Origin of the sequence: Bradyrhizobium sp. Y36 (assembly GCF_002531575.1) — a bacterium.
Lineage (GTDB): Bacteria > Pseudomonadota > Alphaproteobacteria > Rhizobiales > Xanthobacteraceae > Bradyrhizobium.
Map to the genome: position 1 here is coordinate 1 of NZ_NWTI01000022.1, position 55,851 is coordinate 55,851.

A 55,851-nucleotide genomic window follows, 5' to 3' on the forward strand; every position below is an offset into this window, starting at 1 on the left:
TCAACGCGCTCACGGCCCTCAACCAGCAGCTCGAAGCAGCCAGCAAGCGACTAAAGAACCCACATCCGCATAGTCTCGCCTGGGCCGCATGGATCCTCGGCCGCCTCGGTGGCTGGGATGGCTACCCTTCGTCCAAGCCGCCGGGCCCGATCACCTTCAAAAACGGCCTCGAATACTTCCGCGCCGTCGCAGCAGGATGGAGCCTCAGAGATACGTGCATGCCCTAGTGCGTTCGCAGGGACGACAGCGGTGGTTTACCGCAACACCCGGTCCAGCACCGGCAGCCCGGCAATCACCGCTATCGCAATCAGCGCATAGCAGATGCCGCGAAACACTTTTTCGCTGGCACGTCCGAACAGCGAGGCGCCGAAGGCGACGCCGAGCGCATAGACCGGCCCGACGATCAGCGAGAGCACGAGTGACTCGCGCGAGATCAGCCCCGTGGATGCGTAACTGATCATCGAGAACAGATCGGACGCGCCGAAGAACAGCACGATGTTGGCGCGCGCGACGATCGGCGCGATCGGGCGTCCCAGCCAGTAGCCGACGATCGGCGGGCCGCCGGTCTGCGCGAGGCCGCTGCAGAAGCCCGAGAGGCCACCAATACCGACCGAGAGCCAGGCATGGTCCTTGCCGCGATAGCGCCAGCCCGAGAGCAGCAGAAGCAGCAGCGCGGCGACGAAGCAGGAGATGATCCAGCGCGTGGTGACGGGCTCGAGCACGCTGAGGAAATAAGTGCCGACGGGGACGCCGACCAGCGCGCCCAGCACGATCACGGCGGTCGCCTTGCGGTCCGCCTTGCGCCAGGCGTCCGGCAGAAGCGGCGCCGCCGCGACGAAATCGATGACGAGCAGGAGCGCTGCGACCAGCCGCGGCGCTGCGATGCTGCTGGCCAGCGGCATGAAGATCAGCGCCGATCCGAAACCGGAGAAGCCGCGGGCGGTGCCCGAAACGAAGGCGACGGCGCAGAGCGCCATCGCAATGGTGAGGCTGACATCCTTCGGAAGGAAATCCGCGAAGGTCATCCGCGCAGGACGCCGCCGGTCTTCTTCGTGACCTCGGCGACGATCTTCGCCGCGACGGCTTCGATCTCCTGATCAGTCAAGGTCTTCTCGCGCGGCTGGAGCGTAACCGCGACCGCGATCGACTTCTTGCCGTCGTCGATGCCCTTGCCCTCGTAGACGTCGAAGACGTTCACGCCGGTAATCAGCTTCTTGTCGACACCCTGCGCGGCACGCACGATGTCGGCGGCCTTTACGCCGCGGTCGACGATGAAGGCGAAGTCGCGGGACACGGGCTGGAACGCCGACAGCTCGATCACGGGTTTTGCGCGGGTCGGCTTCTTCTTGGCCTCGGGGATACGGTCGAGGATCACCTCGAACACGACAAGCGGACCGTCGGCGCCGAGGGCTTCCAGCGCGCGCGGATGCACTTCGCCGAAAGTGCCGAGCACGTTTTGCGGTCCGATCTGGATCGTGCCGGAGCGGCCGGGATGCAGCCATTTCGGGCCGCCGGCGACGATCTGCAGGGCCTGCATCGGCGCGCCGCTTGCTGCCAGCACCGCCAGCGCATCGGCCTTGGCGTCGAACACATCGGCCTGCGCCGAGCCGGTCCAGTGCCGTCCGAGACCTTCGGACGACGCAAAGCCGCGGCGAACACCGCTTGCCGCCAGGAACTGGTCCTGCGGGCGATCGCCCTTGAAGATCTGACCGACCTCGAACAGCGCGACATCGCTCACGCCGCGATTGGCGTTGGCTTGAGCCGCCGCGATCAGGCCCGCGAGCAAGGTCGGGCGCATGTCGGAGAGGTCAGATGCGATCGGGTTGGCAACTTCGAGCTCGCGCTGGCCGCCTCCGAACAATTCGGCAGCAGTCTTGGTGATGAACGACCAGGTCACCGCCTCGATGCTGCCGCGGCTTGCCAGCGCGCGCCGGGCGCGGCGGGTGCGCAGCTGCAGCGGCGTCAGCACCGGCTTGCGTGCGTCCTCGCCACGCTCGAACGGCGTCATCGGCACCTTGTCGACGCCGAAGATGCGGACGATCTCCTCGACGATGTCGGCTTTGCCATGCACGTCCGAGCGCCACGAGGGCACCGCCACCTTCACGACCGGGCCCGGGCCCGCCATCATGAAGCCGAGATGCGCCAGGATGCGTTTCATCTCCGGCTGCGGCACCTCGATGCCGGAGAGGCGCTTGACCTCGGTCACAGGGAATTCGATCACGCGGTCGTCGCCGAAGGATTTGCCGACCACGACGGTCTCGGATGGCGTGCCGCCGCACATCTCCATCACGAGCTTCGTCGCGAGTTCGAGGCCGGGAACCATGAAGGCCGGATCGACGCCGCGCTCGAAGCGGTAGCGCGCGTCCGAGCTGATGCCGAGCTTGCGGCCGGTCTGGGCGATGTTGATCTCGTTCCACAGCGCCGATTCGATCAGAACGTCGGTTGTGGTCTCGTCGCAGCCCGAGGCCTCGCCGCCCATGATGCCGGCGAGCGATTCGACGCCGTGCTCGTCGGCGATGACGCAAACAGCGGGATCGAGATTGTAGGTGCGGCCGTCGAGCGCGAGCAGCGTCTCGCCGTCGCGCGCGCGGCGCACGACGAGATTGCCCTTCACCTTCTTGGCGTCGAACACGTGCAGCGGGCGCGCGCGGTCGTAGGTCATGAAGTTGGTGATGTCGACCAGCGCGTTGATCGGGCGCAGGCCGATCGCGGTCAGCCGCTTTTGCAGCCATTCCGGCGACGGTCCATTCTTCACGCCGCGCACGAGGCGAAGCGCGAAACCTGGACACAATTTGGCGTCTTCGACCGTGACGTTCACGGGACAAGGGAACTCGCCCTTGATCGGCTTGATGGTGGGGTCCTTGAACTTGCCCATGTCGGCGGCGGCGAGGTCGCGCGCAATGCCGTGCACGCCGGTGCAGTCCTGCCGGTTCGGCGTCAGATTGATCTCGACCACGGGATCGCCGAGGCCGGCCCATGCCGCGTAGGCTGCACCAACAGGCGCATCGGCGGGCAATTCCATGATGCCGTCATGGTCGTTGGAGATCTGCAGCTCGGCGGCCGAGCACAGCATGCCGCGGCTCTCGACGCCGCGGATCGTGCCGACGCCGAGCGTGATGTCCTTGCCGGGAATGTAGGTGCCGGGCGGCGAGAACACGCTGACGAGGCCCGCACGCGCATTCGGCGCACCGCACACGACCTGCACCGGCGCGCCACCGTCGCCGGTGTCGACCATGCAGACGCGCAGGCGATCCGCATTCGGATGCTGCTCGGCCGAGACCACCTTCGCAATGGTGAAGGGCTTCAGCGCCTTCGCCTTGTCCTCGATGTTCTCGACCTCGAGCCCGATCATGGTGAGCTTCTCGGCGAGCCTGTCGAGCGTCTCGTCGGTCTCGAGATGATCCTTCAGCCAGGAGAGGGTGAATTTCACGAGCTCAGCCCTCCGGCAAGCGTTGGCACTTCGAGCGGCTTGAAGCCGTAATGGGACAGCCAGCGGACGTCGCTGTCGAACAGCTGGCGGAGATCCGCGATGCCGTATTTCAACATGGCAATGCGGTCGATGCCCATGCCCCAGGCAAAGCCCTGGTACTCGTCGGGATCGATGCCGCAGGCGCGCAGCACGTTCGGATGCACCATGCCGCAGCCGAGAATCTCGAGCCAGTCCTCACCCTCGCCGAAGCGGATCTCGCCCTTGTCGCGGCGGCACTGGATGTCGACTTCCAGCGACGGCTCGGTGAACGGGAAGAACGACGGGCGGAAGCGCATGTTGATGTGGTCGACCTCGAAGAACGCCTTGCAGAACTCGTGCAGGATCCATTTGAGGTGGCCGAGATGCGAGGTCTTGTCGATGACGAGGCCTTCGACCTGGTGGAATTGCGGCGTGTGGGTTGCGTCCGAGTCGATACGGTAGGTGCGGCCCGGGCAGATCACGCGGATCGGCGGCTTCTGACTCAGCATGGTGCGCACCTGCACCGGCGAGGTGTGGGTTCGCAGCAGCATGCGCGAGCCGTCGTCCTTCGGATGGAAGAAGAACGTGTCGTGCATCTCGCGCGCCGGGTGACCTTCCGGGAAGTTCAGCTTGGTGAAGTTGTAGTCGTCGGTCTCGATGTCGGGGCCTTCGGCGACCGAGAATCCCATGTCGGCGAAGATCGTGGTCAGCTCGTCCCAGACCTGGCTCAGCGGATGGATGCGGCCGGCTTCGGTCGGCGCCTCGCGCAGCGGCAGCGTGACGTCGACGGTCTCGGACGCAAGCCGGGCATCGAGCGCGGCCGATTTCAGCACGTCGCGCTTTGCGGCGAGCGCCTCGGTGACCTTGTCCTTGGCCTGGTTGATCGCCGCGCCCTGCGTCTTGCGCTCGTCGGGCGACATCTTGCCGAGCGTGGCGAGCAGCGCGGAGATCGAGCCCTTCTTGCCGAGCGCTGCGACACGCACGGCTTCGAGCGCGGCTTCATCGCCGGCGGCGGCGATCTGGTCGAGGATGGATGTTTCGAGCGTTGCGAGGTCGGACACTGTCAAATCCTTGGCTCCAAATTCGGCTGGGTTGTCGCCGCCGGAAGGCGGTAACGTCAAGCGAAAAGCCGGTCATTCCGGGCCTGGAACGGCTGGGTTGAACCTCACGCGGGGGCTTGGGACCAACGACGGTACGAGGAGACTTTCGCGATGCTTTCCAGGTCCAGTCCTGCCGTTGCTCTTGCCGTTCTGGCGGTCGTCCTGCCGGTCGCAGGCACCCCTGCGCGCGCCATGGTGTGCATGGAGACGTCCATGACGCTGGATGAGGTCGTCGACACCATCAACAAGCAGAAGGGCTGCGACAGCGCGATGAAGGTGTTTCAGGATTGCCAGTTGACGGCGAGCGGGGACGTCCAGCTCGGCGCCGCCGTCGAAAAGAAGTGCGAGGCGGACTTCCTGCCCGGTCTCAACACGGCGCAGCAGCAGGCATACAAACGCGAGATGCGCGTCTGCGATCAGAAGTACCGGAACAAGTCCGGCACCATGTATCTCTCGTTTGCAGCTTTTTGCCGGGCGGAGGTCGCCCAGCGCTACTCGCAACGCGCGCTGAAGGCTGCGGGCCAGAGGGCCCGCTAGCGCGCGAGCCTCAGGCCGCAACAGGCGGCCTTGGCCGCCTTACGCCGCGAGAGCGGCCTTGGCCTTCTCGGCGATCGCCTGGAACGCCGCAGGCTCGCTGATCGCGAGATCCGACAGCACCTTGCGGTCCACGGTGATCCCCGACTTGGCCATGCCGTCGATGAACTTGCTGTAGGTCAGGCCGAACGGACGGACGGCCGCGTTGATGCGCTGGATCCAGAGCGCGCGGAACGTCCGCTTCTTACGCTTGCGGTCGCGGAAGGCGTATTGCTGGGCCTTCTCCACGGCCGGCTTCGCGGCGCGGATGGTGTTCTTGCGGCGGCCGTAGAAGCCCTTGGCGGCCTTGTAGACTTTCTTGTGCTTGGCGTGGGCGGTCACACCGCGTTTGACGCGTGCCATGACGAATATCCTTCAGAGATGACTTGTTTTCGGATCGCCGCGACAGACGCGGCGGAGCTGGCAATGATCTTGGACGATCGCTGGACGCGATCAGGCGTTCGGCAAGAAGTACTTCTTGACGTTGTCGCCGTCGGTCTTGAACAGCACCGCGGTGCCGCGCAGCTGACGGATCTGCTTCTTCGTCCGCTTGATCATGCCGTGACGCTTGCCGCGATGGGCGAACATCACTTTGCCGGTGGCAGTCACCTTGAAGCGCTTTTTGGCGCCCGATTTGGTCTTCAGCTTGGGCATTTGGCTCTCCTAATGGCCACAGAACTCCGCCCGCGAAGGCGGCTGGCCGTCAAAAATGCTCGTTAGAGCGTTGATTGTGCTCAGGTTTTTGCGAACAAGCGCAAAGCCCGCACGAAACACCGCCACGGCAGCCCTTAATCAGCCGGGCGATGAAGGCCGGGCTTATGACAGGAAACGGGCGAATTGGCAACGATGAACCGGTGGAACCTGGCCGCCGACTATTCGGAATTGCTACCTTCATGTCCAAGTTTGTCGCCTGGAGCAGGACCAAAATGGCTCATTTCCCCCAATCGCTTTCGTCTCTGACCGATTTTGCTCGCCCGCGCCATCTGGCGCTGCTCGCCGTGCTCGCCACGGCCGCGCTGCCATCGACGGCCGACGCCCGCGGCGCCGGCTATGACGGCATCTGGAACGTCACTTTCGCCACCACACGGGGCAATTGCAGTTCCGGCTACAGCGTTCCCTTCAGTGTCACCGGCAGCCGGGTCTCCTCCGCCGGCGGAGGCCGGGTTTCCGGCAGGGTCAATCGCGGCGGCGCCGTCGCCGTCCAGGTCTCGGTCGGCGCCTCCCATGCCAGCGGCGGCGGCCGGCTCGCCGGCGTGAACGGCGCCGGCTCCTGGAAGGGTGTCATTTCCGGCGACCAGTGCAGCGGCACCTGGCAGGCGACGCGGACGTAGTTCGCCGGGAAGGTGGTGCGCGCCTCCTCCGCCTGCAGGGGTGAGGCGGGAGGGGTGCAGTGCCTGCGGTTTGCGCCTCGCCCACAACAAAACGGCCCGCCGGAGATCCGGACGGGCCGTTGAATTCTTCAGTCCTAGACGGCAGCCGTCAGCGCGGCGCCAGCACCATGACGACCTGACGGCCCTCGAAGCGCGCGTCCTGCTCGACCTTGGCGAGCTCGGCCACGTCAGTCTTGATCTTGTCCAGCAGCTTGGTGCCGATCTCCTGGTGCGCCATTTCGCGGCCGCGATAGCGCAGCGTGATCTTGACCTTGTCGCCTTCCTCGAAGAACCGCTGCATTGCGCGCATCTTCACGTCGTAATCGTGGTCGTCGATCATCGGGCGGAGCTTGATCTCCTTGATCTCGACGATCTTCTGCCGCTTGCGGGCTTCGGCAGCTTTTTTCTGGGCGGAATACTTATACTTCCCGTAGTCCATGATCTTGCAGACGGGAGGGCTGGTATTCGGCGAAATCTCGACCAGATCCATGCCGGCTTCCTGGGCCATGCGGATGGCAACGACGGTCTCGACCGTGCCTTTGTTGTCACCGGTCTGATCGATCAGCTGGATCTGCGCATTGCGAATATCATCATTGATGCGCGGCCCGTCTTTGCTGGCAACGGGCGGGGCTTTATTGGGACGGCGAATGGGTGGTTCTCCAAGGTTGTGAAAGAAGCGGCTATCTTGAAGGAAGATGCGGTTGCCGGCAAGCAAGTCGCTCGTGCGGCAAGCGAAAAACCGTCAAATGCGAGGCATTTTAGTCACGCCGGGGCACGCTGATCGACATAGACACCTTGCTTCTGTTCCGCAAGCGTCCCAAAGGGCCAATGCCACACGTCCGGCCGCGTCGCTGGAGGCGCCCCTGACAGCTCAAACTGCAAAACCAGAGTAAACGTTCCATGACCGATGCAATTGCCGATGCCGTGCTCGACTTCATCGAATTGGGCGAGGGCCCGGCCGCACGCAGGATCGCGGTGCGCCACCGTGCCGGGAAGGGTCCGGGGCCCGGCCTGGTCTGGCTGGGCGGATTCAAGTCGGACATGCAGGGCGGCAAGGCGGTGGCGCTGGATGGCTGGGCCCGCGATCACGGCCGCGCAATGGTCCGGTTCGACTATTCCGGCCACGGCGAATCCAGCGGTGATTTCGCCGACGGAACCATTGGCAGCTGGCTCGAGGATAGTGTCGCGGTATTCGAACGCTTTTGCGACGGTCCGCAGGTCCTGATCGGCTCATCCATGGGCGGCTGGATGGCGCTGCTGCTCGCGCGCGAGATCAAGAAGCGGTCCAGCAAGGGATCACTGGCTGGCCTCGTGCTGATCGCGCCGGCACCCGACTTCACCGAAGAGCTGATGTGGAAGAAGTTTCCGCCCGCGGTGCAGAAGGAAATCGAGAGCAAAGGCTTCTGGCTGCGGCCGTCGGACTACGGCGACGGTTCGCCCTATCCGATCACGCGGAACCTGATCGAGGAGGGGCGCAATCACCTCGTGCTCGGCAGCGCCATCGATCTCGGCTGTCCCGTCCGCATCCTGCAGGGTGCGCAGGACCCTGACGTGCCCTGGCAGCACGCCTTCGCGCTGACGCATCGCCTGCCGGCCGACGACGTCGTGCTGACCATGATCCAGGACGGCGACCACCGCCTCTCCCGCCCGCAGGACATCGCGCGCATTCTTGCCGCGGTGGCGGAGATCGGGTGAAGTGGTCCTACTCGCTGTCATTGCCCGCGAAGGCGGGCAATCCAGTATTCCAGAGACGGCAGCAATCGAACCGAGAAGCCGCGGCGTACTGGATGCCCCGCCTTCGCGGGGCATGACGAACACCTGGAGACACGCCAATGACCATCACCGCCATGCTGCGCGCGTTCTGCGATGCGGTCGAGCAGCGCAACGGCCGTGCGTTTGCCGAGCTGTTCACCGAGGACGGCGTCTATCACGACGTCTTCTACGGCGCCTTCGCAGGCCGTGCGAAGATCGCCGAGATGATCGACGACTGGTTCTATCGCACGGCGACCGACTTCCGCTGGGACATGCATGATCCCGTGTCTGACGGCACCACGCTCTATGCGCGCTACACCTTCAGCTACAAATCGACCCTACGGGAAGCGAACGGGGCGCGGGCGATGTTCGAGGGTGTGGCGATCATGACGCTGCGTGACGGCAGGATCGTGAGCTATCGCGAGGTCGCCAACACCGCGCCGGCATTCGTCGATCTGAAGTTCGCGCCGGAGCGGATCGCGAAGATCGTCGCCAAGCAGGGCGCGGAATTGAAGGCGCGGCCGGAGATGCAGCGGCATCTGGCGTAGGCACGGCTCTCCGTCATTCCGGCCTCACGCTTCGCGTGTCCCGGAATGACAATTACGGCGGCGGCACCTTCGTCATCGGCTTGCGCTGCGCCAGTGCGGCAACCGTTGCGGTGCCGATCGGGCCCGCCTCGTCATAGAGCCAGCACTCACCGATCGCGACGCCCTCGGTCGCCTGATGGTTGACCACGTCGAAGCCGATCCACTTCGTCACCGGCAGGCGGTGCAGATAGATCGTCACGTCGCTGTTGATGTAGCCGAGGCCCTTGTCGCCGGCATTCGCAAACGGGCTGGCGAAATCGGCGCCGACGGCGACATGGACGAACGGCGTCATCGCAACGCCGGCGACGAGCTCGCGCACCTCGCTCATCCACAGCCGTCGCGGTCCAAGCGAGCCCATGTGGCCGACGATCGGCCGCGTCGTCCATTTGCCGTTCATGCCGAGCCTGGGATCGGTCGGCTTTGGAATATCGGCCGGCTTCGGCACGTCCCAGTTCGGCGGCGACCAGACATTGCCATCGGGATTCTGCGTTTTGCGCAGCAATTGGCACGAGGCGCGCGCCATGCTGACGCCGCCGGAGACGAACTCCGCTTCCACCACGCGAATGCGCAGACCGTCACGCACCAGGCGCGTCGTCACCTCGATCGGCTTGTCGATGGTCGGCAGCCGAAACATGTCGACGGTGAGCCGCGCCGGCACGAATTCGGGGCCGGAATGGCGCTCCTCGATGGCAAAGCCGAGCAGACCGACGACGACGCGTCCGTGCAGCGATTTCGGATCCCATGGGCCGTTGGCGACTTCCGTCGGATGGAATGTCTCGCCGTCGCGGGTGAAGAAAGGCATGTCTGTTGTCATGCGCGCGACTTTGCGGGAAGCGGCGTGGAAATCAAGTGCGGTGAGACGCGTGCACCGTGACCACAACGATGGTGTCATCGCCCGACTTGATCGGGCGATCCAGTACTCCGAGACGTCAGTGATTGAACCGAGAGGCCGCGGCGTACTGGATTCCCCGCCTCCGCGGGGAATGACACTAAGGGCTAGGAAGCGTGTCCCCACTCCTCACGCACACCGTCGTCGTGCTCGTTCGCAACGGCGTTTGCGCGAAGCGCGCCAAACTCCTCTCGCGCCATCAACTGCCCCAGCGCCCATACCGCAGCCCCGCGCACCAGCGGACTCGCGTCGTCGAGCAATCGCCGCGCCTCCGCCGCCAGCCCAACGTCACCCGAGTTACCGATCGCAATCAGCACGTTGCGCAAGAAGCGGTCGCGGCCGATCCGCTTCACCGGGGATTTCGTGAACAGCGCACGGAATGCCCCATCGTCGAGCCGCGCCAGCTCCGCAAGGCCGGGCGCACGCAATTCGTCGCGCGCCGCGAGCTTCGCTTCACGCCCCTCCTGCGCGAACTTGTTCCAGGGGCAGGCGGCGAGGCAATCGTCGCAGCCATAGATGCGGTTGCCGATGGCTTTGCGGAATTCGCGCGGGATCGGTCCCTTGTTCTCGATGGTGAGATACGAGATGCAGCGCCGCGCATCGAGCTTGTAGGGCGCGGGGAAGGCCGATGTCGGGCAGATGTCGAGGCAGGCCCGGCACGAGCCGCAATGGTCGATCTCCGCGTCCTCACGCGGCAGTTCCAGCGTGGTGTAGATCGCGCCGAGAAACAGCCATGAGCCGAACTCGCGCGAGACGAGATTGGTGTGCTTGCCCTGCCAGCCGAGACCCGCGTTCTGCGCCAGTGGCTTCTCCATCACCGCCGCGGTGTCGACGAATACTTTCACGTCCGACGGCGCGGTCGCGACCAGCCAGCGCGCCAGCGCCTTCAGCCGCTTCTTGATCAGGTCGTGATAATCGTCGCCCTGCGCATAGACCGAGATCGCCGCGCGCGTGCGCTGATCGAGAATTGCGAGTGGATCGGAGTCGGGGCCGTAATTGACGCCGAGCATGATCACGCTGCGCACGTCGGCCCACAGTCCGCGCGGATCGACACGACGCTCGGGCTGGTTCGCGAGCCAGTCCATGTCGCCATGGCCGCCGGAGGCGATGAACTCGAGGAAGTGCTTTCCGGCCGCCTCGATCGTGCCGGGTGCGGTGACGCCGATGCAGTCGAAGCCGAGCGCACGCGCCTCGCGTTCGAGCTGCGCTTTCAGTTCCGCCGGATCGGAGCTCAGAAATCCAGGTCCACGTAGGTCCGCGACGCCGGCACGCCGGCCAGCCATTCGCTGAGCAGCGGACGGAACGACGGGCGGGATTTCACCCGCGCGTACCACGCCTTTGCCGCGTCGTCCTCGCTCCATGGCACGTCGCCCAGATAGTCGATCGCCGAGAGATGCGCCGCGGCGGCGAGATCCGCGTAAGTGAGCCGGTCGCCGGCGAGGAAGTTACGCGTTTGCGCCAGCCAGCCGATATAGGCCAGATGATAGCGCACATTGGCCTTGGCCGCGCGCATCACGTCGGCCGAAGGCGGGCCGCCGCCATTCTCCTCGCTCATGAAGCGCTTGTAGATGCGCTCGGTGACGAGGGGGTGCGAGACCTCCTCGAAGAATTTCTCGTTGAACCAGGCCATCAGCCGGCGCACCTCGACGCGCTCGGCGACCGTCTCCGGCATCAGGCGCTTGGGTCCCATCTCGGCGCCATAGGCCTCGTCGACATATTCGGCGATGATCGCTGCGCCCGGGATCGGCGGCTGCTCGTCGTCCAGCAACACCGGCGTCGTGCCGGCTGCGTTGAGCAGCAGGAATGCCTCGCGCCGTTCCCAGCTGCGCTCTTCGACCAGCTTGAGGTCGAGCCCGTATTCGCCCGCGATCAGGCGGATGAATCGCGAATGCGGACAGAACGGATGATGAAACAGCGTAAACATGAAGCCTTTGACTATTTGATGGTGCTTAAGAATCCATCAATGTTTGTGCGGCGCCACACTAGCCCTTCAAAACCGCGAAGCAAGGGCGTGATTTCGCATTTTGCGATTGCGGCATGGGGGCGAATAGGCGAGAAGAGCCCCGCTTTTCCAGCCGAAATGGACCGTAAATATGTCAGACGCAATACGGGCAGTGATCCTCGGCATCATCGAGGGTGTGACCGAGTTCCTTCCCGTATCCTCGACCGGCCATTTGCTGCTCGCGGAGCGTTTCTTCCACCTCGGCGAAGGCGCTTTCTGGGATTCGTTTACGGTTCTGATCCAGCTGGGCGCGATCCTCGCGATCGTCGGGCTTTACTTCAAGAAGCTCTGGGATGTCGTGATCGGCTTCTTCACGGGCGACACCTATTCGCGCCGCTTCGTGGTCGGCGTGCTGGTCGCGTTCCTGCCCGCGGTTGTCGTCGGTCTCGTCGCCGGCAAGTACATCAAGAGCGTGCTGTTCAATCCCTGGGTCGTCTGCTTCACGCTGATCGTCGGCGGCGCCATCCTGCTCTGGGTCGACAAGCTCGATCTCAAGCCGCGCGAGCACGATGCCACCAAATTCCCGCTGCTGATGTATCTCTATATCGGCATCGCGCAGTGCGTCGCCATGATCCCCGGCGTGTCGCGGTCCGGCGCCAGCATCGTCGCGGCCATGTTCCTCGGTGCCGACAAGCGCGCGGCGGCGGAGTTCTCGTTCTTCCTCGCCATCCCCACCATGATCGGTGCGTTCGCCTACGATTTCTACAAGAACCGCTCCGAGATGACGATGGACCACATGGGCATCGTCGCGATCGGCTTCGTGGTGTCGTTCATCACCGCCATCATCGTCGTCAAGACGTTCCTGGAATACGTCACCCGGCACGGCTTCGTGGTTTTCGCCTGGTGGCGCGTCATCGTCGGCACGCTCGGCCTGATCGCGCTGGCGCTGGGGCGGTAGGCGCAGAGCTTCGTAGCCCGGATTACGCTGCGCTCCATCCGGGCTACGCAGGTGTACGCCGTTAACTTCTCCAAAACTCGCGACATGCCTCAACGTAAAATAAGCTTTTGATCGTTAGGCAGTTTCCGAGGCTGGGCGGCGCACGCCCGGCACAGGAGCCGAAGCCATGACCCTCGTCAGCGGCTGGGGACGATTCCCGGTCGTCGATAGCGACGTGCTGCGCCCGCGCTCTTTCGCGGCGGTCGGCGAGGCTGTCTCGGCCGGCACCGTCGCGCGCGGCAGCGGCCGCGCCTATGGCGATGCCGGGATCGGCGCCGTCAGGACCATCGCGATGACCGGCTTCGACCGGGTCCGGTCGTTCGATCCCGCCACCGGCCGCATCCACCTCGAGGCCGGCGTTCTCCTGTCCGATCTGATCGACACGTTCGGCCCGCGCGGCTTCCTGCCTTTCGTCGTGCCCGGCACGCGCTTCGTCTCGATCGGCGGCGCCATCGCGGCCGACGTCCACGGCAAAAACCACCATTGCGAAGGCGGCTTCGGCCGCTACGTCGACAGCCTCTTGCTGCGCACCGGGCAGGGCGATGTGATCGAGGCCTCGCGCGAGCAGAATGCCGATGCCTTCTTTGCGACCGTCGGCGGCATGGGCCTGACCGGCATCATCCTCGAAGCGACGATACGGCTGCGCCGGATCGAGACCGGGTGGATCCGCGAGCGCGTGATCTCCGCGTCCGATCTCGACGCCGCCATGCGCGCGCTCGAGGCGAGCAATGAAGCGACCTATTCGGTGGCCTGGATCGACTGCGTGGCACGAGGGCGCGATCTCGGCCGTTCGCTGATCTATCTCGGCGAGCACGCGGGCAGGGACGAACTGACGGAGGGCGCCGCCGCGTTTCCAGTCGGCAGAAGTTCCGGTCTCAGCGTGCCGATCGACCTGCCTTCGATGGCGCTGAACCGCACCAGCGTCCGCGCCTTCAACGAGCTCTACTACCGCATGGGCGCGCGACGCGCCGGCGGTAGCCATGTGGTCTCGCTCTATCCGTATTTCTTTCCGCTCGACAGCATCGGCGACTGGAATCGCATCTACGGAAAGCGCGGCTTCCTGCAGCATCAATGCGTGATCCCGCAAGCGCAGGCACGCGCCGTGCTCGGCGAGATCCTCGATCGCGTGGCGCGGCGCGGCGATGCCTCCTTCCTCGCCGTGCTCAAGAAGCTCGGTCAGGGCGACGGCATCCTGTCGTTTCCGCTGCCCGGCTACACGCTGGCGCTGGACTTCCCTGTCAAGGGCGACATCCTGAATTTCCTCGACGAGATCGATCGTCTGGTCGTCGACGCCGGCGGGCGGCTGTATCTCGCCAAGGACGCGCGCCAGTCACGTGCGACGTTCGAGGCCGGCTACCCCGCCCTGTCGCGCTTCAAGGCGATCCGCAAATCGCTCGATCCGGGCGGGGTCATCCGCTCGAAACTTTCACAGCGTCTGTTTGATGAGGTCTAGGCCGTGACGTCACGCAAGTCGGTTCTGGTGCTCGGTGGTTCCTCCGATATCGGCCGCGCCGCCGCACGCGCCTTTGCCAAGGCGGGTTACGATGTCGGGCTCGCAGGCCGCGACGTCGCCGCGCTCGAGCCGGACGCCGCCGATCTGCGCGCGCGTTACGATGTCGAGGTCGGCCTCCACCAGTTCGATGTGCTCGACACCGCCGCGTTCGACGGCTTCGTCGCCGGCCTTCCCGCGCTGCCTGATGTCGTCATCTCGATCGTCGGCCTGCTCGGCCTGCAGCAAAATGCCGAGAGCGATCTCGTCCACGCCACCGCGATCATGCGCTCGAACTACGAAGGGCCCGCGCTGATCCTCGGCCTGTTCGCGGAGAAGTTTCTGGCGCGCGGCAGCGGCACGCTGGTCGGCGTGTCCTCCGTTGCCGGCGAGCGCGGCCGCGCCTCCAACTACGTTTACGGCTCGGCGAAGGCCGGCTTCTCCGCCTTCCTGTCGGGCCTGCGCGCCCGCGCCAGCCGCGGCGGCGTGCATGTGGTCACCGTCAAGCCGGGCTTCGTCCGCACCAAGATGACCGAAGGCATGAAGCTGATCGGCCCGCTCACCGTCGAAGCACCGGTGGTCGGCGACGCCATCCTTGCCGCTGTCGAGAACAAGACCGACGTCGTCTATGTCAGCGGCAAATGGCGCCTCGTGATGCTGATCATCAAGGCGCTGCCGGAAGCGGTGTTCAAGAAGCTGAAGTTTTGAGGCTGCCGGGGCAGCAGTTTACTCCCTCGCCCTGCTTGCGGGGCGAGGTGAAGAAGAATCTCACACGCCCATGCGCTGGAACTGACCGGCCGCGCGAAAGCGCCAGAGATATTGCGGGGCGATCGCTTCCAGCGAGTCGGCTGAGATGCCGAGCCCTTCCAGCGTCAGGCCGGCCGCCTTGGCCGTATCAGACACGACATTGTCGCGCTCGAGCAGCGTGACCTGGTCCGGCGTCAGCTTGAATGCGCCCGGCGCGAATTGCAGGAAGGCGGCCTTGAAGCGGGCGAGGCCGAACGGCAGCGGTACCAGCATCCGCTCGCGGTCGGTGATCTCGAGGATGGCCTCGATGATCTCGCGCATGGTCAGCACTTCCGGCCCGCCGAGCTCATAGGTCGCGCCCGCCTTGGCCTTGCCGTCGACGGCGTCCGCGATCGCGGTGGCGACGTCGCCGACATAGACCGGCTGCATCTTGGTCGCGCCGCCGATCAGCGGCAGCACCGGCGACATCCGGGCCAGCGCGGCAAAGCGGTTGGTGAACTGGTCCTCGGGGCCGAACACCACCGAGGGGCGGAAAATGGTGGCGGAGGGCACCGCGGCCAAGACCGCGGCTTCGCCCGCCGCCTTGGCCCTGGCATAGCGGGAGGGCGATTCGGCATCGGCGCCGATCGCCGAGACATGCACCAGGCGCGCCCCGGCCGCGGCGGCGGCCTTGGCGATCGTCTCGGCCCCCTTGGCCTGGACAGCGTCGAACGTCTGCTCGCCGCCCTCGGCGAGGATGCCGACTAGATTGATCGCGACATGCGAATCACGCAGCGCCGCCTCGACCGAGGCCGGATAGCGCAGATTCGCCTGCACGGTATGGACCTGCCCGACCCGGCCGAGCGGCTGGAGGAATCCGGCCAGTTCCGGCCGCCGGACCGCGACCCGGACCCGGTAATCGCGCTTGCACAGGGCGCGGACCACGCTGCGGCCCAAAAAGCCCGACCCGCCGAAAACCGTGACGAGAGTTTCCAGATTCGATGCCATGGCGGTCCAGTCCTGCGGAAAAGGGTGCGTCTTGTCAGGCTTGTATCGGGCCGGTTTGCGATGCGCAATCGGCATCCCGAACCGGGCCTCAAGCATGAATTGACAACGGCGTCACCGAACCGTAGTAACCGCCTCCGTGCCCCAAACGGCATGCCCAGGTGGTGGAATTGGTAGACGCGCTGGCTTCAGGTGCCAGTGGCTTAACGGCCGTGAAGGTTCGAGTCCTTTCCTGGGCACCATCGCTCTGCGATGTAGTTGATTTCGCTGAAGTCCCTGATAACCAAGGGTGATCGACCGTCTCAACGGGTACACAGAGACGGTAGACATGCTTCTGCGAATGGCCTCTCCTATCCGCCGCGACGGCTCCTCGTTCATTACCTGCGAAAGCGCGTTCCCGCCGACCTGACCGACAGGGCGACACTGATAGAGTGGGAAAGGCGCACTTAGAGTTGGTGCCTATGCGGCCCAAGTCCGCAGCGCCGCTTCGGCTCCCGCCGGGTCATCCTTGATGCGGTAGACCGTCTGTCGGCTGAGCCCTGTCGCTGCAGCGATCTGCCCGACGCCCGCCGACTGCTCCAGCATGTTCCGGACCACTGCGAGCTGATCCTTGTCGAAGGTCGGCTTCCGCCCTCGATACTTCACCTCGCCCGCCGTCGCCTTCGCGAGGGCGATGCCACACGCTGCGCTTCCTAACGGACGCGCTTTCGATGTCCCATGGTTTGTCCGCACGGGCATGCCCTAAAGGGACACGATCGCCCCAGTTCCTTGAGGAGGAACCGCTGATTGCCAGTTGTCACTGTCTTTCCAATCACTTAGGGGAGGTGCGGCTGATGGGGGTATTCACGTGAAAAGTGTAATGGCGCTGGCGTGCGTCGCGGTGATTTGCAGCGGCTGCGTGGGAAACGAGGACAGCGGGGTGCGGGCGGCCCGCATGGAGCAGCAGGATGATGCCTCCTGCCGCCAACTCTCCGCTGGAAAGGGTGCTCAGGCGTACCAGCAATGCCGTGAAAATCTGATGAGCTACCGACACAGGCACTGATCGAGGACCAGCAGAGGCGCGCCAGGCTGCATGCGGCCGCTGACGGGCTAGCAGCAGCTGGGCGAGCGATGCAGAGCATCGATAATCCCCCACAGCAGGTGAACATGAATGTCACGTGCGTCGGATGTCGTTAGCCCAGCAGACGGGAAAGCCTCGGTGAGACCGATACCAACCATACTTCTGGTGCTTGCTCTGTGCGCGGTGGGCTATGCCTTCTTTGGGCCCAGCTCGGGGTTCTCCGATGCTGACATCGAGCAGATCAAAGCTGAGATCAAGAAGCACTACGAGACCAACGATGCCCTCGACGTAGAAGTCACCGAGGTGGCTCTGGTCCGCGAGAGCAAGCGAAAACTGGTCGGCTATGCGAAGATCAAGTTCAAGAAGATCGGCATTATCCCGGCGCTGACGAAAGCTTGCTCGGCAACCATGTCTGAGGGCAGTGATCGGCAGTACATCTACCAATGCGAATGAGCCGGGTCCGGCTCTGCTCGTGCAAGACCCCCCAAGGGGGGAAGCCCAGCTTCGCCCGATCCTTTCCGGGGCAACATTTTTTCTGGATACCAAGTAATTCCAGATAGATGAGCCCTATCAAATTGTTGCGGCGGTCCGCCTAGACCGGCATCTCGAAGGAGAATGTCGTTTCGCTCGGCGTCGACGCCGCACTCAATTTGCCGCCATGGGCCTGGGCGATCTGCGATGCGATGTAGAGACCGAGGCCGAGGCCCTGCTGGCTCGGCCGGTCGCCGCGCGTGTATGGCTTGAAGAGATTCGCCAGCGCCTTTTCGGATATCGGCGGCCCTTCGTTGGAGACCGTCAGATCGAACGTTCCGTCCAAGGTCTTCGCGGCGACCTGGATCGGCCTTCCCTGGTCACCATACGCGACCGCGTTCCCGAGCAGGTTCGAGAACAGCTGCCCCATCTTGCCGCGATCGCAGTCGATGGGCTCGACGATCCGGATCGATGAATTGATCCTCACGTTTGGCCAGGCTGTCCTGAACTCGGCGATGATCTGCTCCAGCACCGGCGTCAACGGCTGCTTCGCGTCCCGCTTGATCGTCAGGCCTCCACCGAGGCGGCCTCGCGCGAAGTCCATGACGTTCTCGACGATGCCGGCCATGCGATGAACGGCGTTCTGGACGCCGAGCGCGATTTCGGGTGCGCGCCCGGTATCGAGATTCTTCAGCAGGATGCGCATTCCCGCATCGACGGCGGCCAGCGGGTTGCGCAGATCGTGTCCCAAGACGCCGATGAACTGTTCGCGAAGCTCGGCTGTCTTGCGTTCGTCGACAAGGTCGGCCTGGCTGGCGTGAAGATCGGTCTGGCTTCGCTCCAGACGCTGATTGAGTTCGAGCTGCGCGGCGATCAGCTCCGCCAGCAGCTGAAACGTGGTGAGTATTTCAGGCTTGCGAAGTTGCCGGGGCGTCGGGTCGATGGCGCACAGCGTTCCCCAGACAGACCCGTCGATCAGGATGATGGGAGCGGAGATGTAGCTGCGAAATCCATATATCGCCGGGGTCGGGTGATCGCGAAAGGCGCCGTCGGTCTGCACGTCGTCGATGACGACCGTGTTGCCGTGCTGCCGGATCTCGTTGCAGATGGTGGTCTCGACACGCAGCTCTCCGCCCGGCTCAAGGCCGAAGGCAATGCTGTCCCGAACGGCGCAGCAAACCCATTGATCCGACGTCACGCGAGCGATGGCAACGAAGCCCATGCCAGTGATGCGTGCCGCCAGATCCAGGATTTTGGGAACTGCCCCAATCTGCTGGACGGCATCCACGTCAGCCTTGATGTCAATTGCCATGGTCAACCCTGAGCCCTGTTCCGACCAACACTGATCGTCGCAAGATGTTCGGCGGAACGAAGCGGCTATTCAAAACTTGTGCTCGGTTATGCTGGAGCATATGTGTCCAATCTCAGTAAGCATAGGGACGTGATTCTGATCGTCGAAGACGACTTCCTCATCCGCATGAACGCAACTGACATGGTGCGGCAGATGGGCTTAGACGTCCTGGAAGCTGCTGACGCGGACGAGGCCGTCAAGCTCCTGGAGTCCGTGCCTGAAATCACCGTCGTCTTCACCGATATTCAGATGCCGGGATCGATGGACGGTCTTCGGCTTGCCGAGGTGATCAGACACCGGTGGCCACCCGTGCTGCTTCTGATTACGTCCGGGCAGCTCAGCCCAGCCGCCGATGACATCCCGCCCGGAGCGCGGTTCATCGCCAAGCCGTATTTCTCTGCCCAGCTTCACGATCAGCTTGAAATGCTGGCCGGTGGGCGTGCGTAGCGGCGGTGTCTCCGTCGCGCCGAACCGGACGCTCGCGCTTCACACCACGCTCTTTCCCGCCCGGTTCGCCACCTCTTTCTGCACGAAATACATCGCGACCAGCGTGACGAGCGTCGTCGTGACCACGACGTAGCCGATCCGCTCGAAATGGAGCAGCGAACCGTCCGGTCCCTGCGCGACGATCGCGGCCGCCAGCACCGAGCCGAGCCCGCCGGAGAGCTGCTGCAGCGAGGCGCTGACCGCGCTGAACGAGCCGCGCTGGCTGGGGTCGGGGATCGCCGATATCAGCGCCTGCGACGGGATCATGCGCGAGAAGATGCCGACGAACATCAGCACGTTGACGGTGATCGCGGTCGCCAGCGTGACGTGGCCGAGATGGGTGTAGATCAGCACCATGATCACGGTCATCACGCAGCCGAACACGAAGGTCGGGTATTTGCCGAAGGCGTCGCTGGCCCGGCCGACCAGGGGCCCCGTGACGATGCTGAACAGGCCGGAGACGAGATAGATCGTCGGCAGATGCGCCATGTCGATGCCGAGATTGTTCACGGTGAAGGCGCTGGAGAACGGCATCAGCATGTATCCGCCCGTCGCCAGCAGCGTCGTGACGGCGAACGCCAGGGTGTAGCGCGGCTGTGCGACGGTCGCGATCAGATGGTGGAACGGGTTTCCGTCCTGCTTCAGCTTCAGATGCGCGTCGACCGGCTCCATGGCGAAGGCGATGACGGCGATCGCGACGATCGACACGATGACGATGGCGATGAAGCAGACGTGCCAGCTCCAGTGATTGGCGAGAAACAGGCCTGCGGGAATGCCGAGCACCTGGCTTGCGGCGAACGAGGTCTGGATGAATCCCATCACGCGGCCGCGCATGGTGAGCGGGAACAGATCGGTGATGATGGCGAGCACGATCGAGCCGATCACGCCGCCAAACAACCCGGTCACGATCCGGCCCATCAGCAGCACGTGATAGTTCGGCGCGACCGCGCAGAGCATGGTGCCGAGCGTGAAGCCGACATAGAAGAACAGCAGGAGCCGCTTGCGGTCGAAGCGGTCGGCAAAGCCGGCGGCGAGGATGCCCGACAGTCCGGCGCTGAACGCATAGGCCGACACCGCGACGCCGAATTGCGTCGCCGTGATGTTGAGCGCGGGCATCAGGATGGCGCCGAGCGGCGACATGATGATGAAATCGAGGATGATCGTGAACTGCGTGAACGCGAGCAGCGCGATGAGGAGCATCTGGTAGCGCGAGAAGCCGCGCTGGCTTTCCCTTGGATCGTCGATCGGCGCGGCGAGCGTCTGTTCGGTCATGATCACCTGATTCACGGTGAGGGGAGAGAAACTGGCAGATAGGGTGGGCCCGCATGAATTCCACGGGGCGCGCGCGGTTGGCTCGGCCGAATCGGGCAGTTCGGGCGCCGCTGTGGGTTCCATGCAACATCCGGGCCCTCCGCCGACGGTCCCCTCCTCGTGAAAAGGAGTGCGCTGACTGAGAAGCCGGCATCGGGCGGGCCCCCATGAATATGGGAGGACGATAGGCCGAGCAGGTTTTCGTGCATCGTGCGTCTTCCCAAAACCACGGGCCGCATGCTTTGAGAGTTGCCAAACGTCAATCGCGTTTGGCGGCGGCTTGGGGCTGGAAGTGACCGTCTTCATTCTTCCTCGTCTTGCCGGTTGCGGGTTTGGAAGATGGGGATGGGGACCTAACATGACGATTTCACCGCGGGCGCCAGTCAGCGCTTTTCTGGCAACAGCGCTCATGGCCGTGATCGCGGCCTGCGCCGGCGTGCCGCAAGCCCGGGCCCAGTTCATCTGCGTGGATGGGGCCGCGTCCGAGCAAGGCGCCAGTGCGGCCGGCTCAGCGGGCAATTTTGCCTGTGGGCCCTCCGCCTCCGCTCCGGGTGCGGGCAGCAACAACTCCGCGATCGGGAGCGGCGCTTACGCTGACGGAAATGCCAGCAGCAATATTGCCGTCGGTTCCGCCAACGCCAGCGGCCACAGCAGCTCCAATATGGCGACCGGAAACAATGCCAACGCCAGCGGCAACAACAGCTTCAACAGCGCGACCGGAGCGGGAGCCATCGCCAGCGGTGACACCAGCAAAAACATCGCGTCCGGTAACAACGCGCAAGCCAGCGGCGACAACAGCAACAATATCGCGACCGGCGCCGGAGCCAACGCCAGTGGCAACAACAGCGGCAATCTTGCGTCCGGGCTGACTGCCCTCGCCAACGGAGATAACAGCAGGAACGTTGCGACAGGGCGCAGTTCCAATGCCTCCGGCAACAACAGCAGAAATGTTGCGAACGGGTTTCTCGCCAGGGCTTACGGCGACAACAGCTTCAACACCGCGACGGGGACCAACGCCAACGCCTACGGCAACGGCAGCGCTAACATCGCGGCCGGCCCAAACTCCAACGCGACCGGCGACAACAGCTTCAATATCGCGACCGGCGTGAATACCAACGCGAGCGGGTCCGGAAGCAACAACGTCGCCACCGGCAACGCCGCCAACGCATTTGGCGCCAACAGCTCCAACGCGGCGGCCGGCTATCTGGCGAATGCCAGCGGCGCCAATTCGGCGAATATCGCGAACGGCACGCAATCCAATGCCAGTGGGACCGGCAGCTTCAACATTGCAGTCGGCACCGGCGCCAATGCGAGCGGAAACGGTGTCGCGAACACCGCGATGGGCAACGGCGCCAACGCCACCGGCGCGAATTCCTCGGCCTTCGGCAATGGCGCTTCGGCAACCTTCGCGAACGCCACCGCGATCGGCAATGGCGCTACCGCGACGCGCGCGAACCAGCAGGTGTTCGGCACCGCGAGCAATACCTACACGATGTCAGGCGTCGCCTCGGCCGCGAGCACGGCCGCGCAGTCCGGACCGGTGCAGCTCGTCACCACGGATGCCGCCGGCAATCTCGCGGCGACCTCGCTCAGCGCCCTCGGGTTTGCGAGCCCCGCGGATATCGCAGGCATCAACAGCCAGCTCGCCGGCATCAATGCCCGCCTCAACGAGATCGACGGCAGGACCGGCAAGGCCATCAACGGTGTCGCGATGGCCTTTGCGATGTCCGGCTCGCCCTGGCTGATGCCGTCCGAGAAGATCGCGATGAGCATGAACTGGGGCACCTTCCAGAACACCAATGCGCTGTCCATGAGCGCGGCGCTACGCGTCAGCGAGAATGTGCAGGCCAGCGGTGGCCTGACCTACGGCACCAATGGCGGCGGATTAGGGGGCCGCGTCGGGATGCGCGTCGGCTGGTGATGGCGGGCTTTGGCATTGCGATGCACATGATCGCGCGCGCCGCGATGGCGCTGCCGATGCGCGGGAGCGACCGCACCTGAGCCCAACAGAAGACGCAAGCGCCGGCCGCGGTCCCCGCGCAGCCATCGCTGCCCGTCTCGCTGGAGCAGGCGCTGGATTTGATCCGCTCGACACTGCTCACGCTCAACGATGCCAACCGTGAGAGCGGGGAGGGATCCCTTCTATCGCCTTGATAAAATAGAGTTCTTTCTAGATCCAGCGAGCATGGCCACCGCGGCTTTCGCGGCTCTCCGCGCGATTAAGCCGCCCTTAGCGAATGCCCCCTAGGCTCGCGGCCGTCCATGTCCCTGCTCCCCGGCCGGATGCCGGTCATTTGCGGCAAGTAAGAGCGTTTTCGGATGGAGCGGCCTGCCCGGCACTACGATTCTGGCGCAACGACCCCGTCGGCGGCTCCGGTGGCGGCGCGGACGCTTCTCGTCGATCTCGAAGGCGGCCTGCTGCGATCCGAGCTGCTGATGGAGGCGCTGTTCTCCAGCCCCGGCCGGATGCTGGCGCGCTTTGGCGCGGGCGGACGAGCGGGCATGGCGGCGCTCACCGACATCCTGGCGAAGGCTGAGCTCGACTACGCCCATCTGCCCTACGATTCCGAGGTGCTGAACCAGGCGCTGGCGGCGCGGGCGCGGGGCGAGAAAATCTATCTCGTCGCCGGCCGCTTCGCGCATCATGCCGCGGGCATCGCCGCGCATCTCGGCTTCGACGGCGTGGTTGCGCCGGCCGATCTGGCCGCGGGCGAGCTTCCCTTCGATCGCGCCTCCATCGCGCACGTCAGTGCGCGCGCGAGCGGCCGTGCAAGCCTGAGGACCTGGGCGAAGGCGCTGCGCGTCTATCAATACGCCAAGAACACGCTGGTGTTCGTGCCTGTGATCACCGCGCATCAGCTGAACTTTGCCTCGCTCGGCTCCGCGCTGCTGGCGTTCCTGGCGTTCTCGGCCTGTGCGTCGGGCGCCTATCTGATGAACGATCTGCTGGATCTCGCCGCCGACCGGCAGCATCCGACCAAGCGTCATCGCGCGCTCGCGGCCGGCGACTTGCCGATCTCCTCGGCGCTGTCGGCGATCCCCGCGCTATGGCTGTTCGCGGTCGCAGCCTCGCTACTCATCTCGCCGCTGTTCCTCGCCGTGCTCGGCGCCTATCTGGCCACCACGATCGCCTATTCGCTCGTGCTCAAGCGCAAGATGCTGGTCGACATCGTCACGCTCGCCGGCCTCTACACGCTGCGCATCGTCGCCGGCGCGGTCGGCGTCGGCGTGGTGCTGTCGGAATGGCTGCTGATCTTCTCGCTGTTCGTGTTCACCTCACTGGCGCTGATCAAGCGCTTCAGCGAGCTCAGCATGCGCGAGAGCGCTGGCCTTTCGGATCCCTCCAACCGCGATTACAGGATCACCGACCTGCACGTCATCGGCGCGATGGCGGCGGCGAGCGCGATGAACGCGGTGACCGTGTTCTCGCTCTACGTCTCCTCGACCGCGGTGATGCCGCTGTACAGCCGGCCCTGGATGCTGTGGCTGCTCACCCCGCTGCTGCTGTACTGGTTCGGCCGCGCCCTGATGATGGCGCATCGCCGCGAGATGCCCGACGATCCGATTCTCTACGCCTTCCGCGACGGCCCGAGCCGCATCACGGTCGCGGCGATGATCTGCATCATGCTGGCGGCGATCTGACCGAACCCGTGCTTGCGCGGCCCGCCGGCAATGGCTACATCGCGGGCAATCCGAATTGGCTATTGTACCGACGTCACCGAATTCGACCCGAGGTTTTGAAGCGCCATGACCGTACGCCTGCACCGCGGCGACCTGCCCGACCTGTCCCGCTACACCGGAGCGGTTGCAATCGACACCGAGACCATGGGGCTGAACCCGCACCGCGACCGGCTCTGCGTGGTGCAGCTCTCGCCCGGCGACGGCAGCGCCGACGTGGTGCAGATTCCCAAGGGCCACACCGACGCGCCGAATCTGAAGGCGCTGCTGGCCAATCCCGCCATCACAAAAATCTTCCACTTCGCGCGGTTCGACGTCGCGGTGCTCTACCAGACCTTCGGCGTCATGACCGGGCCGATCTATTGCACCAAGATTGCCTCCCGCCTGACCCGCACCTACACCGACCGCCACGGCCTGAAGGACCTCGTGCGCGAGGTGCTCAATGTCGACCTGTCCAAGCAGCAGCAATCCAGCGACTGGGGTTCCGACAGCCTGACCGAGCCGCAGCTCGCCTATGCCGCATCCGACGTGCTGCATCTGCATGCCTTGCGCGAACGGTTGGATGCCATGCTGGTCCGGGAGGGCCGCACCGCGCTCGCAAAGGCCTGTTTCGACTTCCTGCCGACCCGTGCCCTGCTCGACCTCCAGGGCTGGGAGGAAGAGGACATTTTCGCGCATTCCTGAGCGCTGACCTGCCGGTTAGACTTTGGCTGCGCCCCGTTTCGGACACTTTCGTGCGGCCTGTCGAAGCTCGATATGCCCAAGCCTGATATGCCAAGGCTGCAAATCGGGGCCGTGACGGGTACAATGGATTGCCCCTCGACCCGGCCCGGCGAGCGACACCTCAGGAGCTCAGGTGAATTCGGCCCACTATCCCACCTACGACGCCGCGCTCGCGGCGAAGTTTGCCAGCGCGGCGCGCCACAGCCGCCTGGTGCGGATTCTCAGGGTCTCGGTTCCGGCGACGGTGGTCGTGGCCATGGCCGTGATCATCTACATCGCCTTCTTCAACAAATTCAGGATGCCGGAGCTGCCGCTCACCGTCGAGAACATGGTGGTGTCGGGCACCAAGATCACGATGGAATCGCCGCATCTGTCCGGCTTCACCCCCGACCAGCGGCCCTACGAGCTCTGGGCCAAGACTGCGACGCAGGACATCACTGATCCCGATCACGTCGATCTCAACGACCTGCGCGCGAAAGTGCTGATGGAGGATCAGTCGACCCTGTTCCTCGATGCCCGCACCGGGCGCTTCGACAACAAGCAGCAGCAGCTCGATCTGCACAAGGACATCTTCCTGCGCACCTCCACCGGCTACGAGGCGCGGCTCAACTCCGCCTTCGTCGACATGAACAAGGGCACGGTGTCCTCGGACGAACGTGTCGACGTCAAGCTGACCAACGGCACGTTGACCGCGGATCGCCTGCGCATCACCGAAGGCGGCAACGTCATCCGTTTCGAAGGCAATGTGGTGATGCATCTCGATAAGCTGGACGAGCCGGCCGCACAGCCTGCGCCGGTCGAGCCTGCGCCGCCGGCGAAGACGCGTACGCCTCAGAACAGGTCTGTTAATTCAAAGTGATTTTCATGATGAAGTCTTTTCCGCATGACACTGTCGTCGGCAAGCTCGCGCTCGTCGCCGGCCTTGTGCTGCTTGCAGCCGGTGTAGCGCGCGCACAGAGCTCGGCAAGCGTTCCCAACGCGATGCAGGGCTTCTCGCAGAACCGCGATCAGCCGATCCAGATCGAGGCCGCCGCGCTCGAGATGCACGACAAGAAGAAGGAGGCGACCTTCTCCGGCAATGTGAAGGTCATCCAGGGCGACACCACCATGACCTCGAAGACGCTGGTGGTGTTCTACGAATCGGGCGGCGGTGACAAGCCGGCCACCCAGCCTGCGGCCAAGGGGACAAAGGAGGCGACCAAGGGTGCGCCGATGCAGTCGGCGCAGCCGGGTCCCGGCGGCAGCTCCTCGATCAAGCGGCTGGAGGCGCACGGCAACGTCGTGGTCACCCAGAAGGACCAGGTGGTCACCGGCGAGACCGCCGTGTTCGACACCAAGACCAATCTCATCACCATGCTCGGCGGCTCGGGCCCGGTGGTCCTGACCCAGTGCAAGAACGTGATGCGGGGCGACCGGCTGAAGGTCGACATGACGACCGGTGTGTCGCGCGTGGAATCGGACAGCGGCCGGGTTCAGGTCCTGCTGCCGCAGGGGGCCGGCAATGATTGCGGTTCGGGCAAGCCTGGCGGCGCGGCGCCTCTGCAGCTGCCCGGCGCAAGTAAACCGAAGTAAAATCAAAAGCTTGGACAAAGAGCTCCCGAACCGAGGTTGAAGCTTGGCCGGCGAGACTGTATCTAGCGCGCAGGGCTTTCGAAGCGGGATCATCCGCTTTTCGGGCGTGTTTCACTGGGCATGAGACATTCCTTCACTCATGCTGCGTCGGCTCATCGAAAGGCCGGTGCGGCAGACCGCGCGAATTCGCGCGGAATCGTCGCGAAAGGCTAGAAGGCGGGGATGGTCGATCTCTTCAGCATGTTCCGTCGGCGCCCCGCCAAGCGCGGCCGGCCAGGATTTGCGCGCCAGGACATCACCGCGCTCGGTGACAGCGTCGGCGGGCTGGTGGCCAGCCCGATCAGGGACGCGGCGCCGATGGCGCGCGACCAGGCCATGCAGGCGCCCGGCCAGTTCCAGGGCGACTATCAAGGCGACTACGAGGCGGACTATCAAGCCGAGCCGCGTCCGCAGGCCGTTCACCCCTTGCGGAATGCCGCCAGGTCGAACGGCGACGGCGGGCCGCAGCTCCTGAAACGGCCGGGCTTCCTGGCTGTGCATAGCGTGGAAAAGGCCTACGGCAGCCGCCAGGTGGTGCGCGGTGTCAGCATCTATGTGCGCCGCGGCGAAGCCGTCGGCCTGCTCGGCCCGAACGGCGCCGGCAAGACCACCGTGTTCTACATGATCACCGGCCTGATCAAGGCCGATCGCGGCGCGATCGAGCTCGACGGCCACGACGTGACCAAGCTGCCGATGTACCAGCGCGCGCGGCTCGGGATCGGCTATCTGCCGCAGGAGGCTTCGATCTTCCGCGGCCTCACCGTCGAGCAGAACATCCGCGCCGTGCTCGAAGTCGTCGAGCCCTCGCGCAAGAAGCGGGAGGAGCAGCTCGATTCCCTGCTCGACGAGTTCAACATCACCCGCCTGCGCAAATCGCCGTCGATCGCGCTGTCCGGCGGCGAGCGCCGCCGCGTCGAGATCGCGCGCGCCCTGGCGACGCGTCCGAACTACATGCTGCTCGACGAGCCCTTCGCCGGCATCGACCCGATCGCGGTCGGCGACATCCAGGACCTCGTCCGCCACCTCACCAATCGCGGCATCGGCGTGCTCATCACCGACCACAATGTGCGCGAGACGCTCGGCCTCACCGACCGCGCCTATATCGTCTATGCCGGGGAGATCCTGACCGAGGGGAGTCCGGATGAGATCGTCGCCGACCCGGACGTGCGCCGCCTTTACCTTGGCGAGGAATTCCGCCTCTAGCCCGTTTTTGCGTTTCGTCAAGACGTGTACATCAGGCTTGGACTAGGATAAGCAAAAATCGGACCAATTTTTTGGGAACGGTTCTTGCTTCATGGCACTCACGCAGAGATTAGAGTTCCGGCAATCGCAGTCGCTGGTCATGACGCCGCAGCTGATGCAGGCGATCAAGCTGCTGCAATTGTCCAATCTCGATCTCACGACCTTCGTGGAGGAGGAGCTTGAGCGGAACCCGCTGCTGGAGCGGGCCAATGACGAGCCCCCCGCGGGCGAAGCCCCGGCCGAGGCTGGCCAGTACAGCGATAACGACGATTTCGGCGGCGGAAGCAGCGACGAGCCCGGCGGCGGTCCCGGCGAGGCGTTCGAGCCGGGCCAGGAAGAATGGATGAGCAAGGATCTCGGCACCCGCGCCGAGATCGAGCAGACCCTGGACACGGGCCTCGACAACGTCTTTTCCGAGGAACCGGCCGAGGCGGCGGCGCGCAACGCCCAGGACGCCGCACCGACCACCTATACCGAATGGGGCGGCGGCGCTTCCGGCGACGAGGACTACAATCTCGAAGCCTTCGTCGCGGCGGAGATGACGCTCGGCGACCATCTCGCCGAGCAGCTGTCGGTCGCGTTCACCGCGCCTGCGCAACGCATGATCGGCCAGTATTTGATCGATCTCGTCGACGAGGCCGGCTACCTGCCGCCCGATCTCGGCCAGGCCGCCGAGCGTCTTGGCGCCTCGCAAAAGGACGTCGAGGACGTCCTCACGGTGCTGCAAAAATTCGATCCGCCCGGGGTCTGCGCGCGCAATTTGAGCGAGTGCCTCGCGATCCAGCTCCGCGAGCTCGACCGTTACGATCCCGCGATGCAGGCCCTGGTCGAGCATCTCGATCTCCTCGCCAAGCGCGACATCGTTTCCTTGCGCAAGATCTGCGGCGTCGACGACGAGGACATCGCCGACATGATCGGCGAGATCCGCCGCCTCAATCCCAAGCCCGGCATGAAGTTCGGCTCGGCGCGTCTGCAGACCATGGTGCCGGACGTCTATGTCCGCCCGGGTCCCGACGGCGGCTGGCATGTCGAGCTCAACAGCGACACCTTGCCGCGCGTGCTGGTCAACCAGACCTATTATTCCCAGCTGTCGAAGAAGATCGGCAAGGACGGCGACAAGTCCTATTTCACCGACGCGCTGCAGAACGCGACCTGGCTGGTGCGCGCGCTCGACCAGCGCGCCCGCACCATCCTGAAGGTCGCGACCGAGATCGTGCGCCAGCAGGACGGCTTCTTCACCCATGGCGTGGCGCATCTGCGGCCGCTCAATCTGAAGGCCGTGGCCGACGCCATCCAGATGCACGAATCCACGGTGTCGCGCGTCACCGCCAACAAATACATGGCGACCAATCGCGGCACGTTCGAATTGAAATATTTCTTCACGGCCTCGATCGCCTCGGCCGATGGCGGCGAAGCGCATTCCGCCGAAGCCGTGCGCCACCACATCAAGCAGCTGATCGATTCGGAGGAGCCCGCGGCGATCCTGTCCGACGACACCATCGTGGAACGCTTGCGCGCCTCGGGCATTGATATTGCCCGCCGCACGGTCGCGAAGTACCGCGAAGCCATGCGCATTCCGTCCTCGGTGCAACGCCGCCGCGACAAGCAGAGCGCTCTTGGTAACGTCCTCTCCACCGCTTTGTCCGATCGTTCCCGCAACACCGAACCGGCCTGATTGCGCTGGCGCGAAATCGCGCTACTCTCCTCCATTCGCGACCGATCCAATCTTGGCAAGCAAACCAAGCGAGGCATCACATGACTCTTCGGATTTCGGGCAAGAGCGTCAGTGTCGGCGAGGCCCTGCGCGGCCGCGTGACCGACCGGACTGAAGAGGTCCTGCGCAAATATTTCGACGGCAATTATTCCGGCCACATCACGCTCAGCAAGGACGGCTTCGGCTTCCGCACCGACTGCGCGCTGCATCTGGATTCCGGCATCACGCTGGAAGCCGATTCGAATGCGCCGGACGCCTATGCCAGCGCCGACCAGGCTCTCGTGATGATCGAGAAGCGCCTCAAGCGCTACAAGAGCCGCCTCAAGGACCGGTCGGCCCGCAAGGCCCATGTCGCCTCCGCCGCGCTCGCCGCCCTCGACGCCACGGCTTACGTGCTGGAGGCGCCGGGCGAGGGGGAAGACGAGGAGGAGGTCACCGGCTATAGCCCGGTCATCATCGCCGAATCGACCACCTCGCTGAAGCCGCTGTCGGTCAGCGAGGCCGTCATGGAACTCGATCTCAGCGGAGCCCCCTGCCTGGTATTTCAGCATGGCTCGAGCGGCCGGGTGAACATCATTTACCGCCGGGCTGATGGCAATGTCGGCTGGATCGACCCGCCTGGTGCGAAACCGGACGGCAAGGCGGGCGGTTAGGCAAGAACCGGAGCCCCGTATGATCCCCAGGGCTTAACAATGACCCGGGCAAAGCCCCACGCGGCAGTTGGCACCGGGATTGCGTTGGAGTAGAAGCGCCCCACATCAGGATCGGGGCTAAGTCCCCCTCCTGCTTCACCTTCTCGCGCCGGCCCGGCGTGGTTTCTCTCCAAGCCGGCCATTTCGGAACCTGACGGTTTAATTCACCTCGGAAAGCTCCATGCCGATTACCGATCTGGTCGCACCCGAGGCGATTCTCCCGGCATTGAAGGTCAACAGCAAGAAGCAGGCTTTGCAGGAGCTCGCGGCCAAGGCTGCCGAGCTGACCGGGCAGAACGAGCGTTCCGTGTTCGAAGTGCTGCTGCAGCGTGAGAAGCTCGGCACCACCGCGGTCGGCTATGGCGTCGCCATTCCCCACGGCAAGCTGCCCAAGCTGGAAAAGATCTTCGGCCTGTTCGCACGGCTCGATCGCCCGATCGATTTCGAGGCCATGGACGGCCAGCCGGTCGATCTCGTCTTCCTGTTGCTCGCCCCCGAAGGCGCCGGCGCGGATCATCTCAAGGCGCTCGCCCGCATCGCCCGCCTGCTGCGCGACCAGGATATCGCCAAGAAGCTCCGCGCCTCGCGCGACGCCCAGGCGATCTATTCGGTGCTGGCCCTGCCGCCGGCGACCGCGGCGTAGACCTCACTCGTTCGAACCGAAGCCGCGCCGTCTGCGACTTATTTCGCAGCCGGCCGCTGTGATATTTCGTCACCATGTCCACCTGCGACCGGCACGACCTCCGCGCGGGAATTCCGAGACATGACTTACGGTTCGATCGGCTGGGTCTTCGGCCTGCTTTGCTCTGTGACCGTCGCCGCCACGGCCCATGCCGACGACGCATCCAACGATCGCGTCATCGCCGAAAAGACCGCGATCATCGCGGCCGACCCGACCAATGCCGTGGCTTACGAGCTGCGCGGCGAATCGTATTACATGAAGCGCGACAAGGATCGCGCCTTCGAGGACTGCAACGCCGCGATCCGGATCGATCCGAATTTCGGCCGCGCCTATAACTGCCGCGGCCGTGCCTATTCGGCCAAGGGCGATCGCGATCATGCCCTGGCCGATTACAACGAGGCCATTCGCCTCGATCCCGGTTATGGACCGTCCTACACCTCGCGGGCGCAGGAATATTTCAACAACGGCGACCTCGATCTCGCCATCGCCGGGTTCACCGAGGCGATCGAACGCAATCCCAAGCACATCTACTTTGCGACCGTCATGAGAGGGCAGGCGTATGCGGCGAAGGGCGACACCGATCGCGCGGTCGCCGATTACAACGAAGCGATGCGACTGAATCCGGCCGCCGCATCGCCCTACGAGCTGCGAAGCAATGTCCGTCTCAACAAGGGCGAATTCGATGCGGCTCTCGACGACTGCAACAATTCGGTTCGTCTGGAGCCACGAAGTGCCGGGGGCCACTTTTGCCGGGCCGTCGTTCTTCTAAAACGGGACGACGCCGATGGCGCCATACAGGAGTTTGACGAGGTCACAAGGCTCGATCCGACTTTTATGAGGGCCTATTCCGCTCGTGCGCTCGCCTGGCACAAGAAGGGCGACGATAAACGCGCCGTTGCTGATTTCGATGAAGCGATAAGACTGCAGCCGGGTAATGCGACGGGCTACAAAAATCGGGCCATGGCGTTGCGCGAATTGGGAGAGCACGCTCGCGCGCTCGCCGATTACAACGAGGCGCTTCGAATCGATCCCAAGAACCAGGATACCTTGGTCAACCGCGGCCTTCTCTACATGATGATGTCCGACCCCAAACATGCTCGCGCGGATTTCAACAGCGTGCTCGCGCTGCCGCCGAAGGACAAATGGGCCGTGGACACGGCACGCGAAGGGCTGGGGTTTGTGAAGTGATGGGCTTCCTGAAGTGATGGCTTCGAAGTGCTATCCCCGCTCTCGTGCCCCGGACGCAGCGCAGCGCTCCCCCGGCGATGCGAAGCATCGTCCGGTGCGGTGCGCTGCAGAGCCGGGGCCCGTGTCTCCATAGCGCGCGTGTTGCCTCCTGGGTCCCGGCTCCGCGCAGCAGCGTTGCACGCTGCAGCGCGTCCGGGACACGGGAGTTGCGTGTGCCGTAGCCTCCCGCTCCGTCATTGCGAGGAGCGCTTGCGACGAAGCAATCCAGAACCTTTCCACGGAGGGATTCTGGATTGATTCCGCCTTCGCCGCGGCTGCGGCGGACAAGTCGCTGCGGCCTTAATGACGATGCAGCAGCGTCATCGCCAAAAATAAAAACGGGCACGCCTTCGTTCGAAGGCATGCCCGTCAAAACTCTATTCGTGCGACGCGCGTGCTTTAGTGCACGCTGACGGCTTGCAGCTCGTTGCTCCAGGCGTTGGCGACCGCGGCTTCGCGGCTGTCGGTCAGCATGATCGGCGTGCCGTCGGCGGCGTGAAGCGCGAAGAGCTTGAGGCCCGGCGCGATTTTCGGCGCTTCGGGGAACAGGCCCGGCACATCCTCGGAGCGGATCTGCTTCACATAGGCAATATGGCCTTCGCCGAGGGTTGCCAGCGTCTCGGGCGAGACGGCCTTGGCTTCGTATTCGAACGCAACGTGACCTTCACTCATGGTCTCGACTCCTCTGGAACACTAAGCGGTCGAGTCCGCTACTCGTTCCATTATTCGTGCTCATTGATAGCGATTGTCTTAACGATCCTCTCCGGTTCAGGCCGGGCCAGGTCGATCGACAACAACCCGTTCTTCAGATCCGCACCCAGCACCAGCATCCCCTCCGCCAGCACGAAGGTGCGCTGGAAGTGACGCGCGGCGATGCCGCGATGGATGTATTGCCGGGTCTTGTCGTCCTGCTGACGCCCGCGGATCACGAGCTGGTTTTCCTCAATGGTTACATCGAGTTGGTCGCGGGTGAATCCGGCGACCGCCAGCGTGATGCGCAAGCGCTCGGGCTGGCCGTCCGATCGGTCGCACCTCTCGATATTGTAGGGAGGATAACCGTCGGCGCCTTTGACGACGCGGTCGAGCACGCGCTCGATCTCGTCGAAGCCCAGAAGGAACGGACTGGATAACGTGGGAACACGAGACATAGTTTACAAAGTCCTCGCAGAAGCGACTTTGGTGTGTCGGGGCCCGTAGAGGCGCCCCTTGATCCGCAATATGGGCATATCCCCTTGTGCATTCAAGGACGTAGCCGGGAGGCTGTGGATGGCTCCATGTCGGGCGCGTCCGTCCATTTGCCATCGCGAATGTGTCAGCGATGTCTCCGAACGCTTCGTCAGGAATGAGAGCGTTTTCGAGCGAAGTGGATGCCGGTTCGCGTCAAGAAAACGCGTCAAAACAACAGTCTAGAGCCCCGTTCCGATTCCATCGGAACGGAAAAGGCTCTCGCGCCGGCGCGACGATTTTCGAGACGAATTTTCCCAACGAAAACAGAGCCCCTTCTACTGTGCATGGGGTTGTTTTCGCACTTTTTGCTTGGGGCCTCTGAACCCTCAGGCCTCTAACCGCGTCCGGCCGTCGGCGCTGAACAGATGCAGCTTCGCCCGGACGGCCGCGACGCGGATTTTCGCGCCGATGGCGGGGGCTTCGGTTCCGGGGATGCGGACGATGATCTCGCCGGGCGGCAGCTCGCCGGGGGTGGCAGCGACGTGCTGCTCTTCCTGCTCGCGCGAGCCGTAGACGAAGGTTTCGGCGCCGACGCGCTCGATCGCCTCCACGGTGAGCGGCAAGGCGACGCCGCCGGCCGGGGTCTGGTCGGTGATGACGAAATCCTCGGGGCGGATGCCGAGGATGCCGGCGTCGGCGGCGTTGCTGCCGGCGAGCTGCGACCTGATCTCCTCGGGGCGCGTCGCCATCAAATTCATCGGCGGGGCGCCGATGAAGGAGGCGACGAAAGTGGTCGCCGGCTTCTCGTAGATCGCCAGCGGATTGCCGACCTGCTCGACCTGGCCGCCGTTCATCACCACGAGGATGTCGGCAAGCGTCATGGCTTCGAGCTGGTCGTGGGTCACGTAGATCGAGGTCGTGTTGAGCCGGCGCTGCAATTTGCGGATCTCGACCCGCATCGCGATGCGCAGCTTGGCGTCCAGATTGGAGAGCGGCTCGTCGAACAAAAACACCTTCGGCTGGCGCACGATGGCGCGGCCCATGGCGACGCGCTGGCGCTGGCCGCCGGAGAGCTGGCGCGGCTTGCGCTCCAGCATCGAGGTGAGCTCGAGCACGCGCGCGGCTTCCTCGACGCGGGTCTTGATCTCGGCCTCCGCCATGCCGCGGTTGCGCAGGCCGTAGGCCATGTTGTTGTAGACGCTCATATGCGGATAGAGCGCGTAGTTCTGGAACACCATCGCGATGTCGCGATCGGCGGGCTCGATCTGGTTGACGATGCGGCCGCCGATGTCGATCTCGCCACCGGTGACGGTCTCGAGGCCGGCGACCATGCGCAGCAGGGTGGACTTGCCGCAGCCGGAGGGGCCGACCAGCACGCAGAACTGTCCGTCGCCGACATCGACATTGACGCCCTTGATGGCCTCGAAGCCGCCGGGATAGGTCTTGCGGACGTTGCGCAGGGTGACGTTGGCCATAACTCTCTACTTCTCCGTCTCGACCAGACCGCGCACGAACAATTTCTGCATCACGACGACAACGAACACCGGCGGCAGCATCGCAAGCACGGCGGTCGCCATCACGATCGGCCATTCGGTCAGCGCGTCGGTAGTGGTGATCATCTTGCGGATGCCGACCTGGATGGTCTGCATGTCGTCGCGGGTGGTGATGAGCAGCGGCCAGAGATATTGATTCCAGCCGAGGATGAACAGGATCACGAACAGCGCCGCCATGTTGGTGCGCGACAGCGGGAGCAGCGTATCCCAGAAGAAGCGCAGGGGACCTGCGCCGTCGATGCGCGAGGCCTCCAGCAGCTCGTCCGGCACGGTCATGAAGAACTGGCGGAACAAGAGCGTCGCCGTGGCCGAGGCGATCAGCGGCAGCGCCAGGCCCGCATAGCTGTCGAGCATGTGCAGGTCGGCGACGATCTTGTAGGTCGGATAGATGCGGACCTCGACCGGCAGCATCAGGGTGATGAAGATGATCCAGAAGATCGGCATCCGCAGCGGAAAGCGGAAATACACGATCGCATAGGCCGAGATGATCGAGATCGCGATCTTGCCGACCGCGATCAAGAGCGCCATCACCAGCGAGTTCAGCATCATGTTGCCGACCGGCTCGCGGGTCGAGCCGCTCGTGCCGACGAAGATGGTCTGGTAGTAGGTCTCGAAGAAATGGCCGCCCGGGAGCAGGGACATCTGCCCGTTCGCGATCAGCGCGTTGTCCTGCGTCGAGGCAATGATCGCGATGTAGACCGGGAACGCGACGATCGCGATTCCGATCCAGAGGATGATGTGGGCGACGTAGCGCCGGAAGCCCTCTTCCTCGACCATCAGTACGTCACCTTGCGTTCGACGAAGCGGAACTGGATCCCCGTGAGCACGATCACCATGATCATCAGGATCACCGACTGCGCCGCCGAAGAGCCGAGATTGCCGCCGAGCAGGCCGTCGGAATAGACCTTGTAGACCAGCGTTTCCGTCGACTTGCCGGGACCGCCGCGGGTCATGGTGTCGATGATGCCGAACGTGTCGAAGAAGGCGTAGACGATGTTGACGACCAGCAGGAAGAAGATGGTCGGCGACAGCAGCGGGAAGGTCACGGTCCAGAACCGGCGCATCGGGCGCGCGCCGTCGATCGCGGCGGCTTCGAGCACGCTCTTCGGGATGGCTTGCAGGCCCGCGAGGAAGAACAGGAAGTTGTAGGAGATCTGCTTCCAGGCTGCGGCGAGGATGATCAGGGCTGCCGCCTGGTCGCCGTCGAGCAGCGGATTCCAGTCGATCCCGGCGGCGCGCAGATAGCGCGAGATCACGCCGAGCGAGGGATGCAGCATGAAGATCCAGAGCACGCCGACCACGGGCGGCGCCACCGCGTAAGGCCAGATCAGCAGCGTACGGTAGAGCGTCGAGCCGCGCAGCGGCTTGTCCGCCATCACCGCGAGCAGCAGTGCAAAGGACAGCGACGAGACCGCGATGGCGAACGAGAAGAAGAAGGTGCGGAGGATCGATTCGAAATAGGCGGGGTCCCTGAACAGCTCGACGTAATTGTCGAACCAGACGAAGGTGGTCGACAGACCGAAGGCGTCCTGCAGCAGGAAGGACTGGATCACGGCCTGCAGGGCCGGCCAATAGAAGAAAATCAGGACGATCGCGAGCTGCGGCGCAACCAGCGCGTAAGGCAATAGCTTCGATTGGAAAATGGCTTGCTTTTGCATGATGCCCGCGGGAGCGGCAGGCCGGCTTGGCCGGCCTGCCGTCCGTCGCCTTATTTCACGGCGGTCTTTTCGAACTGGCGCAGCATGGTGTTGCCGCGCTCGACGGCGGCGTCCAGCGCCTGCTTGGCGGTCTTCTTGCCGGCCAGCGCCTGCTCGATCTCTTCCGCCCAGACGTCACGCAGCTGAACCATGTTGCCGAGGCGCAGACCGCGCGAGTTCTCGGTCGGCTCCTTGTTGGTCAGCTCGAGCAGCGGGGTCTCGAGATAGGGCTGGTCCTTGTAGAAGCCCTCTTCCTTCGCCTTGGCGTAGGCGGCCTTCGTGATCGGCAGATAGCCCGAGGCCTTGTGGATGTAGACCTGACGATCGGTGTCCGAGAGGAAGGTCAGGAATTTCGCGACGCCCTTGTAATCGCCGGCCGGCTTGCCGCCCATCACCCAGAGCGAGGCGCCACCGATGATCGAGTTCTGCGGCGCGCCCTTGACGTCGGGATAGTAGGGCATCGGCACCGCGGTGAAGTTGAACTTGGCCTGCGCCTTGACGTTGCCGAAGAACGCCGAGGAGGTCAGATAGAGCGGGCATTCGCCCGAGGTGAAGCGGCCTTCGCCGGTGTTGGTGCGGCCGGCATAGTCGTACACCTTGGTCTTCTGAAGCTCGACCAGGGTTTCGAGATGCTTGACCTGAAGCGGTCCGTTGAACTCGAGCACGGTGTCGAAGCCGTCGAGGCCGTTGGCCTTGCTCGACAGCGGCACGTTGTGCCAGGCGGAGAGCTGCTCGAGATTGACCCAGGTGATCCAGGAGCCCGAGAAGCCGCAGGTGTCGTGACCCGCCGCCTTCAGCTTCTTGGCGGCCTCGAACGTCTCCGGCCAGGTCTTGGGAATCTCGACATTGGCCTTCTTCAGCTCGTCGAGATTGACCCACATGACGGTCGACGACGAGTTGAAGGGGAACGACAGCATCTCGCCCTTCGAGGTCGAGTAGTAGCCGGTGATCGCGGGCAGATAGATCTTGGGATCGAACTTCTCGCCGGCCTCGGCCATCAGCTTGTAGACGGGCTTCACGGCGCCGGTCGCGGCCATCATGGTCGCGGTGCCGACCTCGAACACCTGCATGATGTGCGGGGCGTTGCCGGCGCGGAACGCGGCGATGCCTGCGTTCATCGTATCGGGGTAGTTGCCCTTGTAGGTCGGGATCACCTTGTAGTCGGTCTGCGACGCGTTGAAGTCGTTGGCGAGCTTGACGATGACGTCGTTGTTCGCGCCGGTCATCGCGTGCCACCACTGGATTTCCGTCACGGCCAGGGCCGGCGAAGCACCGAGACCAACCGCGAGTGCAACAGCAGCAGCCGTGCCAAAATGTCGAAGAGCCATCAAGAAAACCTCCCTTGCCCGTCACTAAAGAAGCGCTTGCGCTAGCAGCGCCATATGACGTTCACATGACTGTGTAAGCGGGAGAAACGAAAGCAGCAAGCGCTGCTAAATGGGAAGTCGTCAAATAGGCGAAGACGAAGCGGGCAGCCTCCTCCGTTCGCGGTGCACTATCGTGCCCGCGCCGCAGTGCGGCATCATTCGTTGGACGGAGGCGGTGGCCGCTAGCGCTTGCGCTCGGGGCCGCAGACCGTGCCCTTTTCGACCATCGCGTCGATCTCGGCCTTGGAGTAGCCGAACTCGCCCAGCACTTCCGCCGAGTGCTGGCTGAATTTCGGCGGCAGCCGGCGCAGGCTCGGCTTGCTGCGGTCGAGCCGGATCGGTGACGCCACGCCCTTGTACCAGTCCTTCTCGATGATATCGCCGCGCGCGATCGTGTGCGGGTTCTGCAGGGCCTGGTCGATCTTCTGCACGGGCCCGGCGGGCAGGCCTGCGGCCAGCAGGCGATTGCACAGCGGCTCGGCCTCGTGCTGGCTGAACACCGCGGCGAGCTCGGCGCGCAGCGCCTCGCGGTTGGCGATGCGGTCCTTGTTGCGGGCAAAGCGCGGGTCGGTGCCGAGCTCGGGCTTGCCGATCTCCTTGGCGAGCTTGCGGAAGGTGCCGTCATTGCCGACGCCGATGAAGATGTTGTCGGTCTTGGTCGGGAAGATCGCGTAAGGCACGAGGTTGGGGTGCTCGTTGCCGGTGAGCGAGGGCGGCTTGCCATGCATGAAGTAGTTCGCGGTGTGCGGATGCATGATGGCAAGGCCGGTTTCGTACAGCGTCGTCTCCAGGAACTGGCCCTTGCCCGAGCGCTGCCGCTCCGACAGCGCCATCAGGATGCCGATCGCCGCGTAAAGTCCGGTGGTGATGTCGACCAAGGGGACGCCGATCCGCATCGGCCCGCTCTCGGGCGAGCCGGTCGCGGCGATCATGCCGGTCATGGCCTGGATGATGGCGTCATAGCCGGGATTGCCGCCGCGCGGGCCGTCGGCGCCGAAGCCGCAGATCCGGCAATGCACGAGGCGCGGGAATTTCCGGCTGAGCACATCATTGCCGATGCCCCATTTCTCCAGCGTGCCCGGCTTGAAATTCTCGATCAGGACGTCGGCGGTTTCCAGCATCTTCAGCAGCACGACGCGGCCGCCCTCGGAGGCGAGGTCGAGGCCGATCGAGCGCTTGTTGCGGTTGATGCCGATGAAATAGGCCGCGTCTTCCTCGTGGAAGGGAGGGCCCCATTCGCGCACCTCGTCGCCGGCAGGCGGCTCGACCTTGATCACGTCGGCGCCGTGGTCGGCGAGGATCTGGGTGCAGTAGGGACCGCCGAGCACGCGCGTGAGATCGATGACGCGCAGCCCGCTCATTGCGCCCAGTGCAGCTTCAGAACTCATGCCTTCGCTTCCCCTGTGTCGACGTTTGGTCACAGGCCTAGCGAGGTTTTTTTGCGCCAGCAATGGCTTGCTGCGTAGGGCCGCATGCGCTGCCGCACGGCTATCCCGCAACATGGCAAATCGAGCGGAAGCGGCCGGCCCGAGGGGGATCCCGGGCCAGCCAATCCGCCGTGCCGGTCAGACGACCGTCAGGCGAACGTCGACATTGCCGCGCGTGGCGTTGGAGTAGGGGCACACCTGGTGCGCCTTGGCGACCAGCGCTTCGGCTTCGGCGCGGGCGAGGCCCGGCAGCGAGACCGCGAGGTCGATATCGAGGCCGAAGCCGCCCTCGGAACGCGGGCCGATGCCGACGGTCGAGGTGACGGAGGCGTCCACGGGAACCTTCGGGCCGCCCTGCGAGGCCACGAACTTCATCGCGCCGATGAAACAGGCGGCATAGCCGGCCGCAAACAGCTGTTCGGGATTATTGCCGGCGCCGCCGCCGCCGCCAAGCTCCTTCGGGGTGGTGAGCTTGACGTCGAGCGCGCCGTCGAGGGTTGCAGCATGGCCGTCGCGGCCGCCGGTGGCCTTGGCGCTGGTCTTGTAGAGGACGTTCACGGACATTGTCGTCTCCCTTGGGTTTCGATGGGGTGCGATCCATATCGCAGACAATTAGATTGTGCACAATTGAAATTCCGCGGTCTCACATTTAATTGTTCGCAATTGAATGTGCCGGCGCGCGGCGCCAGAATGAGACAAGTCCTTTAGAGATTCCCATGCCTCGAAAATCATCGGCAGCGGACGCGCCGCTGCGGCTCGACAACCAGATCTGCTTTGCGGTCTATTCGGCCGCGCACGCCTTCAACCGGGTGTACAAGCCGCTGCTCGACCGGCTCGGCCTGACCTATCCGCAATATCTGGTGATGCTGGTGCTGTGGGAGCGCGACGACGTGCCGGTCAAGGATATCGGCGAGCGGCTATTCCTGGATTCGGGCACGCTGACGCCGCTGCTCAAGCGGCTGGAGGCGGCCCATCTCGTCAAGCGCACACGCTCCAGTGAGGACGAGCGCCAGGTGCTGATCGCGCTGACCGCGCAGGGGCATGCGTTGAAGGAGAAAGCGCGCGCCGTGCCGCAGTCGATCCTGGCGGCATCGGACTGCTCGGTGTCGGAGCTGGTGACGATGAAGGACGAGATCGTGGCGCTGAGGGATCGGCTGAATGCGGTGATCGGGGAGTAGGGGGCGTCTTAGAGCCGCTTCTTGGCGAAGGCACGGCCCGACGCTGACTTCAGGTACTTCTCGAAGGCGACGGCCTGCTGCTCGTTGCTGAACGCAACATAGGTCTTCAGACGCCAAGGTCGGTATTTCGAGGTGTGAGGGACCTCACCAGCGTTGTGCTTGATCAGCCGAGCGCGCAGGTCGTCGGTAATCCCAACATAGAAGTGCCGCGAATCGAGGCTCTCAAGAATGTAGACGTACTTCACGGCGCACTCCCCGGTTGCCGAGGGGAGTTTACACTCGCTTGGGATCGGATGAAGCCCGGCTTCGCCCTTCGGGCTACGCCGCGGCAGCCTTCGTTCACTTCGCTACGAGGGACTGTCCCAGGCTTGCCGAGCCGTAGCTCGCGAAGCGAGCGAAGGCTGGTGGAGCCAGGCGGGATCGAACCGCCGACCTCTTGCATGCCATGCAAGCGCTCTCCCAGCTGAGCTATGGCCCCTTAGTCCTTAACCGGCGTGAACCTGGTTGATCACCCCGGACCGGCGAGCCTTCCGACTCGCGCGGTGCACCCTTTTTCACAGATCTGGGCTGATCTCAAGTCTCTTCATCACCTCCGACATCACCAATGATGTCGGTCACGTCCTCATCGCCCTCTTCCTCGTCGGCAATGAAGGTCGAATCATCGTCATCGTCGTCGTCGAGGGTCTCGTCGACCTCGATATCGTCCTCGGACTCGGGCACGACGGCCTTGACCTTGCCGGTGTTCTCCTCGGCATCGGCCTCCTCGAGGGAGACCAACTCTTCGGCCTCGGCCGGCTCCGGCGTGGCATCCGCCGTCGCCGCGTGCCGGGCTTCGGCGCCGCGGGGCACGCGGGCTGGCGCCACGGGCGCGATCGGCACGACTTCGCCGGTATAGGGCGAGATCACCGGATTCTTGTTGAGGTCATAGAACTTCTTGCCCGTGGTCGGGCAAATACGTTTGGTTCCGAGTTCGGACTTGGCCACGGCAGGAATCCTGGGAATGTCTGAAAAGCGGTGCTTCACTTGGCTAGTTGGCGGCCCGCTGTCAATAGCGCATTACGGGAGAACGACATGCCCGTGACGGGGCCCGGACCATGTGGTACCTGCCCCCCAGCCCCTCGCGGGTGAATCCAAGGACACAATCGTGACCCATTCCGACCAAACCAGGCCGCTCCAGTCGCGTGCCAGCGGTCCCCTGACCGGGAAAGTACGGGTCCCCGGGGACAAGTCGATCTCCCACCGTGCCCTGATCCTGGGCGCGCTCGCGGTCGGAGAGACCCGGATTTCGGGGCTCCTTGAGGGCGAAGACGTCCTCAACACGGCCAAATCCATGCAGGCGCTGGGCGCCAGGGTCGAGCGCACCGGCGATTTCGCCTGGAAGGTCAATGGCGTGGGTGTCGGGGGCTTTGCCCCACCCAAGGCGCCGCTCGATTTCGGCAACTCCGGCACCGGCTGCCGGCTGGTGATGGGCGCCGTCGCCGGCTGCCCGATCTCGGCCGTTTTCGACGGCGATGCCTCGCTGCGCAGCCGCCCCATGCGCCGGATCCTCGATCCCCTGGACAAGATGGGTGCGAAGGTCATTTCGGGTGGCGAGGGCGGCCGCCTGCCCCTCACCCTCCAGGGCGCGCGCGATCCGCTGCCGATCGCCTACACCACCCCGGTCGCCTCGGCCCAGATCAAGTCGGCGGTGCTGCTGGCGGGCCTTGCCGCCCCCGGCACCACGACTGTGATCGAGACCGAAGCCAGCCGCGACCATACCGAATTGATGCTGAAGCACTTTGGCGCCGATATTTCCTCGGCGCGCGAGGGCACGCATGGCCGCCGTATCACACTCAAGGGCCAGCCCGAGCTGCACGGCGCCACCGTGGTGGTGCCGGCCGATCCCTCTTCGGCGGCCTTCCCGGTGGTCGCGGCGCTGATCGTCGAGGGCTCCGATGTCGTCCTGTCCGACGTCATGACCAATCCGCTGCGCACCGGCCTGTTCACCACGCTGCGCGAAATGGGCGCCTCGATCGAGGAGAGCGAGGCGCGCGGCGACGCCGGCGAACCGATGGCGCGCTTGCGCGTGCGCGCCTCGAAACTGCGCGGAGTCGAGGTGCCGCCGGAGCGTGCGCCCTCGATGATCGACGAATATCTGGTGCTGGCGGTGGCGGCCTCCTTCGCCGAGGGCACCACCATCATGCGCGGCCTGCACGAGCTCCGCGTCAAGGAATCCGACCGTCTTGAAGCCACCGCCGCCATGCTGCGCGTCAACGGCGTCAAGGTCGAGGTCTCCGGCGACGATCTCATCGTCGAAGGCCGCGGTCACGTTCCCGGCGGCGGCACGGTCGCCACCCACATGGACCATCGCATCGCGATGTCCGCGCTGGTGATGGGCTGCGCCGCCGACCAGGCGGTGACCGTCGACGACACCGCCTTCATCGCCACCAGCTTCCCGGACTTCATTCCGATGATGCGTTCGCTAGGGGCCGAGTTTTCATGATCATCGCCATCGACGGGCCCGCGGCCTCGGGCAAGGGGACGCTCGGCAAGCGTCTTGCGCACCATTACGGCTATCGTCATCTTGATACCGGCGTGATCTACCGCGCCGTCGCCTATGCCCTGATGCAATCAGGTCATGATCTCCGCGACGAGGCGGCCGCGGTTGCGGCAGCGCTGGAGCTTGATCCCGAAAAGTTCGGCAATCCCGCGCTGAAGACCCAGCTCGCCGGTGAAGGCGCCTCGATCGTCTCGGCGATCCCGAGAGTCCGCGAGGTTCTGCTCAATTTCCAACGGCAATTCGCCGCCGACCCCCCCGGAGCGGTGCTGGACGGTCGGGATATCGGAACCGTGATCTGCCCGCATGCCGACGTGAAGATCTTCGTCGTCGCCGATCCCAAGGTCCGTGCCCGCCGCCGCACCATGGAAGCCAAGGCGAGGGGCGAGGAGGCCGACGAGGCGGCCGTGCTCGCCGACATCATCCAGCGCGACGAACGCGACAAGAACCGGCCGATTGCGCCTTTAAAACCGGCCCCGGATGCTTACTTGCTAGATAACTCCCAACTGGATATAGAAGGCGGCGTCCGGGCCGCCATCGACATTATCGAGGCCGTCCGAGCGGGCCGTCCGCGGGGTTAAGCCGCAGACGTCATTGGAGGAAGCGCCCGCTCCCGCTCTTTGAGGTCGATACTCTCGGTCCCTGCTTGGGACTGATGCGATCCAGGCTCCGGACACAAGATTTCCACGTATCGAACGTGCGGGCCCTGCCGGCCCGCTTCCGCTGTTTCGGCGCCAGCCGAAGCCGCGAGCGGTCGCTCGAAGGTCTTGCGGACCTTCCGACACTGCGCGTGCGATGCGCCCATGAACCCAACGGCCGGCAAGACGTCCGCAACTGGAGAACAAATGGCTTCGACTTCTGCTGATACCTATAGCCCGTCGCGCGACGATTTCGCCGCGATGCTCGACGAGTCCTTCGCAGGTGGCAACCTGCAGGAGAGTTCCGTCGTCAAGGGCAAGGTGGTTGCAATTGAAAAGGACATGGCCGTCATCGACGTCGGCCTGAAGACCGAGGGCCGCGTCGCCCTGCGTGAATTTTCCGGCCCCGGCCGTGACAGCGAACTGAAAGTCGGCGACGAGGTTGAAGTGTTCCTCGATCGCATCGAGAACGCCCTCGGCGAAGCCGTGCTGTCGCGCGACAAGGCGCGCCGCGAAGAGAGCTGGGGCAAGCTCGAGAAGGCCTTCCAGAACAACGAGAAGGTCAACGGCGTCATCTTCAACCAGGTCAAGGGCGGCTTCACCGTCGACCTCGACGGTGCCGTGGCCTTCCTGCCGCGCTCGCAGGTCGACATCCGTCCGATCCGCGACGTTGCGCCGCTGATGAACAACTCGCAGCCGTTCCAGATCCTCAAGATGGATCGCCGCCGCGGCAACATCGTGGTGTCGCGCCGCACGGTTCTCGAAGAGACCCGCGCCGAGCAGCGCCAGGAGCTGGTGCAGAACCTCGAAGAGGGTCAGGTCATCGACGGCGTGGTCAAGAACATCACCGACTACGGTGCGTTCGTCGATCTCGGCGGCATCGACGGCCTGCTGCACGTCACCGACATCGCGTGGCGTCGCGTCAACCACCCGACCGAGGTGCTCTCGATCGGCCAGACCGTGAAGGTCAAGATCATCAAGATCAACCACGAGACGCACCGCATCTCGCTGGGCATGAAGCAGCTGCTGGACGATCCGTGGCAGGGCATCGAAGCCAAGTACCCGCTGGGTGCCCGCTTCACCGGCCGCGTCACAAACATCACCGACTACGGTGCGTTCGTCGAGCTCGAGCCGGGCATCGAAGGCCTGATCCACGTCTCCGAGATGTCGTGGACCAAGAAGAACATGCACCCCGGCAAGATCGTTTCGACCTCGCAGGAAGTCGACGTGCAGGTGCTGGAAGTCGATTCCGTCAAGCGCCGCATCTCGCTCGGCCTCAAGCAGACCATGCGCAACCCCTGGGAGGTCTTCGTCGAAGGTCACCCGACCGGTTCGGTGGTCGAGGGCGAAGTCAAGAACAAGACCGAGTTCGGTCTGTTCCTGGGCCTCGAGGGCGACGTCGACGGCATGGTCCATCTCTCCGACCTCGACTGGAAGCTTCCGGGCGAGCAGGTGATCGACAACTACAAGAAGGGCGACATGGTGAAGGCCGTGGTGCTCGATGTGGACGTCGAGAAGGAGCGTATCTCGCTCGGCATCAAGCAGCTCGAAGGCGACCCCTTCGCCGAGCCGGGCGATGTCAAGAAGGGCGCGGTCGTGACCTGCGAAGTGCTCGAAGTGAAGGAGAGCGGTATCGAGGTGAAGATCACCGGTACCGACTTCTCGACCTTCATCAAGCGCTCCGAGCTCGCCCGTGACCGCAACGACCAGCGCGCCGAACGCTTCGCCGTCGGTGAGAAGGTCGATGCCCGCGTGATCCAGTTCGACAAGAAGGCCCGCAAGGTCCAGGTGTCGATCAAGGCGCTCGAAGTCGCCGAAGAAAAGGAAGCCATCGCGCAGTACGGCTCCTCCGATTCGGGTGCGACCCTCGGCGACATCCTGGGCACCGCGCTCAAGAACCGCGACAGCAAGTAAGCGAAACAGGTTTCGCTGCATCAAAGCCCCGGCTCGCGCCGGGGCTTTTTTGTTGTGCTTGATGCCCGTAGCCCGGATGGAGCGAAGCGCAATCCGGGAAGGTCTTACGGCGCTGTGACGGCCCCGGATTACGCTTGCGCTCCATCCGGGCTACGCAGTCGTTCCGAGTCCGCTCACAGCCTTGTTTTCTTCAAATTGCGCCGCAATTGATGTATCCAGATAAGCCGTTGGTCACGCCGTGACGGCACAACGCGTCCTGCCTTACATTTGGAGACATTCCGATGTCGCTCGATTCGGACATCATCGTCGATCGCCGCCGGATCCGTCGCAAGCTGACGTTCTGGCGCGTCATGGCTGCGCTGATCTTGATCGCGGCGATTGCAGGCTTTGCGCTGATTGCGACGCCCGGCGCGCGCGGCACTTTCGCATCCGCCGGCTCGATCGCGCGGGTTCATATCGAGGGATTGATCCGCAGCGATTCCGATCGCACGCAGGCGCTGGAGCGGCTGGAGAATTCGCAGGCCGCCGCGGTCATCGTCCACATCAACTCGCCGGGCGGCACCACCGCCGGCTCCGAGCAGCTCTACGACTCGCTCGTCCGGCTGAAAGCGAAGAAGCCGCTCGTCGTGGTGGTCGAGGGGCTGGCTGCCTCCGGCGGCTACATCGCCGCGATTGCCAGCGACCACATCATCGCCCAGCAGAGCTCGCTGGTCGGCTCGATCGGCGTGCTGTTCCAATATCCCAACGTCTCCGAGCTGCTGAAGACCGTCGGCGTCAAGGTCGAGGAGGTGAAGTCGTCGCCGCTGAAGGCCGCGCCCAACGGTTTTGAGCCCACCAGTCCCGAAGCACGGGCCGCCCTCGATGCGCTGGTGAAGGATTCCTACGCCTGGTTCAAAGGGCTGGTGAAGGACCGGCGTGGCATGGATGACACGCAGCTCGAAAAAGTTGCCGACGGCCGTGTCTTCACCGGACGCCAGGCGATCGATCTCAAGCTGATCGATCAGCTCGGCGACGAGAAGACGGCAGTGACCTGGCTGGTCGAGCAGAAGGGCGTCAAGAAGGGTCTTTCCGTGCGCGACTACAAGCTCCAGCCGCGTTTTGGCGATCTGCCGTTCCTCAAGACGGCCGCTGCCGTCACGCTGGAAGCGCTGGGTTTGGGCTCGATTGCGCGTCAAATCGGGCAAACCGGCGTCGCGCAGGCAGTCGATCGGCTCGGAATGGATGGAATGCTGGCGTTGTGGCAGCCGGCAGCGTCAAACTGACCGGAGACGGGCGAGTTCCAGAGGTTTTTCCCGTCTGGCGCGTGCCGGGGCAGCCCGCTTTTTCGGCATTTGTCACGTATTTTCACGACGCTCAATCTTGATTTAGCGTCTTGACAGATCACGGTATTTTCACGGAAATGGTCATCCGCACGCTCCCGGGTCCTATCTCTCGATGATCAAATCCGAACTTGTTCAGCGTATCGCCGAGCACAACCCGCATCTGTACCAGCGGGATGTCGAGAACATTGTGAATGCGATTCTCGAAGAGATCGTAGCGGCTCTCGCGCGCGGTGATCGCGTCGAGTTGCGCGGCTTCGGTGCCTTCTCGGTCAAGCATCGCCCTGCACGCGCCGGGCGTAATCCGCGCACCGGCGCCCATGTGCCTGTCGATCAGAAGAGCGTTCCGTTCTTCAAGACCGGCAAGGAAATGCGCGAACGGCTGAACCGCGACCATCCGGATCCCGGCGCACCCGACTGAGGCCGTCGTCGTCGGGGGGTAATCGAAATGGCCGCATGATGCGGCCGCCAGCTTGATTCAAGACGAGCGATCGCGATGCGAAAGTTCCTGACCGCGCTGATCGTGATTCCGCTGGGCCTGATCCTGGTGGCGTTTGCCGTCGCCAACCGGCATTTTGTCACGGTCTCGTTCGATCCCTTCATTTCGAACGACCCGTCATTGGAGATCACGCTACCTCTGTTTCTGCTGCTGATCCTGGTGGCGGCGGTGGGCGTCGTGGCGGGGGGCTGTGCCGTCTGGTTCGGCCAGCGGCATTGGCGACGCGCCGCGCGCCGGCATGAGGCCGATGCACGGGCTGCAAGGGGCGAACTGGCTGATCTACGGGCCCAGGCGGCCGCGGCAAGGCCCGAGCCCCAGCGCCTTCCCGCCCCGATCGGGGGCGGGCTTTACGGGCCCGTCGGGCGAGACAAGCAGCGCGCGACGTTGTAGAAGCGGCCCCGACCGAAAACCCTGTTTTCCGGCCGCGGCTTGCGGCCTCCATTTGCATTGAGACCATGTCCCTGCTCGTCAAAATCTGCGGCCTGTCCACGCGCGAGACGCTCGACGTCGCGCTCGACGCCGGCGCCGACATGGTGGGGTTCGTGTTCTTTCCGCCGTCGCCCCGGCATGTCTCGCTGGAGGTCGGCCGCGACCTCGGCCGCCAGGTGAAGGGCCGCGCGCTCAAGGTGGCGCTCACGGTCGATGCCGACGATGCGACGTTCGACAACATCATGGACGCGCTGTCGCCCGATATCTTCCAGCTCCACGGCCAGGAAAGCGTCGCGCGGCTGCGCGACATCAGGCAGCGGTTCGGCCGTCCCGTGATGAAGGCCGTCCCGGTCGCGACCTCGGCCGATCTCGCAGTGCTGCCGGGCTATGCCGCTGTCGCCGACCGCATCCTGTTCGACGCGCGCGCGCCGAAGGATGCGACCCGGCCCGGCGGGCTCGGGGAGCCTTTCGACTGGCACCTGCTCGGAAACCTCGAGCTCAAGCTGCCGTATATGGTTTCGGGCGGCCTTCATGCGGGCAACGTCGCGGAAGCCGTTCGGGTCACCCGCGCCGGTGGCGTCGACGTGTCCTCCGGCATCGAGAGCGCCCCCGGAGTCAAGGACCCCGAAATGATCAAGGCTTTCATTCGCGCCGCGCGCGCCACTCAAGAGTTGAGCGTCCGATGAACATCGCCAAACCAAACTCCTATCGCAGCGGTCCTGACGATCGCGGCCATTTCGGCATTTTCGGCGGACGCTTCGTCGCCGAAACGCTGATGCCGCTGATCCTCGATCTGGAGAAGGCCTACACCGCGGCCAAGGCCGATCCGTCCTTTCAGGGCGAGATGAACGGCTATCTCAAGAACTATGTCGGCCGGCCCTCGCCGCTGTATTTCGCCGAACGCCTCACCGAGCATCTCGGCGGCGCCAAGATCTACCTCAAGCGCGAAGAGCTCAACCACACCGGTTCGCACAAGGTGAACAACGTGCTCGGCCAGATCATGCTGGCGCGGCGGATGGGCAAGAAGCGCATCATCGCCGAGACCGGCGCCGGCCAGCACGGCGTCGCCACCGCGACACTGTGTGCGCGCTTCGGGCTCGAATGCATCGTCTACATGGGCGCTGTCGACGTCGAGCGGCAGCAGCCAAACGTGATCCGCATGGAGATGTTGGGCGCCACGGTGATGCCGGTGCAGTCGGGCACCCGTACGCTGAAGGACGCCATGAACGAGGCGCTGCGCGACTGGGTCACCAACGTGCACAACACCTTCTATTGCATCGGCACGGTCGCCGGTCCGCATCCCTATCCGACGCTGGTGCGCGATTTCCAGTCGATCATCGGCAACGAGACCAAGGCGCAGATGCAGGAGATCGAAGGCCGCCTGCCGGATTCGCTGGTCGCCTGCATCGGCGGCGGCTCGAACGCGATGGGCCTGTTCCATCCGTTCCTCGACGATCCCTCCGTCGAAATCTTCGGCGTCGAGGCCGCGGGCCATGGCCTGACGCAGCTGCATGCGGCTTCGATCGCGGGCGGCCGTCCCGGCGTGCTGCACGGCAACCGCACCTATTTGCTGATGGATGCCGACGGCCAGATCCAGGACGCGCATTCGATCTCGGCTGGCCTCGATTATCCCGGCATCGGCCCCGAGCATTCCTGGCTGCACGAGGTCGGTCGCGTGAACTATCTCTCCGCGACCGATGACGAGGCGCTTGCCGCGTTCCAGCTGCTGTCGAAGCTCGAAGGCATCATTCCGGCGCTCGAGCCGGCGCACGCCATCGCCAAGGTGATGGAGCTCGCGCCGAAGCGGCCGAAGGACCACCTGATGGTCGTCAACCTCTCCGGCCGCGGCGACAAGGACGTCCCGCAGGTCGGCGACATCCTGAGGGGCAAGAAGTGACCACGCGTATCGACACCCGTTTCGCCGAACTGAAGAAGCAGGGCCGCGCGGCCTTCGTGACCTACGTGATGGCCGGCGACCCCGATCTCGCGACGTCGCTCGAGATCGTCAAGGCGCTGCCCAAGGCAGGCGCCGACGTCGTCGAACTCGGCATTCCCTTCACCGATCCGATGGCGGATGGTCCCTCGATTCAGGCTGCGGGTCTGCGCGCGCTCAAGGCCGGCATGACCTTGAGGAAGACGCTGGACCTGGTGCGTGAATTCCGAAAGGACGACAACATTACGCCGCTGGTGCTGATGGGGTATTACAATCCGATCTACATCTACGGCGTCGACAAGTTCCTGGCTGATGCCAAGACATCAGGCGTTGACGGCCTGATCATCGTCGATTTGCCGCCGGAGGAAGACGAGGAGCTCTGCCTGCCCGCGCTGAAGGCCGGCCTGAACTTCATTCGCCTGGCGACCCCGACCACCGACGACAAGCGCTTGCCCGCGGTGCTCGCGAACACATCGGGCTTTGTCTATTACGTCTCGATCGCCGGCATCACCGGTGCCGCGGCGGCCGACGCGAATGCCGTCGGCGAAGCCGTCGCGCGCATCAAGCGGCACACCAGGCTGCCGATCTGCGTCGGGTTTGGCATCCGCACGCCGGAGGCGGCGCGCGCCATTGCCGAGCGGGCCAATGGTTCGGTGGTCGGCACCGCGCTGGTCGATGCCCTCAAGAACAGCCTCGACGCCGACGGGCGGGCAACCGCCAAAACCGTTAACGCCGTCGCGGAGTTGACGGCGGCCCTGGCCCAGGGCGTCAAGGGCGCGCAACAAGCGGCCGAATAGGCCATAATTCCGCTCGCCAAGCGGGTGACACGGCGGCTTGCCGGGCAAAGGCCCGGCCGCCATATATCCCTTCAGGCGGTCCCAAGCGGGGTCGCGCATCGGAGCAAACCATGAACTGGCTTACCAATGTGGTCCGGCCGAAGATCCGCAACATGCTGCGGCGGGAGACGCCGGAGAATCTGTGGATCAAGTGTCCGGATTCCGGGCAGCTCGTGTTCTACAAGGACGTCGAGGCCAACCAGTTCGTCATCCCCGGCTCGAACTACCACATGCGTATGGGCGCCGTGGCGCGCTTGAAGTCGATCTTCGACAACGAGACCTGGTTCGACGTCGCGCTGCCCGACGTCACGCCTGACCCGCTCAAGTTTCGCGACGAGAAGAAATACGTCGATCGGATCAAGGACGCCCGTGCGCGCACCAATTTGAATGATGCGATCAAGGTCGGCTACGGCAAGCTCGAAGGCTCCGCCGTCGTCGTCGCCGTGCAGGATTTCGATTTCATGGGCGGCTCGCTCGGCATGGCCGCAGGCGAGGCCATCGTGCGCGGGCTGGAGCTCGCGGTCGAGAAGAGCTCGCCGTTCATCGTGTTCGCGGCCAGCGGCGGCGCGCGCATGCAGGAAGGCATCCTGTCGCTGATGCAGATGCCGCGCACGACGGTCGCGGTGCAGATGCTGCGCGAGGCGAAGCAGCCCTATATCGTCGTGCTGACCAACCCGACCACCGGCGGCGTCACCGCTTCATACGCGATGCTCGGCGACGTGCAGATCGCCGAGCCCGGCGCGCTGATCGGGTTCGCCGGCGCGCGCGTGATCGAGCAGACCATCCGTGAAAAACTCCCCGAAGGTTTCCAGCGCGCCGAGTACCTCAAGGAGCACGGCATGGTCGACATGGTCGTGCATCGCCACGAGCTGCGTCCGACCCTGGCGAGGCTCTGCCGCCTGCTGACCAAGGCGCCGGCGCAGGAGAATGCGTCCAAGCCGATGCAGGCCGTCACGAGCCCGGCACAGATCGTATCGGCCGCTGAGACGGCGCCGGCTGCGCCCCACGCGTGAACGCTTCCCCTGACAGCGCGAAGACGCCGCTCGGCGAATTGATCGGGCGGCTGTCGGCCCTGCATCAGAAGCGCATCGATCTCGGCCTCGAGCGGATGCATCGCCTGCTCGAGCGGCTCGGCCACCCCGAACGCAAGCTGCCGCCGGTGATCCACGTCGCCGGCACCAACGGCAAGGGCTCGACCGTTGCCTATCTGCGCGCGACGTTGGAGGCGGCGGGCTTGCGCGTCCACGCCTACACCTCGCCCTACCTCGTCCACATCAACGAATGTTTCCGGCTCGGCGGGGTGCTCGTCGGCGACGATGAGTTGCGCGCGGCGCTGGAAGAGGTCGAGCGCGTCAATGCCGGAGAGCCGGCAACGGTGTTCGAGCTGAAGACCGCCGCGGCTTTTATTTTGTTCGCGCAAAACCCCGCCGATGTGGTGCTGCTTGAAGTCGGCCTCGGCGGTCGGCTCGATTCGACCAATGTCGTCGATGCGCCTGCGGCGTGCGTGATCACGCCGGTCAGCATGGACCATATGGATTTCCTGGGGGATACGCTGGCGTCGATCGCCGGCGAGAAGGCCGCGATCATCAAGCGCGGCGTGCCCGCGATTTGCGCCGAGCAGATGCCGGAGGCGATGGCGGTGATCGAGGCGCAGGCCAAGCGCGTGCGCGCGCCGCTGTTTGCCGCGAACGAGAGCTGGCACGTCAATGTCGAGCGTGGTCGCCTGGTCTATTCCGACGACCGCGGCCTGATGGACCTTCCGGCGCCGCGTCTGTTCGGCCGCCACCAATTCGCAAATGCCGGCCTTGCCGTCGCAACGTTGCGCGCGATCCCCCATTTCAAGGTGAGCCAGGCCGCGTTCGAGGCCGGCATCGTCGGTGCCGAATGGCCGGCGCGGATGCAGCGCATCACCTCGGGTGAGCTGCTCGCGTGGGGTCCGCAAGGTTCGGAAATCTGGCTCGACGGCGGTCACAATGCCGAGGGCGGCCGCGTCGCCGCGGCCGCGCTCGGCGATCTCGAAGAGCGGGTGTCGCGGCCGCTGGTGGTCGTCGCGGGCATGATGGCCAACAAGGACGCGCAGGGTTTCCTTGCCAATTTCGCCGGCCTCACCCGTCACATCATCGCGGTGCCGATTCCCGACACGGAGAATGCGATGCCGGTCGATCGGCTTGCGGATACCGCGCGCAGCCTCGGCATGCGCGTCGAGATCGCACCCGGCATCGAAGCCGCGCTGCGCGGCCTGTCGAAGCTCGCCTACGAGGTGCCGCCGCGCATTCTGATCACTGGCTCGCTGTATCTGGCCGGCCACGTGCTTGCGATCAACGGCACGCCTCCTGCATAGCTGATCGCGTAGCCCGGATGGAGCGCAGCGCAATCCGGGAATCGTGCCATAGGCGCTGAAGGCCCCGGATTACGCTGCGCTCCATCCAGGCTACGGGAGTGCCCAATGCGTTTTGCCGCCATCGCCGACGTCCACGGCAACTACCTCGCGCTGGAGGCGGTGCTCGCCGACATCCGCGCACGCGATATCACCGACATCGTCAATCTCGGCGACATGCTCAGCGGTCCGCTCGACGCACGCCGCACCATCGAGATGCTGATGCCGCTCGATGCCGTGCACGTGCTCGGCAACCATGACCGCTATCTGCTCGACCGTCCGCCGGAGAAGATGGGTTCGTGGGATCGTCCCGCCCATGCGGCGCTCAACGCCGCGCAGCTCGACTGGCTGCGCGCGCAACCGATGACGCGGGTGTTTCGCGACCAGGTGTTCCTCTGCCATGCGACGCCCGGGAACGACGAAGTCTATTGGCTCGACACCGTGTACCCCGACGGCGCGGTGGCGCTGTCGCCGCTTGATCGCATCGAGCAGTTCGCGTTGGGCATCAATCAATCCCTGATCCTCTGCGCCCACACCCATCTCGCCCGTGCCGTGCGTCTGCGCGACGGCCGGCTGATCGTCAATCCCGGCAGCGTCGGCAGCCCCGGTTATCGCGACAAGCACCCGGTCCCGCATGTCGTCGAGGCCGGCACGCCGCACGCGCGCTATGCGATCCTCGAGCTGACGAACGGAAGTTGGCAAGTGACGTTCCGCAGCATCGTCTATGACCACGAGGCGATGGCCGCGCTCGCCCGCCGCAACAATCAGCCGGAGCTCGCGAACGCGCTGGCGACGGGCTGGATCGCGTAGCGCAAAACAAAACGGCCGGCGTGACGCCGGCCGTTGCACAAACTCTTCGGAGGCGCTGCGGATCACACCGCCGACGTGATCCACTGCTGCAGCTTCGCCTTCGGCGCGGCGCCGACCTGGCGGGAGGCCATCTCGCCGCCCTTGAAGATCATGAGAGTCGGGATCGACATCACGCCGTACTTGGAGGCGGTCTTCGGGCTCTCGTCGACGTTGAGCTTCACGATCTTGACCTTGTCCCCCATCGCGCCGGCGATCTCGTCGAGGGCGGGTGCGATCATGCGGCAGGGGCCGCACCACTCGGCCCAGAAATCGACGACCACGGGGCCGTTCGCCTTGAGCACTTCGGCTTCGAAATCGGTGTCAGAAACCTTGCCAACGGCCATTGGGAGTACCTCACTCGGTTGAAAGAATCGGCGCGCACGGGAATCGCGCCCGGGATCATGGGGTCAACCTATGAACGGCTCCTTGCCGGGTCAAGGACGCTCACACCGAGATGAAGGGATGCCAGCGCCGCGTCCAGCGCGGGGGCTGAAATCTCCATATATTCAAGGGCCTCGGTCCAGAGCAGGACAGCCCGGATGGGCTTTTGGGGATAAAGCCGCGTCAGCACCGCCCGGTACAGCGCAAGCTGCCGGACATAGGCGACAGGCGCTTCAGCCGCGCTCTTCGGCGCGGCCTGGTTGGTCTTGAAATCGACGATCAGAACCTCATCCGGCCGAACGACCAGCCGGTCGATCTGCCCCGAAACCAATGCCGGGGCGCGGCCCGGTCGCTCCAGCCGGCCGGCGATGGCGGCTTCCGCCCGGCTGCCATTGGCAAAGACCGCTGCAAAGCGCGGCTCGATGATCAAGGCGAGCACTTTGTCGGCCAGCGCGGTGCGATCGGCTTCCGCCCAGTCCGCAGCGTTGCGCGCCATGAAGCCGAGCGCGGCCTCGCGCCGGCGCTCCGGGGCGATCTCAGGCAGGGATTGCAGCAGCCGGTGCACCAGCGTGCCACGCTGCAATGCGAGCGCGCGGGACTGGACCGACTCGCCTGATCGTACACTGCGTCCCGCCTCAGCCGACTGGCCGGACGGGCGCACGGGCTCGTCCTCGACGGCTTCACGCGGAGCCCGCGTTCGCAGCCAGTCCGGCAACGCGACTGTTGCGTCCACGGACGCCGCCGGCGTGCCCAGCGCCGCCACATCTTCCGGACGGGCGAATCGGGTGACCTTGCCGAACGGCGTCTCGATGATTTGCTTGTCCAGGCCCGAGCCGGCGAGCCCGGTGTCGATGAGGTCATACCAGCTCAGCTTGCGAACCGTCCTCATATTGCCGGGCATGCAGCCGCCGACGATCAGCCGGTCCGCCGCGCGTGTCATCGCGACATAAAGCAGGCGGCGATACTCGTCCTCGGTCTCCTCGAGCATGGCCTTGCGCGCGTCCGCGACGGGCTTGGGGTCGTCGGCCTTGCGGCCGGCCCAGACCACGACCTCGCCGCCGTTGCCGCGCGGCACGTGGATCAGCCGCACCCGCTGCGAATCTGCGGGGGACGACGTCGTGTCGACCATGAACACGACTGAAGCCTCGAGGCCCTTGGCGCCGTGCACGGTCATCACCCGCACCTCGTCGCGCGAGATCTCCATGTCGCGCTTCACCTCGGTGTCGGCCGAGCGCAGCCAGGCCATGAAGCCCTGCAGCGAGGCCGGCGCCTTGCGCTCATAGTTCAGCGCCAGCTCCAGGAACTCGTCGAGCGCGTCGTTGGCCTCATGGCCGAGACGGCGCAGAATGCGTGCACGACCGCCGTCGCCGCCGAGCAGCCAGGCGTAGAAGGCGAATGGCGTCTCCTCGCGGGCGCGCATCTCGCAGGCTTCGAGGCGCCGCAGCACGGTTGCGAACCTCTCGCTTCCGGCCGCATGCTCACCGAGCGCGCGGCGCAGCGAACCCTTGCGGCTATGGGCGAGCTGAAACAGATCGTCGTCGTCGAGGCCAAACAGTGGGCTCTTCAGCGCCACCGCCAGCGCCAGATCGTCCTGCGGCAGCAGCAGAGCATCCGCGAGGTTCATC

At 64.7% G+C, this 55,851-nt stretch carries 57 protein-coding genes, 2 tRNA genes and 1 pseudogene (1 of these 60 only partly in view); 34 read left to right on the top strand and 26 right to left on the bottom strand.

Annotated elements, in window-relative coordinates; all coding sequences use genetic code 11:
- A pseudogene (locus tag CO669_RS36270) lies at positions 1-227 on the top strand (IS4 family transposase); the annotation flags it as partial.
- 27 nt (positions 228-254) lie between these two features.
- Here CO669_RS36270 and CO669_RS28665 read toward each other — a convergent pair.
- Genes CO669_RS28665 through pheS form a run of 3 tightly spaced genes read right to left on the bottom strand, consistent with a single transcriptional unit; the run spans position 255 to position 4,509 of the window.
- Positions 255-1,025, bottom strand: a complete 771-nt coding sequence (locus tag CO669_RS28665) for a sulfite exporter TauE/SafE family protein (RefSeq protein WP_097663294.1) — start codon at positions 1,023-1,025, stop codon at positions 255-257.
- Positions 1,022-3,430 (bottom strand): phenylalanine--tRNA ligase subunit beta, encoded by a 2,409-nt coding sequence (gene pheT, locus CO669_RS28670; protein WP_097663295.1) that lies wholly within the window; start codon positions 3,428-3,430, stop codon positions 1,022-1,024. Before pheT ends, CO669_RS28665 begins: the two co-directional genes overlap by 4 nt.
- Positions 3,427-4,509 carry a phenylalanine--tRNA ligase subunit alpha gene (gene pheS / locus CO669_RS28675; RefSeq protein ID WP_097663296.1) on the bottom strand — a complete coding sequence of 361 codons (1,083 nt, stop codon included), beginning with the start codon at positions 4,507-4,509 and terminating at the stop codon, positions 3,427-3,429. The genes pheT and pheS overlap by 4 nt, the downstream gene beginning before the upstream one ends.
- Before the next feature lie 150 nt (positions 4,510-4,659).
- Here pheS and CO669_RS28680 point away from each other — a divergent pair, with 150 nt between their 5' ends.
- Complete coding sequence (locus tag CO669_RS28680; protein ID WP_097663297.1) at positions 4,660-5,085, top strand: hypothetical protein; 426 nt, start codon at positions 4,660-4,662, stop codon at positions 5,083-5,085.
- Between the two features lie 39 nt (positions 5,086-5,124).
- Here the strand turns inward: CO669_RS28680 and rplT are convergent, their stop codons facing one another.
- Together rplT and rpmI are read right to left on the bottom strand one after the other, a co-directional pair.
- The gene (rplT, locus tag CO669_RS28685) at positions 5,125-5,484 is read right to left on the bottom strand and encodes a 50S ribosomal protein L20 (protein WP_097663298.1); all 360 of its coding nucleotides are present in this window, start codon (positions 5,482-5,484) and stop codon (positions 5,125-5,127) included.
- 90 nt (positions 5,485-5,574) lie between these two features.
- The gene (gene rpmI / locus CO669_RS28690; protein ID WP_008143958.1) at positions 5,575-5,775 is read right to left on the bottom strand and encodes a 50S ribosomal protein L35; all 201 of its coding nucleotides are present in this window, start codon (positions 5,773-5,775) and stop codon (positions 5,575-5,577) included.
- Positions 5,776-6,047: 272 nt separating this feature from the next.
- Between rpmI and CO669_RS28695 the strand changes: the two genes are divergently transcribed.
- Positions 6,048-6,452 (top strand): hypothetical protein, encoded by a 405-nt coding sequence (locus tag CO669_RS28695; RefSeq protein ID WP_097663418.1) that lies wholly within the window; start codon positions 6,048-6,050, stop codon positions 6,450-6,452.
- 148 nt (positions 6,453-6,600) lie between these two features.
- On the opposite strand, the gene infC is transcribed toward CO669_RS28695, so the two are convergent.
- On the bottom strand, positions 6,601-7,140 hold the full coding sequence (gene infC, locus CO669_RS28700; protein WP_082884999.1) for a translation initiation factor IF-3: 540 nt from the start codon (positions 7,138-7,140) through the stop codon (positions 6,601-6,603).
- 251 nt (positions 7,141-7,391) lie between these two features.
- On the opposite strand from infC, the gene CO669_RS28705 reads away from it, so the two are divergent.
- Both CO669_RS28705 and CO669_RS28710 read left to right on the top strand, forming a co-directional pair.
- Positions 7,392-8,186, top strand: a complete 795-nt coding sequence (locus CO669_RS28705) for an alpha/beta hydrolase (RefSeq protein ID WP_097663299.1) — start codon at positions 7,392-7,394, stop codon at positions 8,184-8,186.
- A gap of 137 nt (positions 8,187-8,323) precedes the next feature.
- Complete coding sequence (locus CO669_RS28710) at positions 8,324-8,791, top strand: nuclear transport factor 2 family protein (RefSeq protein ID WP_097663300.1); 468 nt, start codon at positions 8,324-8,326, stop codon at positions 8,789-8,791.
- Positions 8,792-8,843: 52 nt separating this feature from the next.
- Here CO669_RS28710 and CO669_RS28715 read toward each other — a convergent pair whose 3' ends face one another.
- The 3 genes from CO669_RS28715 to CO669_RS28725 form a co-directional block, all read right to left on the bottom strand.
- Complete coding sequence (locus CO669_RS28715; RefSeq protein WP_198964313.1) at positions 8,844-9,632, bottom strand: acyl-CoA thioesterase domain-containing protein; 789 nt, start codon at positions 9,630-9,632, stop codon at positions 8,844-8,846.
- Positions 9,633-9,826: 194 nt separating this feature from the next.
- Positions 9,827-11,002, bottom strand: a complete 1,176-nt coding sequence (queG, locus tag CO669_RS28720) for a tRNA epoxyqueuosine(34) reductase QueG (protein WP_097663302.1) — start codon at positions 11,000-11,002, stop codon at positions 9,827-9,829.
- The gene (locus tag CO669_RS28725; protein ID WP_097663303.1) at positions 10,951-11,643 is read right to left on the bottom strand and encodes a glutathione S-transferase family protein; all 693 of its coding nucleotides are present in this window, start codon (positions 11,641-11,643) and stop codon (positions 10,951-10,953) included. The genes queG and CO669_RS28725 overlap by 52 nt, the downstream gene beginning before the upstream one ends.
- A gap of 169 nt (positions 11,644-11,812) precedes the next feature.
- On the opposite strand from CO669_RS28725, the gene CO669_RS28730 reads away from it, so the two are divergent.
- The 3 genes from CO669_RS28730 (at position 11,813) to CO669_RS28740 (ending at position 14,855) form a co-directional block, all read left to right on the top strand.
- Positions 11,813-12,619, top strand: coding sequence for an undecaprenyl-diphosphate phosphatase (locus tag CO669_RS28730; protein WP_097663304.1), 807 nt, complete (start codon positions 11,813-11,815; stop codon positions 12,617-12,619).
- A 166-nt stretch (positions 12,620-12,785) separates the two neighbouring features.
- The gene (locus CO669_RS28735) at positions 12,786-14,111 is read left to right on the top strand and encodes an FAD-binding oxidoreductase (protein ID WP_097663305.1); all 1,326 of its coding nucleotides are present in this window, start codon (positions 12,786-12,788) and stop codon (positions 14,109-14,111) included.
- A gap of 3 nt (positions 14,112-14,114) precedes the next feature.
- Positions 14,115-14,855 (top strand): SDR family oxidoreductase, encoded by a 741-nt coding sequence (locus CO669_RS28740; RefSeq protein WP_097663306.1) that lies wholly within the window; start codon positions 14,115-14,117, stop codon positions 14,853-14,855.
- A gap of 60 nt (positions 14,856-14,915) precedes the next feature.
- Here CO669_RS28740 and CO669_RS28745 read toward each other — a convergent pair whose 3' ends face one another.
- Positions 14,916-15,881, bottom strand: a complete 966-nt coding sequence (locus CO669_RS28745; RefSeq protein WP_097663419.1) for a complex I NDUFA9 subunit family protein — start codon at positions 15,879-15,881, stop codon at positions 14,916-14,918.
- 152 nt (positions 15,882-16,033) lie between these two features.
- On the opposite strand from CO669_RS28745, the gene CO669_RS28750 reads away from it, so the two are divergent.
- Positions 16,034-16,120: transfer RNA gene (locus tag CO669_RS28750), tRNA-Leu, on the top strand.
- Between the two features lie 217 nt (positions 16,121-16,337).
- On the opposite strand, the gene CO669_RS28755 is transcribed toward CO669_RS28750, so the two are convergent.
- A complete protein-coding gene (locus CO669_RS28755; protein ID WP_349627024.1) occupies positions 16,338-16,523 on the bottom strand; it encodes a helix-turn-helix domain-containing protein in 186 nt (61 codons plus the stop codon).
- 505 nt (positions 16,524-17,028) lie between these two features.
- On the opposite strand from CO669_RS28755, the gene CO669_RS28765 reads away from it, so the two are divergent.
- Positions 17,029-17,391: a hypothetical protein gene (locus CO669_RS28765; RefSeq protein ID WP_143278756.1), complete on the top strand. Its 363-nt coding sequence runs from the start codon at positions 17,029-17,031 to the stop codon at positions 17,389-17,391.
- Positions 17,392-17,530: 139 nt separating this feature from the next.
- On the opposite strand, the gene CO669_RS28770 is transcribed toward CO669_RS28765, so the two are convergent.
- Positions 17,531-18,697, bottom strand: coding sequence for a GAF domain-containing sensor histidine kinase (locus tag CO669_RS28770; RefSeq protein WP_349627025.1), 1,167 nt, complete (start codon positions 18,695-18,697; stop codon positions 17,531-17,533).
- A gap of 153 nt (positions 18,698-18,850) precedes the next feature.
- Between CO669_RS28770 and CO669_RS28775 the strand changes: the two genes are divergently transcribed.
- The gene (locus CO669_RS28775) at positions 18,851-19,207 is read left to right on the top strand and encodes a response regulator (RefSeq protein WP_283806827.1); all 357 of its coding nucleotides are present in this window, start codon (positions 18,851-18,853) and stop codon (positions 19,205-19,207) included.
- 39 nt (positions 19,208-19,246) lie between these two features.
- On the opposite strand, the gene CO669_RS28780 is transcribed toward CO669_RS28775, so the two are convergent.
- Positions 19,247-20,518: an MFS transporter gene (locus tag CO669_RS28780; protein WP_097663420.1), complete on the bottom strand. Its 1,272-nt coding sequence runs from the start codon at positions 20,516-20,518 to the stop codon at positions 19,247-19,249.
- Between the two features lie 700 nt (positions 20,519-21,218).
- Here CO669_RS28780 and CO669_RS28785 point away from each other — a divergent pair.
- The 10 genes from CO669_RS28785 (at position 21,219) to CO669_RS28835 (ending at position 32,087) form a co-directional block, all read left to right on the top strand.
- Positions 21,219-22,478, top strand: coding sequence for a hypothetical protein (locus tag CO669_RS28785; RefSeq protein WP_245444553.1), 1,260 nt, complete (start codon positions 21,219-21,221; stop codon positions 22,476-22,478).
- A 398-nt stretch (positions 22,479-22,876) separates the two neighbouring features.
- Positions 22,877-24,199: a UbiA family prenyltransferase gene (locus CO669_RS28795; RefSeq protein ID WP_097663312.1), complete on the top strand. Its 1,323-nt coding sequence runs from the start codon at positions 22,877-22,879 to the stop codon at positions 24,197-24,199.
- Positions 24,200-24,304: 105 nt separating this feature from the next.
- Positions 24,305-24,919 (top strand): ribonuclease D, encoded by a 615-nt coding sequence (locus tag CO669_RS28800; RefSeq protein ID WP_097663313.1) that lies wholly within the window; start codon positions 24,305-24,307, stop codon positions 24,917-24,919.
- Positions 24,920-25,091: 172 nt separating this feature from the next.
- A complete protein-coding gene (lptC, locus tag CO669_RS28805) occupies positions 25,092-25,817 on the top strand; it encodes an LPS export ABC transporter periplasmic protein LptC (RefSeq protein ID WP_097663314.1) in 726 nt (241 codons plus the stop codon).
- Positions 25,818-25,822: 5 nt separating this feature from the next.
- Positions 25,823-26,530, top strand: a complete 708-nt coding sequence (locus CO669_RS28810) for an LptA/OstA family protein (protein ID WP_198964314.1) — start codon at positions 25,823-25,825, stop codon at positions 26,528-26,530.
- Positions 26,531-26,752: 222 nt separating this feature from the next.
- Complete coding sequence (lptB, locus tag CO669_RS28815) at positions 26,753-27,772, top strand: LPS export ABC transporter ATP-binding protein (protein ID WP_097663316.1); 1,020 nt, start codon at positions 26,753-26,755, stop codon at positions 27,770-27,772.
- 91 nt (positions 27,773-27,863) lie between these two features.
- Positions 27,864-29,486, top strand: a complete 1,623-nt coding sequence (rpoN, locus tag CO669_RS28820; RefSeq protein ID WP_097663317.1) for an RNA polymerase factor sigma-54 — start codon at positions 27,864-27,866, stop codon at positions 29,484-29,486.
- Positions 29,487-29,566: 80 nt separating this feature from the next.
- Positions 29,567-30,178 carry a ribosome hibernation-promoting factor, HPF/YfiA family gene (gene hpf, locus CO669_RS28825; protein ID WP_097663318.1) on the top strand — a complete coding sequence of 204 codons (612 nt, stop codon included), beginning with the start codon at positions 29,567-29,569 and terminating at the stop codon, positions 30,176-30,178.
- A 220-nt stretch (positions 30,179-30,398) separates the two neighbouring features.
- Positions 30,399-30,860, top strand: a complete 462-nt coding sequence (gene ptsN, locus CO669_RS28830) for a PTS IIA-like nitrogen regulatory protein PtsN (RefSeq protein WP_008141251.1) — start codon at positions 30,399-30,401, stop codon at positions 30,858-30,860.
- A gap of 120 nt (positions 30,861-30,980) precedes the next feature.
- Positions 30,981-32,087 carry a tetratricopeptide repeat protein gene (locus CO669_RS28835; RefSeq protein WP_097663319.1) on the top strand — a complete coding sequence of 369 codons (1,107 nt, stop codon included), beginning with the start codon at positions 30,981-30,983 and terminating at the stop codon, positions 32,085-32,087.
- 438 nt (positions 32,088-32,525) lie between these two features.
- Here the strand turns inward: CO669_RS28835 and CO669_RS28840 are convergent, their stop codons facing one another.
- The 8 genes from CO669_RS28840 to CO669_RS28880 all read right to left on the bottom strand — a co-directional run bounded on the left by CO669_RS28840 (position 32,526) and on the right by CO669_RS28880 (position 39,901).
- Positions 32,526-32,798 carry a BQ00720 family protein gene (locus tag CO669_RS28840; RefSeq protein ID WP_097663320.1) on the bottom strand — a complete coding sequence of 91 codons (273 nt, stop codon included), beginning with the start codon at positions 32,796-32,798 and terminating at the stop codon, positions 32,526-32,528.
- Between the two features lie 50 nt (positions 32,799-32,848).
- Complete coding sequence (locus CO669_RS28845) at positions 32,849-33,274, bottom strand: Hsp20 family protein (protein ID WP_011083554.1); 426 nt, start codon at positions 33,272-33,274, stop codon at positions 32,849-32,851.
- A gap of 405 nt (positions 33,275-33,679) precedes the next feature.
- Entirely contained in the window at positions 33,680-34,768 is a 1,089-nt protein-coding gene (locus tag CO669_RS28855; protein WP_097663322.1) for a sn-glycerol-3-phosphate import ATP-binding protein UgpC, read from the bottom strand.
- Positions 34,769-34,774: 6 nt separating this feature from the next.
- Positions 34,775-35,623, bottom strand: coding sequence for a sn-glycerol-3-phosphate ABC transporter permease UgpE (ugpE, locus tag CO669_RS28860; RefSeq protein ID WP_097663323.1), 849 nt, complete (start codon positions 35,621-35,623; stop codon positions 34,775-34,777).
- On the bottom strand, positions 35,623-36,504 hold the full coding sequence (ugpA, locus tag CO669_RS28865) for a sn-glycerol-3-phosphate ABC transporter permease UgpA (protein ID WP_097663324.1): 882 nt from the start codon (positions 36,502-36,504) through the stop codon (positions 35,623-35,625). The genes ugpE and ugpA overlap by 1 nt, the downstream gene beginning before the upstream one ends.
- Before the next feature lie 50 nt (positions 36,505-36,554).
- Positions 36,555-37,871, bottom strand: a complete 1,317-nt coding sequence (ugpB, locus tag CO669_RS28870) for a sn-glycerol-3-phosphate ABC transporter substrate-binding protein UgpB (protein WP_097663325.1) — start codon at positions 37,869-37,871, stop codon at positions 36,555-36,557.
- 221 nt (positions 37,872-38,092) lie between these two features.
- The gene (locus CO669_RS28875) at positions 38,093-39,298 is read right to left on the bottom strand and encodes a CaiB/BaiF CoA transferase family protein (RefSeq protein ID WP_097663326.1); all 1,206 of its coding nucleotides are present in this window, start codon (positions 39,296-39,298) and stop codon (positions 38,093-38,095) included.
- A 177-nt stretch (positions 39,299-39,475) separates the two neighbouring features.
- Positions 39,476-39,901: an organic hydroperoxide resistance protein gene (locus CO669_RS28880; RefSeq protein ID WP_097663327.1), complete on the bottom strand. Its 426-nt coding sequence runs from the start codon at positions 39,899-39,901 to the stop codon at positions 39,476-39,478.
- A 152-nt stretch (positions 39,902-40,053) separates the two neighbouring features.
- Between CO669_RS28880 and CO669_RS28885 the strand changes: the two genes are divergently transcribed.
- The gene (locus tag CO669_RS28885; RefSeq protein WP_097663328.1) at positions 40,054-40,515 is read left to right on the top strand and encodes a MarR family winged helix-turn-helix transcriptional regulator; all 462 of its coding nucleotides are present in this window, start codon (positions 40,054-40,056) and stop codon (positions 40,513-40,515) included.
- Between the two features lie 8 nt (positions 40,516-40,523).
- Here CO669_RS28885 and CO669_RS28890 read toward each other — a convergent pair whose 3' ends face one another.
- The 3 genes from CO669_RS28890 to CO669_RS28900 all read right to left on the bottom strand — a co-directional run bounded on the left by CO669_RS28890 (position 40,524) and on the right by CO669_RS28900 (position 41,499).
- Positions 40,524-40,760 carry a GIY-YIG nuclease family protein gene (locus CO669_RS28890; RefSeq protein ID WP_097663329.1) on the bottom strand — a complete coding sequence of 79 codons (237 nt, stop codon included), beginning with the start codon at positions 40,758-40,760 and terminating at the stop codon, positions 40,524-40,526.
- A gap of 157 nt (positions 40,761-40,917) precedes the next feature.
- Positions 40,918-40,993 (bottom strand) — tRNA-Ala (locus CO669_RS28895).
- A gap of 95 nt (positions 40,994-41,088) precedes the next feature.
- A complete protein-coding gene (locus CO669_RS28900; protein WP_097663330.1) occupies positions 41,089-41,499 on the bottom strand; it encodes a TIGR02300 family protein in 411 nt (136 codons plus the stop codon).
- Between the two features lie 160 nt (positions 41,500-41,659).
- Here CO669_RS28900 and aroA point away from each other — a divergent pair, with 160 nt between their 5' ends.
- From aroA to CO669_RS28960, 12 genes are all read left to right on the top strand, one after another.
- Positions 41,660-42,997 (top strand): 3-phosphoshikimate 1-carboxyvinyltransferase, encoded by a 1,338-nt coding sequence (gene aroA, locus CO669_RS28905; protein WP_097663331.1) that lies wholly within the window; start codon positions 41,660-41,662, stop codon positions 42,995-42,997.
- Entirely contained in the window at positions 42,994-43,632 is a 639-nt protein-coding gene (gene cmk / locus CO669_RS28910) for a (d)CMP kinase (protein WP_097663332.1), read from the top strand. Before aroA ends, cmk begins: the two co-directional genes overlap by 4 nt.
- Positions 43,633-43,896: 264 nt before the next feature.
- On the top strand, positions 43,897-45,603 hold the full coding sequence (rpsA, locus tag CO669_RS28915; RefSeq protein WP_100178633.1) for a 30S ribosomal protein S1: 1,707 nt from the start codon (positions 43,897-43,899) through the stop codon (positions 45,601-45,603).
- A 281-nt stretch (positions 45,604-45,884) separates the two neighbouring features.
- Positions 45,885-46,865: a signal peptide peptidase SppA gene (gene sppA / locus CO669_RS28920; RefSeq protein WP_097663334.1), complete on the top strand. Its 981-nt coding sequence runs from the start codon at positions 45,885-45,887 to the stop codon at positions 46,863-46,865.
- Between the two features lie 172 nt (positions 46,866-47,037).
- On the top strand, positions 47,038-47,343 hold the full coding sequence (locus tag CO669_RS28925) for an integration host factor subunit beta (protein ID WP_007598410.1): 306 nt from the start codon (positions 47,038-47,040) through the stop codon (positions 47,341-47,343).
- Positions 47,344-47,418: 75 nt separating this feature from the next.
- On the top strand, positions 47,419-47,811 hold the full coding sequence (locus tag CO669_RS28930; protein ID WP_097663335.1) for a lipopolysaccharide assembly protein LapA domain-containing protein: 393 nt from the start codon (positions 47,419-47,421) through the stop codon (positions 47,809-47,811).
- Positions 47,812-47,876: 65 nt separating this feature from the next.
- Entirely contained in the window at positions 47,877-48,536 is a 660-nt protein-coding gene (locus tag CO669_RS28935; RefSeq protein ID WP_097663336.1) for a phosphoribosylanthranilate isomerase, read from the top strand.
- Positions 48,533-49,747: a tryptophan synthase subunit beta gene (gene trpB / locus CO669_RS28940; RefSeq protein ID WP_097663337.1), complete on the top strand. Its 1,215-nt coding sequence runs from the start codon at positions 48,533-48,535 to the stop codon at positions 49,745-49,747. The genes CO669_RS28935 and trpB overlap by 4 nt, the downstream gene beginning before the upstream one ends.
- Complete coding sequence (gene trpA / locus CO669_RS28945) at positions 49,744-50,580, top strand: tryptophan synthase subunit alpha (protein ID WP_097663338.1); 837 nt, start codon at positions 49,744-49,746, stop codon at positions 50,578-50,580. Before trpB ends, trpA begins: the two co-directional genes overlap by 4 nt.
- 110 nt (positions 50,581-50,690) lie before the next feature.
- On the top strand, positions 50,691-51,632 hold the full coding sequence (gene accD, locus CO669_RS28950) for an acetyl-CoA carboxylase, carboxyltransferase subunit beta (protein ID WP_097663339.1): 942 nt from the start codon (positions 50,691-50,693) through the stop codon (positions 51,630-51,632).
- Positions 51,629-52,960 (top strand): bifunctional folylpolyglutamate synthase/dihydrofolate synthase, encoded by a 1,332-nt coding sequence (locus tag CO669_RS28955; RefSeq protein ID WP_097663340.1) that lies wholly within the window; start codon positions 51,629-51,631, stop codon positions 52,958-52,960. The genes accD and CO669_RS28955 overlap by 4 nt, the downstream gene beginning before the upstream one ends.
- Positions 52,961-53,065: 105 nt before the next feature.
- Complete coding sequence (locus CO669_RS28960) at positions 53,066-53,806, top strand: metallophosphoesterase family protein (protein ID WP_097663341.1); 741 nt, start codon at positions 53,066-53,068, stop codon at positions 53,804-53,806.
- Positions 53,807-53,868: 62 nt separating this feature from the next.
- Here CO669_RS28960 and trxA read toward each other — a convergent pair whose 3' ends face one another.
- On the bottom strand, positions 53,869-54,189 hold the full coding sequence (trxA, locus tag CO669_RS28965; RefSeq protein WP_007598398.1) for a thioredoxin: 321 nt from the start codon (positions 54,187-54,189) through the stop codon (positions 53,869-53,871).
- Between the two features lie 68 nt (positions 54,190-54,257).
- Positions 54,258-55,851, bottom strand: the final stretch of a protein-coding gene (gene addA, locus CO669_RS28970) for a double-strand break repair helicase AddA (protein WP_198964315.1). 1,916 nt of this gene lie beyond the right edge of the window; the window shows 1,594 of its 3,510 coding nt (coding positions 1,917-3,510); its start codon lies beyond the right edge, outside the window; it ends in the stop codon at positions 54,258-54,260.

Coding starts and splice junctions, on each gene's coding strand:
- queG (WP_097663302.1), bottom strand. CDS start 11,002: ATGGCTGGCCGGCGTGCCGGCGTCGCGGACCTACGTGGACCTGGATTT.
- CO669_RS28765 (WP_143278756.1), top strand. CDS start 17,029: ATGTCACGTGCGTCGGATGTCGTTAGCCCAGCAGACGGGAAAGCCTCG.
- CO669_RS28680 (WP_097663297.1), top strand. CDS start 4,660: ATGCTTTCCAGGTCCAGTCCTGCCGTTGCTCTTGCCGTTCTGGCGGTC.
- rpsA (WP_100178633.1), top strand. CDS start 43,897: ATGGCTTCGACTTCTGCTGATACCTATAGCCCGTCGCGCGACGATTTC.
- ugpA (WP_097663324.1), bottom strand. CDS start 36,504: ATGCAAAAGCAAGCCATTTTCCAATCGAAGCTATTGCCTTACGCGCTG.
- trpB (WP_097663337.1), top strand. CDS start 48,533: ATGAACATCGCCAAACCAAACTCCTATCGCAGCGGTCCTGACGATCGC.
- CO669_RS28875 (WP_097663326.1), bottom strand. CDS start 39,298: ATGAGTTCTGAAGCTGCACTGGGCGCAATGAGCGGGCTGCGCGTCATC.
- CO669_RS28845 (WP_011083554.1), bottom strand. CDS start 33,274: ATGTCTCGTGTTCCCACGTTATCCAGTCCGTTCCTTCTGGGCTTCGAC.
- rplT (WP_097663298.1), bottom strand. CDS start 5,484: ATGGCACGCGTCAAACGCGGTGTGACCGCCCACGCCAAGCACAAGAAA.
- trxA (WP_007598398.1), bottom strand. CDS start 54,189: ATGGCCGTTGGCAAGGTTTCTGACACCGATTTCGAAGCCGAAGTGCTC.
- CO669_RS28710 (WP_097663300.1), top strand. CDS start 8,324: ATGACCATCACCGCCATGCTGCGCGCGTTCTGCGATGCGGTCGAGCAG.
- CO669_RS28665 (WP_097663294.1), bottom strand. CDS start 1,025: ATGACCTTCGCGGATTTCCTTCCGAAGGATGTCAGCCTCACCATTGCG.
- CO669_RS28855 (WP_097663322.1), bottom strand. CDS start 34,768: ATGGCCAACGTCACCCTGCGCAACGTCCGCAAGACCTATCCCGGCGGC.
- CO669_RS28745 (WP_097663419.1), bottom strand. CDS start 15,881: ATGGCATCGAATCTGGAAACTCTCGTCACGGTTTTCGGCGGGTCGGGC.
- CO669_RS28695 (WP_097663418.1), top strand. CDS start 6,048: ATGGCTCATTTCCCCCAATCGCTTTCGTCTCTGACCGATTTTGCTCGC.
- CO669_RS28885 (WP_097663328.1), top strand. CDS start 40,054: ATGCCTCGAAAATCATCGGCAGCGGACGCGCCGCTGCGGCTCGACAAC.
- ugpE (WP_097663323.1), bottom strand. CDS start 35,623: ATGGTCGAGGAAGAGGGCTTCCGGCGCTACGTCGCCCACATCATCCTC.
- accD (WP_097663339.1), top strand. CDS start 50,691: ATGAACTGGCTTACCAATGTGGTCCGGCCGAAGATCCGCAACATGCTG.
- CO669_RS28785 (WP_245444553.1), top strand. CDS start 21,219: ATGGCGACCGGAAACAATGCCAACGCCAGCGGCAACAACAGCTTCAAC.
- CO669_RS28705 (WP_097663299.1), top strand. CDS start 7,392: ATGACCGATGCAATTGCCGATGCCGTGCTCGACTTCATCGAATTGGGC.
- ptsN (WP_008141251.1), top strand. CDS start 30,399: ATGCCGATTACCGATCTGGTCGCACCCGAGGCGATTCTCCCGGCATTG.
- CO669_RS28725 (WP_097663303.1), bottom strand. CDS start 11,643: ATGTTTACGCTGTTTCATCATCCGTTCTGTCCGCATTCGCGATTCATC.
- CO669_RS28780 (WP_097663420.1), bottom strand. CDS start 20,518: ATGACCGAACAGACGCTCGCCGCGCCGATCGACGATCCAAGGGAAAGC.
- ugpB (WP_097663325.1), bottom strand. CDS start 37,871: ATGGCTCTTCGACATTTTGGCACGGCTGCTGCTGTTGCACTCGCGGTT.
- CO669_RS28925 (WP_007598410.1), top strand. CDS start 47,038: ATGATCAAATCCGAACTTGTTCAGCGTATCGCCGAGCACAACCCGCAT.
- hpf (WP_097663318.1), top strand. CDS start 29,567: ATGACTCTTCGGATTTCGGGCAAGAGCGTCAGTGTCGGCGAGGCCCTG.
- CO669_RS28715 (WP_198964313.1), bottom strand. CDS start 9,632: ATGCCTTTCTTCACCCGCGACGGCGAGACATTCCATCCGACGGAAGTC.
- lptB (WP_097663316.1), top strand. CDS start 26,753: ATGGTCGATCTCTTCAGCATGTTCCGTCGGCGCCCCGCCAAGCGCGGC.
- CO669_RS28735 (WP_097663305.1), top strand. CDS start 12,786: ATGACCCTCGTCAGCGGCTGGGGACGATTCCCGGTCGTCGATAGCGAC.
- CO669_RS28880 (WP_097663327.1), bottom strand. CDS start 39,901: ATGTCCGTGAACGTCCTCTACAAGACCAGCGCCAAGGCCACCGGCGGC.
- sppA (WP_097663334.1), top strand. CDS start 45,885: ATGTCGCTCGATTCGGACATCATCGTCGATCGCCGCCGGATCCGTCGC.
- CO669_RS28810 (WP_198964314.1), top strand. CDS start 25,823: ATGATGAAGTCTTTTCCGCATGACACTGTCGTCGGCAAGCTCGCGCTC.
- CO669_RS28795 (WP_097663312.1), top strand. CDS start 22,877: ATGGAGCGGCCTGCCCGGCACTACGATTCTGGCGCAACGACCCCGTCG.
- CO669_RS28835 (WP_097663319.1), top strand. CDS start 30,981: ATGACTTACGGTTCGATCGGCTGGGTCTTCGGCCTGCTTTGCTCTGTG.
- CO669_RS28730 (WP_097663304.1), top strand. CDS start 11,813: ATGTCAGACGCAATACGGGCAGTGATCCTCGGCATCATCGAGGGTGTG.
- rpmI (WP_008143958.1), bottom strand. CDS start 5,775: ATGCCCAAGCTGAAGACCAAATCGGGCGCCAAAAAGCGCTTCAAGGTG.
- CO669_RS28800 (WP_097663313.1), top strand. CDS start 24,305: ATGACCGTACGCCTGCACCGCGGCGACCTGCCCGACCTGTCCCGCTAC.
- rpoN (WP_097663317.1), top strand. CDS start 27,864: ATGGCACTCACGCAGAGATTAGAGTTCCGGCAATCGCAGTCGCTGGTC.
- cmk (WP_097663332.1), top strand. CDS start 42,994: ATGATCATCGCCATCGACGGGCCCGCGGCCTCGGGCAAGGGGACGCTC.
- CO669_RS28840 (WP_097663320.1), bottom strand. CDS start 32,798: ATGAGTGAAGGTCACGTTGCGTTCGAATACGAAGCCAAGGCCGTCTCG.
- CO669_RS28960 (WP_097663341.1), top strand. CDS start 53,066: ATGCGTTTTGCCGCCATCGCCGACGTCCACGGCAACTACCTCGCGCTG.
- CO669_RS28935 (WP_097663336.1), top strand. CDS start 47,877: ATGTCCCTGCTCGTCAAAATCTGCGGCCTGTCCACGCGCGAGACGCTC.
- CO669_RS28930 (WP_097663335.1), top strand. CDS start 47,419: ATGCGAAAGTTCCTGACCGCGCTGATCGTGATTCCGCTGGGCCTGATC.